Annotated in this window: 49 protein-coding genes (1 of these 49 running past the window's edge); 29 read left to right on the top strand and 20 right to left on the bottom strand. The window is 37.5% G+C overall.

All coding sequences use genetic code 11. The features are described from left to right. The 9 genes from BXY64_RS20480 to BXY64_RS20440 all read left to right on the top strand — a co-directional run. Positions 1 to 247: the end of a hypothetical protein gene (locus BXY64_RS20480; protein WP_147376063.1), read on the top strand. It extends 524 nt beyond the left edge of the window; 247 of the gene's 771 nt are visible here — the last part of the coding sequence; the start codon falls outside the window, past its left edge; it ends in the stop codon at positions 245 to 247. Positions 248 to 579: 332 nt separating this feature from the next. After that, the gene (locus BXY64_RS20475; protein WP_120241828.1) at positions 580 to 2934 is read left to right on the top strand and encodes a TonB family protein; all 2355 of its coding nucleotides are present in this window, start codon (positions 580 to 582) and stop codon (positions 2932 to 2934) included. A gap of 326 nt (positions 2935 to 3260) precedes the next feature. Then, a complete protein-coding gene (locus tag BXY64_RS20470; protein ID WP_120241827.1) occupies positions 3261 to 4307 on the top strand; it encodes a hypothetical protein in 1047 nt (348 codons plus the stop codon). Between the two features lie 10 nt (positions 4308 to 4317). Then, positions 4318 to 4851, top strand: coding sequence for an STM3941 family protein (locus BXY64_RS20465; protein WP_120241874.1), 534 nt, complete (start codon positions 4318 to 4320; stop codon positions 4849 to 4851). Between the two features lie 242 nt (positions 4852 to 5093). Then, a complete protein-coding gene (locus BXY64_RS20460) occupies positions 5094 to 6047 on the top strand; it encodes a hypothetical protein (RefSeq protein ID WP_120241826.1) in 954 nt (317 codons plus the stop codon). A 60-nt stretch (positions 6048 to 6107) separates the two neighbouring features. Beyond that, a complete protein-coding gene (locus BXY64_RS20455) occupies positions 6108 to 6752 on the top strand; it encodes a hypothetical protein (RefSeq protein WP_147376062.1) in 645 nt (214 codons plus the stop codon). Between the two features lie 31 nt (positions 6753 to 6783). After that, positions 6784 to 7878 carry a serine hydrolase domain-containing protein gene (locus BXY64_RS20450; RefSeq protein WP_120241824.1) on the top strand — a complete coding sequence of 365 codons (1095 nt, stop codon included), beginning with the start codon at positions 6784 to 6786 and terminating at the stop codon, positions 7876 to 7878. Between the two features lie 14 nt (positions 7879 to 7892). After that, positions 7893 to 8627, top strand: a complete 735-nt coding sequence (locus BXY64_RS20445) for a TlpA family protein disulfide reductase (RefSeq protein WP_120241823.1) — start codon at positions 7893 to 7895, stop codon at positions 8625 to 8627. 157 nt (positions 8628 to 8784) lie between these two features. Beyond that, a complete protein-coding gene (locus BXY64_RS20440) occupies positions 8785 to 9246 on the top strand; it encodes a hypothetical protein (RefSeq protein WP_120241822.1) in 462 nt (153 codons plus the stop codon). A gap of 407 nt (positions 9247 to 9653) precedes the next feature. Here the strand turns inward: BXY64_RS20440 and BXY64_RS20430 are convergent, their stop codons facing one another. The 4 genes from BXY64_RS20430 to BXY64_RS20410 form a co-directional block, all read right to left on the bottom strand. Next, positions 9654 to 10175 (bottom strand): GNAT family N-acetyltransferase, encoded by a 522-nt coding sequence (locus tag BXY64_RS20430; protein WP_211334567.1) that lies wholly within the window; start codon positions 10173 to 10175, stop codon positions 9654 to 9656. Then, positions 10168 to 10983: a hypothetical protein gene (locus BXY64_RS20425; RefSeq protein WP_120241820.1), complete on the bottom strand. Its 816-nt coding sequence runs from the start codon at positions 10981 to 10983 to the stop codon at positions 10168 to 10170. The genes BXY64_RS20430 and BXY64_RS20425 overlap by 8 nt, the downstream gene beginning before the upstream one ends. A gap of 12 nt (positions 10984 to 10995) precedes the next feature. Beyond that, positions 10996 to 13191, bottom strand: a complete 2196-nt coding sequence (locus BXY64_RS20420) for a carbohydrate-binding protein (RefSeq protein WP_147376061.1) — start codon at positions 13189 to 13191, stop codon at positions 10996 to 10998. Between the two features lie 215 nt (positions 13192 to 13406). Then, the gene (locus BXY64_RS20410; RefSeq protein WP_147376060.1) at positions 13407 to 14120 is read right to left on the bottom strand and encodes a hypothetical protein; all 714 of its coding nucleotides are present in this window, start codon (positions 14118 to 14120) and stop codon (positions 13407 to 13409) included. 430 nt (positions 14121 to 14550) lie between these two features. Here BXY64_RS20410 and BXY64_RS20405 point away from each other — a divergent pair, with 430 nt between their 5' ends. The 19 genes from BXY64_RS20405 (at position 14551) to BXY64_RS20310 (ending at position 38526) form a co-directional block, all read left to right on the top strand. After that, a complete protein-coding gene (locus BXY64_RS20405) occupies positions 14551 to 15762 on the top strand; it encodes an outer membrane protein assembly factor BamB family protein (protein ID WP_120241816.1) in 1212 nt (403 codons plus the stop codon). A gap of 32 nt (positions 15763 to 15794) precedes the next feature. After that, complete coding sequence (locus BXY64_RS20400; protein ID WP_120241815.1) at positions 15795 to 17042, top strand: outer membrane protein assembly factor BamB family protein; 1248 nt, start codon at positions 15795 to 15797, stop codon at positions 17040 to 17042. Positions 17043 to 17100: 58 nt separating this feature from the next. Beyond that, on the top strand, positions 17101 to 18528 hold the full coding sequence (locus BXY64_RS20395) for an outer membrane protein assembly factor BamB family protein (RefSeq protein ID WP_120241814.1): 1428 nt from the start codon (positions 17101 to 17103) through the stop codon (positions 18526 to 18528). A gap of 11 nt (positions 18529 to 18539) precedes the next feature. Then, positions 18540 to 19502, top strand: a complete 963-nt coding sequence (locus BXY64_RS20390; RefSeq protein ID WP_120241813.1) for an NHL repeat-containing protein — start codon at positions 18540 to 18542, stop codon at positions 19500 to 19502. Between the two features lies 1 nt (position 19503). After that, entirely contained in the window at positions 19504 to 19713 is a 210-nt protein-coding gene (locus tag BXY64_RS20385; protein WP_120241812.1) for a hypothetical protein, read from the top strand. A gap of 19 nt (positions 19714 to 19732) precedes the next feature. Beyond that, positions 19733 to 20293: a 4Fe-4S dicluster domain-containing protein gene (locus BXY64_RS20380; RefSeq protein ID WP_120241811.1), complete on the top strand. Its 561-nt coding sequence runs from the start codon at positions 19733 to 19735 to the stop codon at positions 20291 to 20293. 3 nt (positions 20294 to 20296) lie between these two features. After that, positions 20297 to 21559 (top strand): 4Fe-4S binding protein, encoded by a 1263-nt coding sequence (locus tag BXY64_RS20375; protein WP_120241810.1) that lies wholly within the window; start codon positions 20297 to 20299, stop codon positions 21557 to 21559. Positions 21560 to 21741: 182 nt separating this feature from the next. After that, positions 21742 to 23640 carry a PQQ-binding-like beta-propeller repeat protein gene (locus BXY64_RS20370; protein WP_120241809.1) on the top strand — a complete coding sequence of 633 codons (1899 nt, stop codon included), beginning with the start codon at positions 21742 to 21744 and terminating at the stop codon, positions 23638 to 23640. A 2-nt stretch (positions 23641 to 23642) separates the two neighbouring features. Further along, positions 23643 to 25982 carry an NAD(P)H-dependent oxidoreductase subunit E gene (locus BXY64_RS20365; RefSeq protein WP_120241808.1) on the top strand — a complete coding sequence of 780 codons (2340 nt, stop codon included), beginning with the start codon at positions 23643 to 23645 and terminating at the stop codon, positions 25980 to 25982. 52 nt (positions 25983 to 26034) lie between these two features. Then, positions 26035 to 27606, top strand: coding sequence for an FAD-dependent oxidoreductase (locus tag BXY64_RS20360; protein ID WP_120241807.1), 1572 nt, complete (start codon positions 26035 to 26037; stop codon positions 27604 to 27606). Between the two features lie 122 nt (positions 27607 to 27728). Beyond that, positions 27729 to 28838 (top strand): beta-alanine-activating enzyme beta-propeller domain-containing protein, encoded by a 1110-nt coding sequence (locus BXY64_RS20355; protein ID WP_120241806.1) that lies wholly within the window; start codon positions 27729 to 27731, stop codon positions 28836 to 28838. Between the two features lie 301 nt (positions 28839 to 29139). Beyond that, the gene (locus BXY64_RS20345) at positions 29140 to 29820 is read left to right on the top strand and encodes an ABC transporter ATP-binding protein (RefSeq protein ID WP_120241804.1); all 681 of its coding nucleotides are present in this window, start codon (positions 29140 to 29142) and stop codon (positions 29818 to 29820) included. A gap of 10 nt (positions 29821 to 29830) precedes the next feature. Further along, positions 29831 to 31054, top strand: coding sequence for a PQQ-binding-like beta-propeller repeat protein (locus BXY64_RS20340; protein WP_120241803.1), 1224 nt, complete (start codon positions 29831 to 29833; stop codon positions 31052 to 31054). A gap of 92 nt (positions 31055 to 31146) precedes the next feature. Further along, entirely contained in the window at positions 31147 to 32013 is an 867-nt protein-coding gene (locus BXY64_RS20335) for an ATP-binding protein (protein WP_120241802.1), read from the top strand. A gap of 103 nt (positions 32014 to 32116) precedes the next feature. Next, positions 32117 to 33310, top strand: coding sequence for a radical SAM protein (locus BXY64_RS20330; protein WP_120241801.1), 1194 nt, complete (start codon positions 32117 to 32119; stop codon positions 33308 to 33310). Positions 33311 to 33401: 91 nt separating this feature from the next. After that, positions 33402 to 34982 (top strand): polyprenyl synthetase family protein, encoded by a 1581-nt coding sequence (locus BXY64_RS20325; RefSeq protein WP_120241800.1) that lies wholly within the window; start codon positions 33402 to 33404, stop codon positions 34980 to 34982. Positions 34983 to 34984: 2 nt separating this feature from the next. Beyond that, a complete protein-coding gene (locus tag BXY64_RS20320; RefSeq protein WP_120241799.1) occupies positions 34985 to 35959 on the top strand; it encodes a prenyltransferase/squalene oxidase repeat-containing protein in 975 nt (324 codons plus the stop codon). Between the two features lie 54 nt (positions 35960 to 36013). Further along, a complete protein-coding gene (locus BXY64_RS20315; protein WP_120241798.1) occupies positions 36014 to 37819 on the top strand; it encodes a prenyltransferase/squalene oxidase repeat-containing protein in 1806 nt (601 codons plus the stop codon). Between the two features lie 86 nt (positions 37820 to 37905). After that, entirely contained in the window at positions 37906 to 38526 is a 621-nt protein-coding gene (locus tag BXY64_RS20310; RefSeq protein WP_120241797.1) for a nitroreductase family protein, read from the top strand. 57 nt (positions 38527 to 38583) lie between these two features. On the opposite strand, the gene BXY64_RS20305 is transcribed toward BXY64_RS20310, so the two are convergent. Continuing rightward, positions 38584 to 39882 carry an exonuclease domain-containing protein gene (locus BXY64_RS20305; RefSeq protein ID WP_120241796.1) on the bottom strand — a complete coding sequence of 433 codons (1299 nt, stop codon included), beginning with the start codon at positions 39880 to 39882 and terminating at the stop codon, positions 38584 to 38586. A gap of 277 nt (positions 39883 to 40159) precedes the next feature. On the opposite strand from BXY64_RS20305, the gene BXY64_RS20300 reads away from it, so the two are divergent. Then, complete coding sequence (locus BXY64_RS20300; RefSeq protein WP_120241795.1) at positions 40160 to 41461, top strand: M18 family aminopeptidase; 1302 nt, start codon at positions 40160 to 40162, stop codon at positions 41459 to 41461. 789 nt (positions 41462 to 42250) lie between these two features. Here BXY64_RS20300 and BXY64_RS20295 read toward each other — a convergent pair. The 15 genes from BXY64_RS20295 to BXY64_RS20225 all read right to left on the bottom strand — a co-directional run bounded on the left by BXY64_RS20295 (position 42251) and on the right by BXY64_RS20225 (position 57418). After that, positions 42251 to 42709 (bottom strand): V-type ATP synthase subunit K, encoded by a 459-nt coding sequence (locus BXY64_RS20295; protein ID WP_120241794.1) that lies wholly within the window; start codon positions 42707 to 42709, stop codon positions 42251 to 42253. A 26-nt stretch (positions 42710 to 42735) separates the two neighbouring features. Next, a complete protein-coding gene (locus BXY64_RS20290; RefSeq protein ID WP_147376059.1) occupies positions 42736 to 44541 on the bottom strand; it encodes a V-type ATP synthase subunit I in 1806 nt (601 codons plus the stop codon). 8 nt (positions 44542 to 44549) lie between these two features. Further along, on the bottom strand, positions 44550 to 45158 hold the full coding sequence (locus tag BXY64_RS20285; protein ID WP_120241792.1) for a V-type ATP synthase subunit D: 609 nt from the start codon (positions 45156 to 45158) through the stop codon (positions 44550 to 44552). Then, positions 45158 to 45658: a DUF2764 family protein gene (locus tag BXY64_RS20280; protein WP_120241791.1), complete on the bottom strand. Its 501-nt coding sequence runs from the start codon at positions 45656 to 45658 to the stop codon at positions 45158 to 45160. The genes BXY64_RS20285 and BXY64_RS20280 overlap by 1 nt, the downstream gene beginning before the upstream one ends. A gap of 2 nt (positions 45659 to 45660) precedes the next feature. Next, on the bottom strand, positions 45661 to 46263 hold the full coding sequence (locus tag BXY64_RS20275) for a hypothetical protein (protein ID WP_120241790.1): 603 nt from the start codon (positions 46261 to 46263) through the stop codon (positions 45661 to 45663). A gap of 21 nt (positions 46264 to 46284) precedes the next feature. Continuing rightward, positions 46285 to 47592, bottom strand: coding sequence for a V-type ATP synthase subunit B (locus BXY64_RS20270; RefSeq protein ID WP_120241789.1), 1308 nt, complete (start codon positions 47590 to 47592; stop codon positions 46285 to 46287). Next, positions 47589 to 49355, bottom strand: a complete 1767-nt coding sequence (locus tag BXY64_RS20265) for a V-type ATP synthase subunit A (RefSeq protein WP_170150720.1) — start codon at positions 49353 to 49355, stop codon at positions 47589 to 47591. Before BXY64_RS20265 ends, BXY64_RS20270 begins: the two co-directional genes overlap by 4 nt. Positions 49356 to 49836: 481 nt before the next feature. Beyond that, complete coding sequence (locus tag BXY64_RS20260) at positions 49837 to 51633, bottom strand: ABC transporter ATP-binding protein (protein WP_120241787.1); 1797 nt, start codon at positions 51631 to 51633, stop codon at positions 49837 to 49839. 210 nt (positions 51634 to 51843) lie between these two features. Next, positions 51844 to 52464: a hypothetical protein gene (locus BXY64_RS20255; RefSeq protein ID WP_120241786.1), complete on the bottom strand. Its 621-nt coding sequence runs from the start codon at positions 52462 to 52464 to the stop codon at positions 51844 to 51846. A gap of 323 nt (positions 52465 to 52787) precedes the next feature. Continuing rightward, positions 52788 to 53234, bottom strand: a complete 447-nt coding sequence (locus tag BXY64_RS20250; RefSeq protein WP_170150719.1) for a CPBP family intramembrane glutamic endopeptidase — start codon at positions 53232 to 53234, stop codon at positions 52788 to 52790. Between the two features lie 121 nt (positions 53235 to 53355). Then, the gene (locus BXY64_RS20245; RefSeq protein WP_120241784.1) at positions 53356 to 54075 is read right to left on the bottom strand and encodes a suppressor of fused domain protein; all 720 of its coding nucleotides are present in this window, start codon (positions 54073 to 54075) and stop codon (positions 53356 to 53358) included. 113 nt (positions 54076 to 54188) lie between these two features. Continuing rightward, positions 54189 to 54704, bottom strand: coding sequence for a hypothetical protein (locus tag BXY64_RS20240; RefSeq protein WP_120241783.1), 516 nt, complete (start codon positions 54702 to 54704; stop codon positions 54189 to 54191). A gap of 228 nt (positions 54705 to 54932) precedes the next feature. Further along, positions 54933 to 55418 (bottom strand): GDYXXLXY domain-containing protein, encoded by a 486-nt coding sequence (locus tag BXY64_RS20235; RefSeq protein ID WP_120241782.1) that lies wholly within the window; start codon positions 55416 to 55418, stop codon positions 54933 to 54935. Then, positions 55405 to 56481 (bottom strand): DUF4401 domain-containing protein, encoded by a 1077-nt coding sequence (locus BXY64_RS20230; RefSeq protein WP_120241872.1) that lies wholly within the window; start codon positions 56479 to 56481, stop codon positions 55405 to 55407. The genes BXY64_RS20235 and BXY64_RS20230 overlap by 14 nt, the downstream gene beginning before the upstream one ends. After that, complete coding sequence (locus tag BXY64_RS20225) at positions 56471 to 57418, bottom strand: DUF2157 domain-containing protein (protein ID WP_120241871.1); 948 nt, start codon at positions 57416 to 57418, stop codon at positions 56471 to 56473. The genes BXY64_RS20230 and BXY64_RS20225 overlap by 11 nt, the downstream gene beginning before the upstream one ends. Positions 57419 to 57671 lie beyond the last annotated feature (253 nt).

Raw genomic sequence — 57671 nt, 5'->3', positions numbered from 1 at the left:
TAAGTTACCAAGTTTTCAGATTGGAAATTCTAAATCATTTTACCGATTACAGTATTCTTATGAAGTTTCGGGTTCTGTCTACACGAAAGAGCTTTATGCGATTCAGGATGAATATAGTATGAGTAGGATTCGTATGAGTACTATGCTTGTTGATTCGCATAATCATACCCAGGCAGTTGTTCTTGAGGATTTGCCGATTAGAATGAGAGATTATATTGTTGAGAAAAGTGCAATGGGTACCAGTTAACATGAAGTTGATGGATGAGGGATGTTTTGAGCTTAAGTTTCAGCTCCTTGGTTCTGATATTTCACGGTTTTAAATGGCTGCAAATAAAATTGATACGATAGGAATTATAATTTGAATAAATACGAAAAGAGCTTCAGTAATGAAGCTCTTTTTTTGTAATGTATTAAAAGGATTGTGATTTATCAAAAGATGTGTTGGTGTTTATTTAAAATGATTCTTACAAGAGTTTAAACTAAAAGTTTAGTTTATAATATTTATATTAGTGGTAGGATACCGTTGAGTGAAGGGAAAAGGGGTGAGGGTATCGAGAGTTGAACTAAAAACAGATTGGTATGAAGATGAACTGGAAAAGGAAGATTGTATTGCTGGCTTTGATAATGATTAATTGTATTTGTATTGTTTTTGCAAAAGATACAGGCAAAGGAGAATCGCCTTACTTTGTTGTGCTTACCGGAGAGGGAGAGCTTGCTAGATTGCCCTTGAAATCTACGAAAGTAGATGTGAATGTATCGGGGGTAATTGCCGACGTAAATGTAAAGCAAATCTATACAAATACAGGGAAGTCGACCATTGAAGCCATTTATGTTTTTCCGGCATCAACGCGAGCTGCGGTTTATGATATGGAGATGAGCATTGGTGATAGAAAGATCAGGGCAAAGATAGAGGAGAAGAAGAAGGCCAGAAAGATGTACGATAAAGCAAAGAAGAAGGGGAAAACAGCATCCTTGCTAGAAGAAGAGCGTGCCAATGTTTTTAAAATGAGTGTGGCCAATATTGTGCCTGGAGCTACTGTTGAGGTAGACATGTCGTATACAGAGTTGCTTGTTCCTACCGATAAGGTTTATGAGTTTGTATATCCTACAGTTGTTGGTCCCAGATATGTTAGTAAGGAAGAGTATCGATCCGGAAACAAGAGCAATTGGAATGGTAATCCTTATTTAAAGGAGGGTGTTGAACCAAGATCGAGACTTGATTTGAAAGTGAATTTGAATGCTGGTATTGCAATTCAAAGTGTACTTTGTGAAACGCACGAAAATAAAGTTGGATATACAGGAAAGAGCAGCGCAAGTATTACAATGGCTGATCCATATGGTGGTGATCGGGATTTTATATTGCAGTACAAATTGGCTGGTGAGCAGATTGAAACGGGCGTGTTGGTATATGACAATGCCGAAGGAGAAAAGTTCTTTCTGGCCATGTTGCAACCACCAGCAAGGGTAAAGTCTGAAAATATACCTGCGCGTGAGTATATTTTTATTGTAGATGTATCGGGTTCGATGAATGGTTTTCCATTGGATATTTCTAAGGAGTTGATGCGAAACCTGCTAGGGGGATTGAGACCAAGCGATCTGTTCAATATCGTATTTTTTGCGGGTGGCTCGCAGACCTATGCTAAAGAATCCTTGCCTGTTACACAAGAAAACATTGAGAAGGCTATCCATTTTATGGACAATAGTAATGGATATGGAGGGACCGAGTTGTTAAATGCATTGCAGACCGCAATGGGTATGAATCGGAAAGATGATTTTGCCCGTTCGTTTGTGATTTTGACTGATGGCTATGTTAGTGTGGAAAAGCAAACCTACGATTACATTCGTCAGAATTTGGGGAATGCTAACTTTTTCTCTTTTGGAATTGGAAGCGGTGTGAATCGATACATTATTGAAGGCATGGCGCATGTGGGCTATGGGGAACCATTTGTTGCCATAAACGAAAAGGAGGCAAAGTCTGTAGCAGAAAAGTTTCAAAAATATATTTCGCAGCCGGTTCTGACCAATGTCACTTATCGATTTGATGGTTTTAATGCTTATGATGTTATGCCTGAGGTGGTGCCGGATCTGTTTGCAGAGCGTCCTATTGTGATCTCGGGAAAGTACAGAGGAAGTGCCAAAGGAAAGTTGATTGTTAATGGAGTAAGTGGAGGAAAAGCCATTTCCCAATCCATAGAGATTAAGAATGATAAGAGTGAAAACAGAGCTTTAAAATATCTTTGGGCAAGGGAGAAAATTCGCCTTCTGGGGGATTATAATAATTTGGGTAAAGATGGTTGGAGTAATAATGTTAACAGGGATAGCTTAAAAAGAGTAATTACAGATCTGGGCTTGAAATATAATCTTTTAACCGAATACACTTCGTTTATTGCAGTCGATACCATTGTCTCGAATAAAGGAGGGAAACAAAACAGTGTGAAACAACCTATTCCACTTCCTCAAGGTGTTTCTAATTCAGCTATTGGAGGAATGACCAAACCTGGTGTAAAAGGTGCCGCTTTAGAGGATTGTTTAGAGATTGAGGATTCAGATGCAGATGAAGAGTATGTGGTTGAGATGAAAGAGGTGTATGAAGAAGAGGAGGAGGAAGATGAGGATTTGCCATTTGTGCTGGTTGAAGATATGCCGTCCTTTCCTGGAGGAATTGCTGCTCTGACCAAGTATTTAAATGAAAATGTAAAATATCCTGAAGCAGCTCGTAAAAATGGGATTCAAGGAAGAGTGTTCGTGAATTTCGTGATTGATACAGATGGAAGTGTTGTAGATGTGAAAATTGTAAGAGGAGTTCATGCCTTGCTTGATGCAGAAGCCTTACGTGTTATAAAGGCAATGCCCAAATGGAAAGCAGGTAAACAAAGAGGAAAGCCTGTAAGAGTAAGCTACACATTGCCGATTGAATTTAAGCTTGGAAGTTGATCGGTCTTCAGGCTCTAGTTAGAGGTGATTGATTAAAGGCATAGGATGTTTATCAAGTTTAGAAGATAAAGAATAGGAAGAGTCTCCGAATAAGGAGGCTCTTTTTTATTGTTCTGGGGATTGGATGTGGAGAATTTAATTAGCAATAGATGTGTTACTGTTTACTAATTTAAAATGAATCTATAGGGAAATGGATTAGAAGTATAATTAATGTTATTTAAATTAGTGGGGATTTATGTAATGCTAAAATGTTATAGCTGTTGTTTTGTGTGCTGTGTTATTGTATATCAGGATGCTTAATTGTTGAAAATCAAAAGAAATTAGATATGTTTTTAAGAGGAAAAGTAACAGTAGATCCGGAGCAATTGACTCACATCAAGGTTGAGAAGCCTGAGGGAAGTTTCAGGAAGCTGTTTTACCATATTACAGGCGGAAAAGTTGGAGATAAGAAAGAGATTGAAACTTTAAAAGCCATTTCGATCATACAGCAGATGCATTCCACATTTGCATGCATGGGAATTGATAATGTGATTCGAATTAATCATGATGATATCGAGATCTATTTCGATACCAAAGGAGAGAAAGCTGATTTGGATTTTGCCATGGACAAGTACTCCATTGAGATTGATGAGACCATGTCGAAATACTTTGATTCTTTGTGGATGGTGTTGGAGCACGAAGATGAGGAGTTTAAGTATTTGATTGAGATTAGTGTGAATCGAAACCACAAGGTAAATGAATATCCTATTGAGATTATTGTAAGTGGATTGTTGAAGGAGTTTGGTGATTTGAAGGGTGAACAGCTGAAAAATAAGCTGAATGGCGTGTTTAAGAATCAAAAGCGTTACGACCGCTATATCAATGATAGCAAGCAGAAGTTTGATTCATTCTTAAACAACATGAGTTTTGAGTTGCAAAAGCGAATTCGAGTGGATGATGTGAAGATTCAATCGACCAACCGATTGATTGTTCAGAAAGTGCAGGCGAAAAAGAGCAGAGAAGAGGCTAAGCCATCAAGTTATGCGGGAACTCCTTATGCATACTATGGATTTAGTGATTTCTTGTTGTACTCTGTGCTGTGGTCGGAGCTTTGTTTTGACCGAAATATTCATGTTTCTGATGCGGAAATCATTAATGAAGATGGGCATTTGTTTGGTGAGATTGGAGAATCGGGAATGGATGCTGTCGAAGGAAGCATTTTTGATAAGGATGTAAGCATTGAAGACTTATCGGCTTCTGATGGAAGTACTTTGCTTGAAGGTGATTCGTTTTTGGATACCAGTGATAGTGGTGTGTTTGAATCGGCATTTGAATCGGACAGCGGTGGCTGGTTTGATTCTGTTTCGGATGGTGGATTTGATTTTGATTTTTAAAATGAAGCATATGGAAAATACGATTGAGATAGAATTGAGCAAGAAAAAATTGCTTTTTCTCTTATTGGGTTCGGCGGTATTTGTAGCCTTGGGGATTTTATTTGTTCTAAATCCAGCAAGCATTCAGAGTGACCTGTTTGGTAATCTAGAGTTCATTCGAATTGTGGGTGTAGTTTCGCTTGTATTCTTCGGATTGTGCTTTGTGTATATCGCAACAAAATTATTCGACAGCAAAGTTGGTCTACGTATCTATGAAAATGGAATAATAGATAATTCAAATGCAACAAGTGTTGGGTTGATAGATTGGGAAGACATTACAGATATTAAAACGATACAAATTGCATCGAATAAAATTTTATTAGTTGAAACCAGTAAACCTGAAAAGTATATTGAACGTGCCAAGAATGGATTAATAAGTAGAGCCATGAAGGCAAACTATAAAATGTATGGTACGCCGATTTTGATTACTTCCAATTCGTTAAAAATTAAGTACGATGATTTGGAAAAATTACTGATGGAAGAGTTTGGGAAAAGAGTAAAGTAAATTAGATCTATATGGAATATAATGAGTCATTAGATTAATTTAAATAAAATGGAATACTATTTTCTATATACCTATTTTGATTTGCTCAAGCCGCATGGCTCATCCTTTTCTCACCGATGGGAAAGGATGCAAAAGATCTAGGGTATTGGAATAACTCAATAAAAGTAGAGGTAAATCAAAGGGTATCTATTATAATTCTTACGGAGCCCATTTTCTTAGAGTGTTGTGTAAATTATTAATGAATGAAAAGACTTGTATTTATAATTGTTGCTATTGTTTTACTATTAAATAATGCTAATGGACAGAAATTTGCTGAGTTTAAATGGGTAAACGATAGTGTTTCGGGAAGGTATATTGAGAAATTGGCTATTCTGTTGCCTGTGCAGATTGAAAATTTGCCAAATCGATTTTTAATGCAGTTGGATCTTGGTTCCACTCAGTCGGTAATTAGGGGCAATACCATTGGTAGCTTTTATCAGAAGTATCCTGATTTAAAGAGGAAGTTGGATACCATTAATTTGTGCAAGTTTCATATGCGTGAATACCCTCAAATCAACAATTTGGATATAAAGATAGGTGACGTATTTGATTGCAATGTGAATGCAGCAAGCTTGCAAGGCTATGGAGTGAAGGTTCCAGTAGATTCGCTCAGTCCTGAAGTTGAAATATTGATTGGCAGTATTGGAACAGATGTTCTGAAGGATAAGGTGTTGGTTATCGATTATCCGAACAGTAGAATGAGTATAACTGATGCTTCGGAAATGAATGCCTCAGATTATTCATTTATCCCTTTTCAGTTTTTAAAGGAAAATGAAGACAACAGGTTATTGTTACCATTTACTGCGAATGGACAGGAGTTGAGAGTGATGTTTGATACTGGAGCAAGTATGTTTCAATTGTCAGCACCCGAGAAGAATGCCAAAATGATTTGCGATAGCCAGGCTGTTGATTCATTATTAATCAATTCTTGGGGTGAGAAGAAAAAAATCATTGGTTTGGAATCCAATGTTGAGTTGAGATTTGGGGAGAAAGTATTGCCTCAGCTTAAGGTGTACTATGATCCGTCGAACAAGTATGATTTTTTCTATGAATCGAACAATGTGTTTGGTTTGACTGGCAATGCTCTCTTTCTAAGTGATGTAGTCGTGATTGATTATCAGAACAAGAGGTTTGGAATTAAGAAGAACACACATTAAAGATCCTTTCTTGTGTAAAGTGTATTAAAATAGAATGATTGGCTAATGAAACTGTATAGAATGAAAAATAAATTGAATTTACTGTTGTTGATGCTCGTTTGCTGTAGCATGGTAGCATGTGCACAAAGGGATGTTAGTTTGAAAGCGAAAGCCTTAAGTGATACTATTATAGTGGGCAAGAGTGTAAAGGTGCGTTTGACACTGGAAGGAATCGATAGTGATATTTTCAAAGGTAGAAATACAAAAAGTAGTGATGGTTTCTTTGGTGACTATCATCAGAATCATGACTTTAGAACTTTTGTAAGCGAAGTGCCCAATGAGTTAGGAAAGAATGTATTGGGGCCTTATACCATAAAGATGATGGGCAGGGAGTTTGTTTCGAATACAGTAAGTGTTGAGGTGATAGAACAGCCTGAGGAGTCATTCGAAATTAAAATGCCCAAGGAAGGAAGAGTGGGAGAAGAGATAAAGATTAAAATTAGTGGGGTTTCAAATGCCTCTTTTAACGCAGTATTAAAGGAGACTGATATTTTTAAAGTGAATGGAAGTACAATAAATACCACCGTTGTAGATGGAGTGGCTTCAACAACTTCGGAATATAGCGTGGTCCTGAAGAAAAGAGGTGTGTTTGAAATGAACAGGAGTATGTTCGTGAATCTGCCGGATCAAATCAAAATTACGCCTGTGACATTTGAAGTAAAATAAAGCTTGGATCGCTTCATTTAAAAATAAATTCATGAGAATCCTAATTGTTGTTTTGATCATTTTTGGTTTTACAGGATGCAAAGAGAAGATGGATTACTCTTATCGCATTCCGGAAGATAAGGGTGATGGTCTGATGGTGTCGACACTGGAAAAGCATGCTTTTGATACTATTAGATTCGAGCAGGTGAATGCAGACATTTGTAAAGGGAAATATGGAAATGTTCATTCGGTTTTGCTTCTTCACAAAAATGAATTGTTGGTAGAGCAGTATTACAATGACTGGGATGAAAATGAGATGCATTTTTTAGCCTCAACCACAAAGAGTTTTTCTGCCATATTAACGGGTATTGCCATTGAGCAAGGAAGGATTAATAGTGAGCATGAAAAGATGTTGAATTTCTTTCCCGAATATTCCGTTTTAGCTGCTGATTCATTAAAGCAGAGAGTTAGTATAAAGCATTTGTTAACCAATACATCTGGATTTAAATGGGACGAGCACGCTTTGGCTGTTGATGATCCGCAAAATATGGGTGTGCAGATGGACAAGAAGGAGGATTGGTTGAAGGAATCGTTGGAATTGCCAATGGATACCATGCCAGGAACTCGGTATGTATATAGTGGGCCCAATAATATTATTGTGGGCGAAATCATCAGAAGAGCAACGGGGCAGAATGTGGATGAGTTTGCCAATGAAAACCTGTTTGAAGCATTGGGTATTAAAGAGTATGACTGGTTTTTCAAGAATGGTGTATGTGATATTAGTGGAGGCTTGAAACTGAAAGTGAGAGATATTGCAAAATATGGTTTGTTGCATCTGAATCAGGGAAAGTGGCAAGGCAAACAAGTGGTTTCGTCGGAGTGGATGGGCAAAATATTTGAGCCATATATTGAAATCAAGCATCCTTTGTACAGTTGTTACCAATGGCGGATGATAGAAACGGAATATGGATTTAATTCGTGGTTTATTCCAGGAAATGGGGGGCAGATCATAAATGTTGTTCCTGAATTGGATTTGGTAATTGTAATCAATGCTGATAATAGAAGGATTCCAAAAGATGAATGTATTCCCTTGGAATATCTGGTAAAGGCGTTGACGGAGCTGCATCCTGAATGTAAAATGAATTGATAAAGTAAAGCAATATGAAAAGAATTACATTATTTCTGTTATCCTTTATGGCAATTTCGTTTGGTGCTTTATCGCAAACCAAATATTACAAGGAGTTCGGCAAAAGCAGAATTGTCGATCAAACCGAGTATGATCAGATAAAAGATGTGTTGCTTCATAAGAACAAATCAAAACCTAATATCAATGTGAATTTGATTGTTGTGGAGGAAACAAGACGAAATGATTCTCTTGTGATTGTCTACAAAAGGCAAATGGTTATGAATGGAGGCGTTAAGATTAATTTGTCGGGTACCGAGAAGGTGTATGAAATGGTGGGGAAAAAGTTTCCAAACTTTGTGTTCCGTGATTTGGAAGGTAATGCTTGCAGTTCTGATAGCTTATTGAATGCTCCTTTGGTACTGAACTTTTGGTTTAATGGCTGTAGACCCTGTAAAAGAGAGATGCCAGTTTTGAATCAGATTAAGAAGGAGTATGAGGGAAAAGTACGCTTTGTATCCATTACTTTTAATAGTGCAGATCAGGTAAAGAAGGTATTACAAGATTATCCATTTGATTTTTATCATTTGGTGGAGGGAAAAGAACTTATCGATCAAATAGGAATAACTGCTTACCCTAAAACCATTGTAATAGATAGAAATGGCATTGTTCGACAAGTGATGGATTGTGTTGAAAGTATGGTGAGTGAAAATGGAGAAGTCGTTTTGGGTAAGGGTGATGAAATCAGGAAAGAGATAGAGAAGATCTTATAGCTCTTTTGCAGATACGGAAACAAAAATGATAAGCGCTTGAAAAAAAGAATGGGAAAAAGGTATTGATATGATGTTGGATTGTGCACTGGAGTATCTCTCGAAGTAATAATTGTTTGTAAAATATCGAATTGTATCGTTTCACAAAATAATTAAAGACATGATTAGATTGTTTTATTATTCGCAGTATTTGTTTTGGCCATTTTTTGCCTTAACAGTTTTCTATATTATTAAAGGTTCTGTTTTTGAGCCTAATCTTAACGATGTTAGTCTGGGTGTTTTGTTCATGGGAATTGCATTTGGATTTAGTAGCATGGGTGATGTCTCAGATATTTCGAAGAGAGAAGAGAAATTGTTTTTGGATGAAAAGAAATTTAAAAGTCAGGTAATATACATTGCAGCATGTGGGATAATGACTGTTTTTATGACATTGTTCTTTATGAGTTTAAAGTGGTTTGGTACTAATGAAAGTGCCGATGCCTATTATAATTTAGGATTGAATTGTTCTCCATTGATACTTGCTATGTTTTTTACCTTAAAGCAGTTCCTTGATAAAAAGGCATATTTTGATATAAAGAGAAAAGAGGATTTGCAATTGGAAAATCAATGTGTTGACAGTTAATGTGATGATATCTAAAATTTAATAGTTATGGGATTATTTAAAAAATCAGAACCACAGAGAGTAGAAATAAAGGGACATCTGCTGAAGTGTCCGATATGTGGAGCGGAATTATTTTATGAACGAGAAGCGCAATTGAATACGGCAGTGGCTTCTTTCTTTAATTTTGATTGGGCAAATCGTTCGGCTACTTGTCTTGTGTGTGCGAATTGTACGCATATATCTTGGTTTTTGGGAGAGTGATAAGTATGAATATTTAACCTGGATTAAATTTAATTGGGGTAATATTAACTTACTTTAGATTGAAAAACATGTTGTTTTGTAAAGAGACAAATTAAGTGTGAGTTCAGCTAAGCACTACACTAGCTAATCGAACTTATCCCTGCGAGTTTTGATTTGCAGGGATGTTTTTATGCTTTAATAATTCGGTAGTACCTGGCATTTTCAAATCCGTGGCATGTACCACTTTTCCAATATTGCATTCCTAACTTTTCAAGAACTTTAATGGAGGCTGTGTTTTCAGAAAGAACTCTTCCTGTGATTTGATCGAATCCTAATGTTTCAAAGCCATAGTGTATGCAAGCTTTTGCTGCTTCGCTGGCGTATCCTTTGTTCCAATGTTTCCTGAAGACTCTAAAGCCAAGATCGATGAGTTTTTCTTCGTTTAGTTTTAATCCACACCAGCCAATGAATTCGTTTTCAGCTTTGCTTATCATGGCCCATCTTCCAAAGCCATTCTTTTTGTAGTCGTCGTAGTTCTGAAGAAATACTTTGGTCTGCTCGACAGATTCGAATGGTGGGTCTCCGGTATACTTAATCACCTCAGGATCGGAATTTAGATCAAACATGCTTTGTGCATCCTCAGGTGTCAATTCTCTTAATTGTAATCGCTTGGTTTCTAATATTGCTTTCAGGTTTTGTTTTTTATTCATCTTCATATGAATTACTGTCTGAATCTTCATCTAGAAATTCTTCGCTGTAAGGAGGGATATCAAAGTAGAAATCCATTTCCTTAGCAGGAATGTATTTTTTTAAGAATGAACATAGCTTGTAGAGTTCTTTTGTTGCCAGATAGTTTATAAAATTGTCTTTAATCTCGATAAGGATTTCAAAATCGAACAATTTTCTTAACTCATCAGGAGTATTTGTATGCATCCATACTAAAGCTTCTATGTAAAGATCAATTTTAGTGCCTGCAAATTTTTCGGTGTTGAGTAGATAGCTTAAAGGTTCTTGTAGATCTTTTTTGTGTAATTTTTCTTTGGCAGTTGTTTTTATATTATAAAGCATTTGCGACATGCCTTCCAGTTGGTTTACGATGTCTTTGCTTACAATTTTGTGGTACTTTTCTTTTTTACGATTTAAGTTTCTTTTTTTAGGTTCAGGCTTTGATCTAAGATTGATGTCTACAATTAGACAGGCTGAATAGTATTCTTTTATCTCCAGGTTTTCCAAAAGTTTTTTCTTTACGATTGTATTTACAGGATCTACCAACTTGCTCATGATGTGTGCTAAAGCTTCAGGATCATTTTTAGCAACCCAGTCGACACATTCATACCATGGATCAAGATCATCGAAAGATACATCTTCGATATCAAATTTTTCATCCACGGAAGAAATCATGTAAACGGAGTTGAGGGCATATTTGTACCAACGATATCGTGGTTTACCAATAACAATTTCCCAATCGTATTCCGTTGCCTTATCATCATCCATATTATTAACTATGTCGTAATACATAAGCGGTATATATTATTCTATTCTCAGCAATCTAATTTTATCAATGCGAACATCATTGCGTTCACCATTCATGTTGTTGTTGAATTCTTCAAAACTAATTTTGAAGAAGTTATAACCTTTTTTTAGATCTACATAAAAAGAATTGGAGTATCCGTAATCATTCCACTTGCCTTTTCCTCTTTGAGGGAAAACAATCGAACCAATGTATCCACTGTTTTGCCAGAGACTTCTGCTGGCGCATTTGTCTCCGGTTTTAATATCTCCATTCCCGTTTGTATAAAGGAAGCTTAGTTTGTAGCTTCCTTTTCTAGGTGCTTTAACCTGGAAGTAGTATGGTTCCTTATCGGTCTTCTTTAGTACGACATAAGCTGCTTTTGGCTTGCTTTGAAATACTTCTGCTTCCAGGAATTTTTCATACTTGCTTTCATAAAGAAGAACTGGTTCGGAAAGAAAGGAGTGTTGATTTAAGCTATCCACTGCTTGTACGCAAAATTCAACAGGTTGAGAGAAGTTTACTTCAACCATGTGGTTGTCTTTTGTTTCAAGTAAAAGTTCTCCGTTTTGATAAACCTTATAATGAGTTGCGTTCTTGATTTTATTCCATTGTAATTGATTGTTTGTGTAGGATAAGCTTGGAGTTTCGGGTGAATACAAATGTTCAACTACATTTATTTTTTCATCAACTGGGATTTCATTGTTCATTTTAATCACAATTTTGTGATGCCCTTCGATGTTTTTAGGGACAACGGCTCTTTTGTAGGGCGTTCCGTCAAAAGTGAATGAACTAATCTTATTTCCAAATCCGAGTATTTCGATATGAAGAATTGCCTTGTTGTATTTAAGGTTGCTTAGCACTTGTTTTCCTTTGAATTCTCGCGGAATAACTGGTTTAAATTCCAATTCTTCTGTTGTGAGATTGATTCCCATTAGAACATGAAGAAAATTGGAGATGTTGGCGGATGCACTTAAAAGGTTTGAATAAGAATCGTTTTCGGTGTGCTGGAAGTCTCCATTCTCAATAGAAAAGCTTCTTTTGTTTGTTAGGAATAGTGCTGTAGATCGGATTGAAGAGGCAAGCCCCCAAAGTACAGCTTTTGTATTTTGGTTTTCCGCTGCTGCCCAATTCCATGTTGCTTGAATAAATGGCCAAATGCTGTTGTTGTGATAATTGGCAATGTTGGGAATTTGAGGATGAAAACAAGCTACTCCAAATTGATGTATTGGAATGTTCTCAACAGTATTCTCACTTATATTCCAGATGTTGGCAAGAGATTCTCCAAGCGCGTCGGAATGTTGTGATACCAAATTGTAGTTGCTGTAATGAAATTGACTAAGGTATTTTTTACCTTCTATTTTAAATTTGCTTTTGATGCTCTTTTTTAAAGCTTCGGAGATGTGATTGTACTTTTGTGTATCCTTGCTAAGAAGGTTTCCCATTTCAATAAGTATCAGCAAAGCCTTGTAGTGAACCACTTGGTTAGATAAAGAGTAGGTTTCGTATATGTCAGTAGGCGACATCCATTTGGGGTAGGATTGTTCCTGGCGATTTAGGAATGATGCTTCTCCTTTAAATAGATGAGAATGATAATTCCAAATTAAATTGATGTCATCATCAATGCTGTTTTTTATAATGAAGTAGGTTCTTCGAAGCCAATCAGTATCGCCAGTTACTTTGTAGATATCCCATGCGGCTGTAGCCCATATCAAACGGTCCGAACTAATAGGCCAGGAGCCTCCGGTTCCTGAATCTTGAATGATTCTATCATTCTTGACCCTTTGCATAAGACTATTTTGGCATGCTTTAGGATGAAGCATTGCCAATGATAGCATGCCCGAATACCCCAAGGTAGTGCTTGAAATATTTTCTTTAGAAAAGATACTGTCATTCAAAATTTTGCGGTCTATCTCTTCTAAAGATAAATTGTATATCGCATTTAAAATATCGTGATTCGATTGGTATGCGGGATAATGAAACAAACTGCGTTTTAGTTTCCACTTGTTGTTTTGCAGGTAAGGGTATGAGGAGTTAATTTCCTTTTTGTTTTTGGCAATTGCAAGGAATTCGCCCTGTTCAACACGATTTGGGTAGATGTAAAATTGATCAGACTTAAAGATTAAATTGTTGTCCGATTTACAGCCAAGCATATTCACTGTCGCAAGGAGAATAAGTATAAAATGTATGTATTGATTTAGCTGATATTTTTGCATAGCTTCGTTTTGAATCAGCATTAAAATTAACAAATCGATCTTTAATTGAAATTGTTATCGTATGTTTTAGAGCGATTGTATGTGATAATGTGATAAAAAAAAACGACCGAAGCCGTTTTTTCATAGTGGGTAAAAAGTAATGTTGTATGTAGTAATTGAGATTGATATTAAAATTATATAAAATAAATCAAATAATCAAAAGTTTATTATAAAATTTATTGATGTTTTGTATTGTTTAATTTTACTGCTTTTTCTAAAAGAACATCATATTTGTATCCAGCTCCAAAATCTTTATTGGTAATTAGAACGCCTTTGAATTCAACTACTTCACCAGTGCTAACCGTTTGGGTCGAAGTAATGGTTAAATCAAAATTGCCATTGTACTCTGTTCCATCTTGGATATGGATCCAATTTTTGTTTAATATATTCTTGTTGAACTTGGTTACTTTTCCTTTTACTTTAATAATTGAATTGACTAGTTGATCTTTCTTTTTGTAGATGTTTTCAATATTCGTAAAGTCTTCGCTGGCCTTAATGTCTACTTCAACTTTAACAGCAGTTGGTTTTTTCATTTGTGATCCATGATTAAAATCTGCTTTTTTAGAAGTCTCAGATGAGATGGAGTTTAAGAAATAGATTAAAGGGAAAGTTCTGTTTAATTCCTTGCTGTGAAAATCTTTCATTGGCAAAGCATCTTTGTAAAAATAGGTTTTGCCAATTTCAATTGGCTGTTTTCTTATTGCAACCCAAATTTCACTATTCTCATTGTTCCCTTTGATGTATGAGTATGTATTGCCATTAATCAATTCTGTTACTGTGATTTTTTCTTTTCCATCAGGGACGTCAATAGATTTACTTTGTCTTTCGTTTTTGCAAGCCGATAATAATATGGCAATCATAAAGAGGGAGGATAATAATAGATTTTTCATAGGTGTATGTCTTAGTTTGATATACAAGATAGTGGTTTTATTTTGATCAGCTCTAATGTGAGGGAGGATGAAAGTTAAAAACTTGTTAAAACAGTTTTAATTATATAGTCCGAATTAATAATGCTTTTTATTTGCTTTAGGTGAGTTTAACTTGTTATTGTAAATTTAAGAAAGACTATTTAGTCTGAAAAGTACAATAACGGACGGTGATGTAACGAAATCGGACAATGTTAGAGTGATTCTAAATAGTGTTTGATTGCTTACAGTGGTGGGTAGTAGTTGTTTTTCATGTTTGGTATAAAAAATGCTTGTGGAACTGCATTTTTATTTAGACCTAAAACATATTTGAAGGTGCAGGGGTGAATTTGTCTTTAATAAAACTCATAGCAATTATCTTTATAGTGTTTTAACTTATATAAATGATTCAAGCATGCTACGTATTTTTTTATCCCTGGTAATTCTTATCTCAAGTTTTACTGGTTTTGCACAGAATAACGCTCAATGGCGCGGAGAAAACAGAGACGGTAAATATCCAGACTCTAATCTTTTAAAGACATGGCCTGCCGAAGGTCCTAATATGCTATGGCATTTCGATCAACTGGGAGATGGTCATGCATCTGCTGCTGTTACTGAAAAGTATGTTTATACCGGAGGAACAGAAGGAGATGAAGGTTTTGTGATTGCATTTGATCATTCAGGAAAACAAGTTTGGAAACAAATTTATGGCAAAGAATGGATGGATTCTTATGATGGTGTAAGAACTACTCCTATGGTTAACGATGGAATGTTATATGTATTAAGCGGACTTGGAGAGCTTGTTGCCATGAATGCAGAAAATGGAGATGTTGTTTGGAAGAAGAATATTATAGATGAATATGAAGGAAGTAATATTCGTTGGGGTGTAACTGAAAACTTGTTGGTTGAAGGAGAAAAGCTTTTTTGTACACCTGGTGGAAGTCAGGCTAGTGTAATTGCATTGAATAAAAATGATGGTAAGTTAATCTGGAAATCTGCTGCAAAGGGAGAGAAATCAGCTTATTGCTCGCCTGCTTTAATACAATTGAATAACAGAAGTTTATTGGTTACACATACTCAAAATTCAATTGTAGGTATTGATACAAAAAATGGTAAAATGTTATGGAGCGTTGATCATCCCAACAGATATTCGATTCATCCGAATACGCCAGTATACCAGGATGGAATGCTGTACTGCTTTAGCGGATATGGCAAAGGTGGTGTAATGTTGCAATTGGCAGATGATGGTTCAAGTGTGAAAGAACTTTGGAGAAATGAGAAACTGGACAACCAAATGGGAGGTGTGATCTTATTGGATGGTAAGATTTACGGATCAGGTCATGTAAACCGCGAATGGTTTTGTTTGGATTGGAAAACCGGAGAGACTCTTTATTCAGCGAAAATGTTGAGTCGTGGAAATGTGATTTATGCTGACGGGATGTTATACTGTTACGGAGATAGCGGAGAAGTTGCTTTGGTTGATGTAAGCAATGGATCATTTAATAAGGTGAGTTCCTTCCGTGTTCCTTATGGTGAAAAGCAACATTGGGCGCATTTGGTAATTCACAACAAGAAACTGTATGTGCGCCATGGAAGTTCATTAATGGTGTATTCAATTGCAAAGTAAAAACGATAACACTACATATAACCAATTAAACTATGAAACGATTACTAGGACTTGGTCTTATTGCTTGTTTTGCCTTAACTCAATGTAAACAAGAAAGAGTGTTTACAGAGTGGAGAGGCCCAAACAGAACAGGAGTATACAATGAAACAGGACTGTTGAAAAAATGGCCTGAGGAAGGGCCAAAAATGTTATGGCACAAGGATAGTATTCCTGTAGGATATTCTTCGGTTGCCATTGCACACAATACAATTTACCTGACAGGCTTAATTGATTCTACAGATTATCTTTTGGCTTTTGATATGGATGGCAATAAAAAGTGGCAAACACCTTATGGTAAAGGATGGGATGCTTCATTTATAGATAGTCGTGCTACTCCAACCATTGAAGATGATAGAATATACCTTTCAAGTGGAAAGGGAGATGTTGCTTGTGTAAATGCTTTAAGTGGAGATATCAACTGGAAAGTAAATGCCAGCGAAAAATTTGGTGGAACTTTTGGTACTTGGGGAATTTCCGAATCGATTCTACTCTATAAAAATATGGTTTATTATACTCCTTGTGGAGATGAAACCACCATGGTTGCTTTGGATAAGATGACGGGAGAAACCATTTGGAAATCGGAAAGTTTGAATGACAAGCCCGGATATGTATCGCCATTAATGATTAATCGAAATGGCAAGAATCAGATTGTTACGGTAATTGAAAAGAATGTGTTTGGTGTAAATCCGGATAATGGAAAAATAGAATGGAAATTTGACTACGGAGCTTACGCTGGCGGAAAATGGAAAGCAAATATCAATACCAATACACCTTTGTACAAAGATGGTAAGATTTATGTGACCAATGGATATGATCACAAATCGGTAATGCTGAACTTAAACGAAGATGCATCAGGGGTTGAATTGGCCTATGTGGATTCTTTGCTTGATGTGCATCATGGCGGAGCCGTATTGTTAGATGGATACATTTATGGTGCAAACTGGGTGAATAATAGAATGGGAAACTGGTGCTGTTTGGATTGGAATACGGGAGAAAAAATGTATGAAACCAAATGGCAAACCAAGGGCTCTATTATCTCGGCAGAAGGCATGTTGTATTGCTATGATGAAAAAGGTGGGAATATTGCTTTGGTGAAAGCTGATCCTAATGAATTCAAAATCATCAGTGAATTTAAAGTGCCATATGGAAAAGGTCCTCACTGGTCTCATTTGGTAATAAAAGATGGGGTGATGTATGTGCGTCATGAAAATGCATTAATGGCCTATTCAATAAAAGAGTAATGTAAATGTTAAACCTGTTGGGTTTTAAAAACCTGACAGGTTTCTTACGAATAAGTATATGCTGTCGAAAAGAAGCGAAAAAGGATTAATTCTCTTGGCTGTTGTTGTGGCAACAGTATTGTTTGTGTATTGGTTATTATACAATCCGGTTAAAGATATTCATGCAAGTATTCCGGGAATGGACAATCGTCCGAAGGAAAGTGAATCCAGTGGAGGAAAGGTTAAGATTGGTGAAGGGTTTGATTTCTTTAAAGAGTTATCTACTGACTTGAAAGGTAAATGGGTTCAGTTTCGCGGAGCCAATTCAGATAATATTTCAGCAGACCAAACAAAATTGATTAATTCATGGGGAAACAGACCTAAAATTGATTGGCAGGTAGAACTGGGAGAAGGTCATGCTGCTCCTGTGGTCTACAATGGAAAGGTATATGTGCTGGATTACGATGAGGTGAAAAAAGCAGATGCTTTAAGATGCTTTTCATTGGAAACAGGAGAAGAGTTGTGGAGAAGGTGGTATCGAGTGCGTATCAAACGAAATCATGGTATATCCAGAACTGTTCCAGCTATCAATGATAAGTATTTAATTACGATTGGACCTCGATGTCACGTGATGTGTACCGATCCAAATACGGGAGATTTCTTATGGGGAATTGATTTGGTTAAGGATTACATGTCTGAAATACCTTTTTGGTATACCGGTCAGTGTCCGATTATCGTCGACAATATTGCCATTATTGCTCCAGGAGGATCATCTTTACTAATGGGTGTGGATTGTGCTACGGGAAAAGTAGTTTGGGAAACCCCAAATCCTGATGGATGGAAGATGTCTCATTCATCTGTTATGCCAATGAATTTTAATGGTAAAAAAATGTGGGTATATGCCGCAGTAGGTGGTATTGTTGGTGTTTCTGCAGAAGGTGATGACTTGGGAGAGATCTTATGGAAAACAAAAGATTTTGCTCCTTCGGTTGTGGCTCCTTCGCCAATTGTTTTTGGCAATGGCAAAGTATACATGACAGCAGGATATGGTGCAGGAGGAATTTTGTTGCAGGTAAAAAAATCAGGTAATAAATATTCGGTTGAAACCTTACAAAAATTCAAGCCTAAAGATGGAATAGCATCAGAACAGCAAACGCCTATTTTATATGATGGACACATGTTTAGTATTCTTCCTAAGGATGCCGGTGGTTTAAGAAATCGTTTTGTTTGTGTTGATCCAAATGATAGTCAAAAGATACTTTGGGATAGTGGTTCAGCACATCGATTTGGTTTGGGACCATATGTAGTTGCAGATGGTAAATTCTTTATCCTTAAAGATGATGGAACCATAAGCATTGCTAAGGCTACATCAAAGAGTTTCCAGTTTTTGGATAAAGCCAAAATTATGGATGGACACGATGCTTGGGGACCTTTGGTTGTTGTTGATGGACGTTTGTTAATGAGAGATGACAAACATATGGTATGTATTGATGTGAGAGCCTATTAAAGAATTCAGATATGAAGAATAAATTGATTTTATGGTTGTCTGTTGTTTTGCTAATCGTATTGATAGCATTCATGGCAAAAGATCTGTTTAAAACAGGTAATGTGAGCCAGGAGAATGTTTATGAGTATGATTTGAATTCTTTACGCCATGTAGATGCATCAAAAATCAGTCATAAAGAGAGCAAGCAAATCAAAATTGATGCAGATGAAATTCATACCATTGCCGTAGATCAGGATGATAATATTTATGTAGGAACAGACAAAAATGTACTTGTACTCAACTCGGAGGGCAAGCAAATTAACAGTTTGAAATTAAGACAGGCAGCATCTTGTATCACAGTAATGGAGAATGGTAATATTCTGGTAGGAATGAGTAATCGTATCGATATCAGGAAACCCAATGGGAGTTTAAGAAACAGCTTTGTTGTAAAAGGAGATCGAACTTACATTACTTCAATTGCCGTTCAGGATACCAATGTTTTTATCGCCGATGCTGGTCAGAAAATCATTCATCATTACAGTATTGATGGAATTAAAATAAAGGAAATTGGTGAAGAAAATCGGGCAGAAGGAATAAAAGGTTTTGTAATTCCTAGTCCATATTTTGATTTGCTGATTGGTAGACAAGGTGAATTATGGGCGGTAAATCCGGGCCGACATGCTTTTGAGGCATACAACTTTAAAGGAGAACAAATATCAAGTTGGAACAGAACCTCGATGAGTGTGGAAGGCTTTAGTGGATGTTGCAATCCGTCGAATATTGCCATCTTATCTGATGGTTCTTTTGTGACCGCTGAAAAAGGATTGGAAAGAGTAAAAATACATCTCCCTTCAGGAGATTTTAAATCGGTAGTGGCTGCTCCGGATTTGTTTGAACCAGGAACGGTTGGTATTGATTTGGCTGTAGATTCAGAAGATAGGATCTTGGTTTTGGATCCAGTAAAAAGATTAATCAGAATTTTTGAAGCAAAATAGAATGGAAAGAAGAGATTTTTTAAGAAGTGGGTTGAGAGGATTAATAATCGCGGGATTGGCTGCAATTAGCGGGGTATTTGTTTATAGAAACTATACAACGAAAGAGACTTGTGAGTTTACCACTCCATGTCAGGATTGTAAGCAGTTAAAAAGTTGTAAAAAACCAGAAGGCTTAAAATTCAAAAGAGATCAACAAGCTTCTAAAAACTAGTTGCTAATTACTAGTAAGCATGAAAAAAGACAGAAGAGAATTTATAAATACATGCTTTCGTTTTGCGGCGGGAGCAAGCATTATTGGAGTTGCAGGAGTTCTGGCGAACAAAAGTGTAAAAGGAGATTACCTTTGGCAACTTGATCCAACCAAATGTACACAATGTGGACGTTGTGCAACAAGTTGTGTTGTAACACCATCGGCAGTAAAATGCATTCATGTTTACGACATGTGTGGCTATTGTGATTTGTGTGGTGGATATTTTCGACCGAATGTAAAGAATCTATCTACGGGTGCAGAAAATATGCTTTGTCCAACAGGAGCCATCAAACGTACTTATGTAGAAGATCCTTATTTTAAGTATGAGATCATTGATGAGTTGTGCATTGGTTGTGGTAAATGTGTAAAAGGTTGTGGTGCCTTCGGAAATGGTTCACTACAATTACAAGTCAGTCACGATTTATGTGTGAATTGCAACGAATGCGCCATTGCACGCGATTGTCCATCAGATGCATTTAAACGAGTTCCTCTTGAAGAAGCCTACCAGTTTGCCGGCTTCAAAACCAATAAAAAGATTTAAGAAATGAAGAAAATCTTTTCGATATTCTCTCTGTTTGTGCTATTGATCATCGATTTTGCAGCTTTTGCGCAAACTCAACGATTTCCAAGACCAGAATTTGAATCGGGCTATACGCAACCAGTAGCTTCCATGCCAGAACCTCGTGCGGGAATATTCGCATTGGTGGACGTATTGCTTTTAATTGCAGCTTTAAGCTTGATTACCTGGTTTATTCATAGGAAACGTTCACGTACAGGTGTTGTAATTACTTCACTATTTTCCATTGTATATTTTGGATTTCTTAGAGAGGGGTGTGTATGTTCAGTTGGATCGGTTCAAAATGTTGTATTGGCTTTATTCAATCCAGGATACCATATTCCACTTTCAGCATTAGCATTTTTCGTTATTCCGTTGGTTTATACATTGTTTTTCGGAAGAACCTTTTGTGCTGGAGTATGTCCTTTGGGGGCGGTACAGGATGTTTTTCTGTTGAGACCGGTGAATTTGAAGAAATGGCTACAGAAAGTTTTGGGATTGATTCCATGGATATATCTTGGTTTAGCGATTCTTTATGCAGCAACGGGGACCGATTTTATTATCTGTAGATATGATCCTTTTGTTGGAATATTCAGGTTCAATGCAACCTTTTTTATGTTTGCCATTGGTGCTGCATTTCTGCTGATTAGTGTTTTTATTGCACGCCCTTACTGTCGATTTTTATGTCCTTACGGTGTGATTCTGAACTTGGTGAGCAGAGTTTCCAAAAATCATTTAAGCATTACTCCGGCAAGTTGTATTCAGTGTAAACTATGCGAGAATTCATGTCCATTGGATGCCATCAATAAGCCTGTTGAAGTCAAACAAATGGAGGGTAAAAGATCTGCAACGAGACGTTTCATCCTTTTGGGAATGATAATTCCTGCCTTAATGATTATTGGAGGCTGGGTGGTTTCAAATTTCCATGAAAATTTGGCAATGGTGAATTCGAAAGTACGTTTGGCCAATGAATTGCTTCATTTCGATTCGAATACGATGAAGGAAAGCTTGGAGATTGAAGGATTCAGAACCTCTGGTAAAACCAAGGAGGAACTATATCTGGAATCAGCAGCTATATTAAAGCAGTTTTATTATGGATCGTGGATGCTAGGAGCCTTTATTGGTTTGGTATTTGGATTGTCTTTGGCAGGATTAACAAGATACAAATATCGAGAAGATTATGAGCCAGATAAAGGGGAATGTGTAAGCTGTGCCAGATGTTTAAAATATTGTCCGGTGGAAAGCAATTAAGAATTAACAATTAATAATGAGTAATTAGGATTCCGAATTAAATTTTCGAGATGGATCGATTGTATCGAGCAATGCTACAATTTTGGGTTTCTCCCTTTTAGGGGAGATGCCAACTGGCAGAGGGGTTTTACAAGAAGAGAATCATTTATATTAAAACTTATTCAGTAGTAAATTACTAACCCATGAATAACAAATTCAAATTAAGAAAAACCAACCAATTTCTATGGAGAAATATCGCGATTGTAGCGGGAACTTTCTCCTTTATCATCTGCATGTTGGTTTTGGTGAATTACATACAAATCAATCGAATTGATCCTGTAAATACAGAATTAATCAACTCATTGGTGCAGCGATTGGAAGAAAATCCAAATGACAATCAATTGCGAGAGCAGATTCGTGAAATGGATCTTTTGGTGCGTAAAGCCTACTTCACCAATCAATGGCAGGTGAAAGCTGGTGGTTATCTTTTGTTATTAGGTGTTATTGTTACAGCAATTGCTTTACAGATGTTTTATGCAGGCAAGCAAAAACTACCGGAAGTAACAGAAAGTGAACAAGAGAATATTGTTTTATTCAAAGAGAAAGCTCGTGAGTGGATTGGCCTTGGCGGTTTTGGCTTGGTGGCAATTACATTATTAGTAGCTTTTTTGACTCACAAGGAATTGGGAAATCAATTTACACAAGCAGCACTGGTAGCACAATCAACTCCTGAAGAAAAAAGCGATGTTGAGGTGGTGGAGCCAATTAAAGAAGAAGTTAAGGAAGAGGTTAAGGTAGAGAAAGCTGCAGAAGAGGTGAAAAAGGAGAATGAAAAGCCTGCTGAACCTGTTGTTGAAGATAAGAAAGAAGAGGCAGTTGAGAAGAAAGAACCAGAGATCAAAAAGGAAACTCCCGCCCCAAAAGTTACTGGCGGTGTATCATACCCTACAAAAGAAATGATGGCAAACTTTCCGGCATTCCGTGGAGCTGCTGGACAGGGAGTATCTTATCAAAAAAACATCCCAACCGATTGGGATGGCGCAAGTGGTAAAAATGTACTGTGGAAAGTTCAGGTTCCGATTCATGCCTACAACTCCCCTGTAATTTGGGGAGATAAGCTGTTTTTGTCAGGAGCCAATGCTACTCAAAGAGAAGTATACTGCTATGATAGAAATAATGGGAAGCTACTCTGGACTGCTAAGGTGGAAGGCATTGCAGGTTCTCCGGCAAAATCGCCTGAAGTAACTCCTGATACAGGACATGCTGCTTCTACGCTTACTACGGATGGAAAATCAGTATTTGCAATATTTGCCAATGGCGATATCACTGCTTTGGATTTTAATGGAAAACAGAAATGGGCAAAGAACCTTGGAGTTCCTCATAATCATTATGGGCACTCTTCATCCTTGTTGGTATATCAGGATAAACTAATTGTGCAGTACGACCATAAAAAATCGGCCAGCCTTATGGCACTTTCAACTGCTAATGGTGATGAATTGTGGAGTACCAAGAGAAAGGTTCGTGTATCATGGGCGTCGCCTGTGATTGCAGAGATAGGTGGAAATACGGAAGTTATTCTGGCAGCAGATCCTTGTGTAGCTTCATACGATGTAAATACAGGAAAAGAGCTTTGGAAGTTGGATTGTATTACCGGAGAAGTTGGACCATCGGTGGCTGTGGGTGATGGAATTGTGTTTGCTTTGAATGAATATGCTAGTCTTGTAGCCATTAAACCGGGAGCAAATCCAGAAATTCTATGGGAAGCATATGATTACTTGTCGGATGTTCCTAGCCCTGTTATTTCAGGAGATAATTTGATAATTGTTACCAGTTATGGAGCCGTGGTATGTTATGATGCCAAATCCGGAGAAATACGTTGGGAGCAGGAATTCGGTAGTGGATTTTATGCATCTCCAATTCTTGCCAATGGGGATGTATATCTGCTTGACAGAGAAGGGGTGATGCACATTTTTAAAGCTGATAAGGAATATCAGGAGATAGCAGCTCCTGCACTAGGAGAGAAATCAGATATGACACCGGCATTTGCTGATGGAAGAGTATATATCCGCGGAGAGAAACACCTTTATTGTATAGGGAAATAACTATGAGTGAGATTCAAAATATTGTTGACAAGATAATTGCTGAAAAAGGGAAAGATTCTGATAAAGTGATTCCAATTCTTCAGGCCATTCAAGGGAAATTCAACTATTTGCCTGAAGAGGCTTTGAAAAGAGTTTGCGATACGACGGAAATTACGGAATCCCAGATTACGGGAATCTCTACTTTTTATTCTCAATTTCGACACCATCCAGTAGGAAAGCACATTGTAAAAGTATGTGTTGGAACGGCTTGTCACGTAAAAGGAGCCAAGCAGGTTTACGATAGTTTTAAACGTGAATTGAAAATTACTGAAGGTGATACCGATGCGGATAAGCTATTTACTATTGAAGAAGTGGCTTGTTTGGGATGTTGTACCATTGCTCCTGTTGTACAGATTGATGATGTGACCTACGGACATGTAGAAACCGGCAAGGTTGCTGAGATCATCGAAGATTTCAAAAATCTTGCTCCAAGCGAAGAAAAGCAGGTACGTGAACTTACCGAAGATGGAATCTCACAGGGAGAAATTCGAATCGGATTAGGTTCCTGTTGTATTGCAAGTGGTAGTTCGGGAGTAAAGGAAGAGTTGGAAAGAACACTTGCCGATAACCAGATAAAAGTAGATGTAAAACAGGTTGGCTGTGTTGGTGTTTGCAACCAGGTGCCAATGTTGGAGATTCACAAGGATGGTGAAGAGCCCGCTTTTTACACAAAAATTAAAGCGAATGAGGTAAGTGAGATCATTAAAAACCACTTTCGCTCCGAAAATTGGATGAGTCGTTTCAAAAATAGATTCTACAATTATGCTGAGAATTTAACATTTTCGGATGTTCCGATCAGCTCAAGTAGGTACAATGCAAATGAAAAAGATACACCTATTGCAGAGTTTTTAAAGGGACAAGTAAACATTGCCACTGAATATAGAGGAGAAATTAAGCCATCAGATTTTGAAGAATACAAATCGAAAAATGGTTTTGAGGCATTTGTAAAATGTTTGAAAGAGCTTTCGCCGGATGAGATTATCGCTCAGATAGAAGAAAGTGGATTAAAAGGCCGTGGGGGAGCAGGTTTTCCATCCTTTATCAAATGGAATTTGGTGAAAAATGCCCAAGCCGATAAAAAATACATCATCTGTAATGGAGATGAGGGAGATCCGGGAGCATTTATGGATAGAATGTTATTGGAATCCTACCCATTCAGAGTTATTGAAGGGATTTTGATTGCAGCTTATGCTGTAGGTGCCAGTGAAGGGCGTTTGTACATTCGTGCAGAGTATCCTTTGGCAGTAACCCGCATAAAAGAAGGACTGGAAATCTGCAAGAAAGAAGGCTTAATTGGGGAGAATATCCTTGGTAGTGATTTTTCTTTCGATTTAAAGGTGTTCGAAGGAGCGGGAGCTTTTGTATGTGGAGAAGAAACTGCATTAATTGCTTCTATTGAAGGGAAACGTGGTATTCCTGAATTGCGTCCGCCATACCCGGCGGAAAAAGGTTTGTGGGATAAACCAACCTTAATCAACAATACTGAAACCCTTTCGTTGGTGCCATTTATCATTCGCAATGGCGCAGAAAGTTTCAAGGAGATTGGAACAGAAAACAGCAAGGGAACCAAGGTATTTGCTTTGGCAGGCAAGATCAATCGAGGAGGTTTGATTGAGGTGCCAATGGGAATCACCATTCGTCAGATTGTGGAAGAGATTGGTGGAGGAATTGCCAATGGAAAGAAATTTAAGGCAGTGCAAATTGGTGGACCATCAGGAGGGTGTATTCCTGCTGAAATGGCGGATACAACCATTGATTTTGATTCTTTAAAAGAAGTAGGAGCCATGATGGGATCTGGAGGATTGATCGTCTTGGACGAATCCGATTGTATGGTGGATATCGCTCATTATTTCTTGTCTTTTACCCAGGAAGAATCATGTGGTAGATGTACTTTCTGTAGAATTGGTACAAGACGAATGCTTGAGATTTTGGAAAAGATCAAGTCAGGCAAGGGAAAACTGAGTGATTTGGATTTGTTGGAGCAATTGGCCATTAATACTCAAAAGGGAAGTATTTGTGGTTTGGGAAAAACAGCGCCAAATCCTGTACTGTCAACATTAAAGTACTTCCGTAATGAATATGAGGCTCACATTAAAGGCGAATGCCCTGCCGGAAAGTGTGAAAACTTGATTCGCTACGAAATTAACGATGATTGTACAGGATGCACCAAATGTGCTCAACGCTGTCCGGTAGATGCCATACAGGCCAAGCCATATGAATTACATACTGTAGACAATGAGTTGTGTATCAAATGCGATATCTGTAAACAGATTTGCCCGGTGGATGCAGTGGAAATAAAATAGATGAACAGCCATGCAACTTTAGTTCGTGGTATCAGAAATAAAATGAATTGCCATGAGTTTTAACTCATGGATTTCAAAAAGAAATATAATGCCAACAATTAAAATAGACAATCAGACCATTACAGTTGCGGAGGGAACTAGCATTTTAAATGCAGCCCGTTCTGCAGGGATTCATATTCCAAGCATGTGCTATATGGAAGGATGTAGCAATCATCCTACCTGTATGGTTTGTATGGTGAAAAACAATGCCAATCAGCAAATGATTCCTTCTTGTGCTACCAAGGTAGTGGATGGAATGGATTTGGCAAGTGAGGATTCAGAGGTAAAAGAAGCCAGAAAGGAAGCCATTGAGCTTTTAATGAGTGATCATGTTGGTGATTGCGAGGCTCCATGTCGTGTGGCTTGTCCAGCATATATGGATATTCCTAAAATGAATCGATTTATTGCCAATAATCAGTTCGATAAGGCATTGAGAATTGTAAAAGAGGAAATTGCCCTTCCAGGGATTTTGGGATATGTATGCTCGGCTCCTTGCGAAAAAGTCTGTCGCAGGAAAGATGTGGACCAATCTGTATCCATTTGTTTGTTGAAGCGATTCTCGGAAGAGGAAACTCAAGATTATTTGCTTGAAAAAAAGAAGGCAAGCGGCAAGAAAGTTGCAATTGTTGGAGGAGGCGCATCCGGACTTTCAGCCGCTTATCATTTATTGTTGAAAGGACACGATTGTGAGCTGTTTGAAAAATATGAAGGTGTTGGCGGAATGTTATTGGCATCAGTCTTAAATGGTGACTTGCCAACAGAAGTGATAGCAAGAGAAGTTGCTGTTTTAGATCAACTAGGATTGGTAAAGAATTGCAATACTGAAGTTTCAAAAGAGAAGTTTGAATCCCTAAAGCAAGAGTACGATGCGGTGATTCTTGCTAATGGAACGGATGGAGAAAAATTTGGTCTGGAAGCTGGAAAGACTGGACTGAACGTGGATGCCGGAACTTATGCTACATCCCATCCAAAGGTATTTGCATGTGGTAGTGTAATTCGAACTCAGAAAATGGCAGTGAAAGCCATTGCTATGGGTAAGGAAGCTGCCTGGTCGGTTGATGCTTATTTAAATGAAGGCAAGGCCAAGGCAACTGAGAGATTATTCAACTCACGATTTGGAACCCTTCGTAAAGAGGAATTGGCTGAATATTTGAAGGAATCGGTTGAGGGAGATCGGGTGGAAGCAAAATCTCCAAAAGGATTTACAAAAGAAGAAGCCATTGCAGAAGCAAAGCGTTGCATGCATTGCGATTGTCGTAAGTTGGACAATTGCCGTTTGAGAGATTGTGCAGAAGAATACAAGATAGATCGCAGAAGATTTGCTCTAGGCGAAAGAAATTCTGTAGTGAAATACTTCAACCATGATTCGGTGATTTATGAACCGGAAAAATGTATCAAATGTGGATTGTGTATTGAAATCGCCGAAAGGCATGGAGAGAAAACCGGATTGACCAATGTTGGCAGAGGTTTTACGGTGAAAGTGGCTGTTCCTTTTAATCAGCAATTGAAACAAGCATTAAGCATTGCAGGAAAGGAATGTGCGGAGGCATGTCCAACGGGAGCATTATCGCTTCGCTCTAATTAAGAATTGGTAATTAACAATTAATAATATCACCTCAAGTAGAGGGATTGAGATAAGAAATTAAATAATAGCAGCTCCATTCCCCTTCTTCTCAAGGAGAAGGGTTTAGGGGATGAGGAAAACATATGAAACAACTATTCTTAACCATATTAACAATCGCTTTGAGTCTATCATCAATAGCTCAAAACAAACACAACTGGCTTTCTTTTCGCGGGAATGCGCAGTTGAGGGGTATCACTCAAGCAGAATTGCCTAAGAATCCATCTCTTTTGTGGTCGTACAAAACTGGTGATGCCATTAAATCATCGCCCATTGTTCGCAATGGGATCATTTATGTTGGATCGAATGATGGTAACCTGTATGCCTTAAGTAATGAGGGAGAGTTGAAGTGGAAGTTCAATGCGGAGACTTCGGTAGAAGCATCGCCTTTATACTTGGATGGAAATGTATATTTTGGAGCTTTGGATGGGACTTTCTATTGCCTGAATGCCGGTACTGGCGAGGTGAAATGGAAGTTTGTAACTGAAGGTCAAGTTTCAGGATCGGCAAATTGGTTTTACGATAAAACTAGCAAGCAGAAAAGAATCCTATTCGGTTCCTACGATTTTAAATTGTATTGCATGGATGCGAAGTCTGGAAAGAAGTTGTGGGAGTATGAATCGGATAACTACATTAATGGAGCAGCATCATGCAATGGCGAAATTGCCATGTTTGGTGGTTGTGACGGATTTTTGCATCAAGTGGATGTGAAGACAGGAAAATCGAAGAATAAGTTGGATATCCAGACCTATATCGCTTCATCAGTTGCCTTGGATGGGAATCATGCATTCTTCGGAAATCACGATGGTGAGTTTTACTGTGTGGATTTTAAGAAAAATCAGGTGAACTGGAAGAAAGAAGGAGCAATTTCATATTTGGGATCGCCTGCCATTGCCAATGATATCGTGATTATTGGAGCAGAGAACAGACAGGTGTACTGTTTTGATAAGAAATCGGGAAAAATAAAATGGCAATTTAAAACCAGAAACAAGATAGAGGCATCACCTGTAATTGCTACCAATGCAGTGGTAATGGCTTCAGGTGATGGAAGAGTGTATTTGCTAAATAAAGAGAATGGTCAGAAAATCTGGTCATATGAAATTGGAAGGGCATTAATTGGAACACCGGCCGTGGTGGAAGGAATGATTGTGGTGACATCAATGGATGGATCTGTTTATGTTTTTGGAGAAAGGTAAATCTTATGAAAGCCCCGTGGAGAACGGATTTTTTGCTGGAGAACGGGTTGTTTTGCCGGAGAATTGGGTAAATGACTTGGAGAACGTGAAAAAATGCTGGAGAAATGAGTCATTTACCTGGAGAATGGATTATTGTGATGGAGAAAGACCCCATGGAGGCGGTGAGAGCTTTTAAATAATGATGAACCAATAACAATTTGCGGAGAAAGTAGATTTTATCAGGAAAATTGGGGCATAGAGCGAAAAAAAGTGATTTAAAAAGCGAATAGTAATATTTTAAGGATTCGAAAAGATAACAAGCATGGAAATAGAGTTAAAGCAAATTTCAAAATACTATCAGGTTTCGGGCAAGGAAAAGAGAATGGTTCTTGACGATTTATCCTTAAAAATAGAATCGGGTGATTCGATTGCAATTGTTGGACCATCGGGTTCTGGTAAGAGTACTTTGTTGAATTTGATTAGTTCGTTGGATCATGCCAATTCGGGAGTAATTTTTCATGGCGAAAGAGAAATTGGGAAGCTGGCAGAAGATAAAATAGCTCAATTCAGAAACAGAAATCTAGGATTCATTTTTCAATCGCATCACCTATTGCCTCAATTGAGTTTAATTGAGAATGTATTGGTGCCCTTGATCCCTGAAAAAGATAAGAAGTTAAAAGTTGAGGCAGAACAAAGAGCTCAGGAATTGATTGATTTTGTTGGTTTGTCAGGTCAAATAAGTCAATTGCCTGGACAAATGTCGGGTGGAGAGTGTCAAAGAACTGCTGTAGTGCGTGCTTTAATTCATCAACCAGGATTGTTATTGGCCGATGAGCCAACAGGTTCCTTGGACAAGCAATCGGCTGATCAACTTGGAGATTTATTGGTATCGATCAACGAAAAACAAAAAGTAACACTTGTAGTGGTTACCCATTCAATGGATCTGGCAAAAAAAATGAAGAATATATACAAACTTGATAACGGAAAATTATCTAAAATCTAAACCCACACAAATGAAGAACTACGTCTTAATCTTAATGGCATTGTCGCTGTTTTCATGTACATCGAAACAGAAAAAAGTAAGCGAATGGAGAGGTGAAAACCGCTCGGGAATTTATGCGGAAACGAATCTTTTAAAAGAGTGGCCGAAGGATGGTCCAAAGCTTCTTTGGGATGCAGAAGGTGTTGGAAATGGTTATGGATCGCCTGTTGTTACTGATAATAACATTTATTTGAATGGAGAGGTGGATAGCATTGCTTATTTAATTGCAATGGATTTGGAAGGGAAGATGCTTTGGAAAACAGAATTTGGTAAAGATTGGATGAAGAATTTTATCGGATCTCGTTCTGCTCCAACTGTTGTTGATAGTTTGGTTTACGTAGCTTCTGGTTTGGGAGATGTTGCTTGTATCCATGCTGAAACAGGTAAATTGAAGTGGAAAATCAATATGTTGGAAAAATTTGAAGGTAAAAATACACGTTTTGGATATTCTCAGTCTCTTTTGGTAGATGGCGATTTGGTTTTTGCTGCTCCAGGAGGGAAAGAAAAAAACATTATTGCACTGGATCGATTTACAGGAGAAACCAAATGGATCAATTCGGGTGTTGGTGAAATGCCTGCATATTGTTCTCCTTTATTGATTGAATATCCAACAAGAAATGTATTGGTAACCTTCTCGGAACATGCTTTGTTAGCCGTGGAATCGCAAACAGGTAAAACCTTATGGACTCACCAGCAGGATACTACCAAAGGTGATGTAAATGGAAATACACCGATTTATGAAGATGGATATTTGTATTACGTTACCGGATGTGGAAATGGTACTGTGAAATTGAAACTGGAAGACGAGGGTACTAAGATTACTGAGGTGTGGAGAAATGAAGAATTGGATAACATCATGGGTGGTGTTGTGAAGCTTAATGGTAAAATCATTGCTTCGGCACATCGCAAGAAATCTTGGAAGAGTGTTGATGCAGAAACTGGTAAAACCAGAGATACTTTGAAATTTGGTAGAGGCTCGAGTATTGCTGCCGATGGTATGCTGTATTGTTATAACGAGAGAGGACAAGTTGGATTGGTAGAAGTAAGTCCGGAAAAAATGGAATTGGTAAGTCAATTTAAAATTACCAAAGGAACTAAAGAGCACTTTGCTCAACCTGTTATCAATAATGGGATATTGTATATCCGTCATGGCGATGCATTAATGGCATATGATATTAAGGCAATTAATAATTAACAATGAGTAATTATTAATTGTTAAGAATCGAACCAAAAGTTGAGGCACTTGTTTTTTTAAATGAATGTTTTCTGTTACTTAAAACTTAGACTATGAGTAAGCAAATATTTATATGTGGTTGTGAGAAAGATGGAAAAATCGAAAAAGGGTCTGTTCAAAAATTGATAGAGACTCTGGAAGAGAAGAATATTGGCTTCACTTATATTGAAGATATGTGTGGTACAATTCTTAAGAACCCGGATGATTTGGAAAGTCTGTACACAGCCAAGGATGCTCTTGTTTTTGGCTGTCAGGCTCGTGCCATGCAACACTTGGTAGATAATACGGGTCGCAGGAATGAAGAACTGGCAACCGAATATCTTCATATTGATGATGAAAAGGAGGAATTGATTTCAAGTTTGGAATCGGGAACAGGTGAACCACTAAAGATTAAATATTCTGATGAGTGGAAACCTTGGTATCCGGTAATCGATTATGAACGTTGCAACGGCTGTAGAAAGTGTTTGAACTTCTGTTTGTTTAGCGTTTACTCGGTTGAAGATGATGGAACAGTTGTAGTATCAGCTTCGGCAAATTGCAAAGACATGTGTCCTGCCTGTGCCAGGGTTTGTTCACAAAATGCAATCATTTTTCCTAAATATGCCGAAAGTCCGATTGATGGAGGAGATGGAGATGGTTCTGAAAATAAAAAAACGGATATACTCGAACAAATTCAGAATGATGATGTTTATTCGGTACTGAGTGCAAGAAGAAAGAATTTCCAGGTGTCATTATTGAAGAAAGATCAATTACAAATGGCAGAGGAAGAGCGTCGAGCTTGTTGCAGTGGAGCGGATAAAGTAGAAGAGAAAAAAGAAGAGAAATGTGCTTGCGACTGCAATTGCAAAGAGGAACCGGAAGCAAGTTGCGATTGTGATTGTAAAGATGGTGATGCCAATTCCAATTCATGTTGTTGTTAATGCATTAAGTATTTCAAGTCCCCCTTTCAAGGGGGATTTAGGGGGATGTAATTAGAACACTCCCCTTCATCCCCTCTCGAGAGGGGAATAAAAAAACAAAAGAATGATATTTTCATTAGGATCAAGAATATTACGTACTGTTGATTTAAAGTTGCTTTGGAAATTAGGCTATAACCTTGGCTTTAAAGGCATGAAAGCAGTTGCAAAGCACAAAAAGCGTTTAAAGAATGGAGAATTGTATCCGGCTTTCATGATGATTTCCGTCACGGATAACTGTAACTTGAATTGCCAGGGCTGTTGGGTAACCATTAATAATACTTCCAAGGGAATGGATGTGGAAACACTGGAAAATATCATCAATTCCAGTAAGAAAAAAGGATCATACTTTTTTGGTCTTTTAGGTGGAGAACCATTGATGTACCCTCAATTGTTTGATGTAATAGAACGCCATTCCGATTGTTACTTTCAAATGTTTACCAATGGAACTTTGCTGACTGACGAAGTGGCTCAACGCTTGAGAAAGTTGGGGAATGTATCTCCTTTAATTAGTGTGGAAGGCTTACAGGATGTAAGTGACATCAGAAGGGGAGCGAACAATGTTTATGGTCGAACCATGACGGGAATAGACTCTGCCATTAATAACAAACTATTTACAGGTGTTGCTACAAGTGTTTGTAAATCGAATTTTAAAGATTTGGTGAGCGAAGAATTTGTGAACTCTTGCATTAAAAAGGGCGTTCATTATTTATGGTATTATATTTATCGTCCAGTGGGAGAGCGTCCAACCACTGAATTAGCTTTGTCGGAAAAAGAAATTCTGGAGCTGAGACAATTTATGGTTGACATTCGTGTAAAAGCACCATTAATGATTATCGATACCTATTGGGATGAGAAAGGAAATGCGCTTTGTCCGGGTGCAATAGGTTTATCGCATCATATTAATCCTTACGGAGATATTGAATTTTGTCCGCCAATACAATTTGCAGGTGAAAAAATTGAGGTGGATTCCAATATTCCTGAATTAATTGAAAATTCAAAATACATTTCAGGTTTAAGAAATGGGATAACTGATTGTACACAAGGATGCATTTTGTTGGATGCTCCAGAGCAATTACATACCATGCTGAAAGAGGCTGATGCATACGATTCATCGAAAAGAAGTAAGGCATTCGAAGAATTACAAAAAATGAGACCATGTGCTGGTCATCATATCCCTGGAAAAGAAATTCCCGAAAAATCGTGGGTGTACCGATTTGCAAAGAAATATTCATTCTTTGGATTTGGTGCATATGGGTAAAGTAGAGACGCACGGCTGATTTTGATATAGTGTAGAGACGCACAGCCGTGCGTCTGTACGAGGAAAAAAAAGAAGATTAAGATAATGTGCAATGATATTAAGGAAAGATCAAATAAATACAAACTTGGGTAATGCACTACCACAAACTCCTGAGAAGCTAAAGCAAATCAGGGATTTGATTCGTGATTATGCTGCTGAAACGGAAATCATACCGCCTTTGCAGGAATCGGAGGTGATTTTTCATTCAGGAGAACTAATCAAAATGCATCCTGAATTGTTTCTTTATCAGAAACTACTGGCTGTAATGATTAATAATTTTGCATGGCAAAATATCGTGGCTGGCATTCCTTTCAATCGCCGAATATTACTACTCCCCAAGTGCTTTAGTCATGCCGATTGTCCTGCAAAGTTCGATGAATTGGGTTTATTATGCGAACAATGTGGTCGATGCGATTTGGCCGATATTATTTCTAAAGCCGATGATTTGGGCTATCACACCATTGTAAGCGAGGGAACAACATCGGCAAGTGTGTTACTTTCATCTGGTCAGGTGGAATGTGTAATTGGCGTTGGTTGTTTGCACTCTTTCGAAAGATCTTTTCCTTTGGCTGTAAGAGAAGCTGTTCCATCCATTGCGATTCCATTGTACAATAACGATTGTAAAGATTCCAAAGTTGATGATGTTTGGTTGAATGAGGTTCTTGCCAATCGAAAGGAAAGCAATTGGCATGGCTGGATCGATTTGGATCAGCTAAAAAAATCTGTAAAATCATGGTTTAACAGGGAGAATTTGCAGGAGTTTTTCGATTACCAGGATGACACGGTTGATATTGCCATCAATTGGATTGAAAAGGATGGAAAACGCTGGCGTCCTTTAATGATGACTGCAGTTTATGATGCTTTGATGGGAAAATCAGGAGAGTATAATGAAACAATCCAAAAATTAGCAGTTTCGATAGAGTGCTTTCATAAAGCATCACTGGTGCACGATGACATTGCCGATGATGATGATAAAAGATATGGTAAACCGAGCTTACACAAGGAATTTGATGTTCCGGTAGCCTTAAATGTTGGAGATTTAATCGTAGGATATGGTTACCAAATGATTGCTGAATCAGGGGCAAAGCATATTAAAAGTTTACTAAAGGTAGCTTCTTGTGCTCATCGCGATTTGTCATTGGGGCAAGGTGAAGAGTTGCTTTGGAGATCGAATGGGAAATTGCTTAGCAGAGAAGAAATCATTCGAATCTTTAGTAATAAAACTTCACCAGCTTTTGAAGTTGCATTGCAATTTGGTGCCATCCAGGCAAATGCGGGTGCCGATGTTACCGAGGTGATTTCGGAATATAGCATAGCACTCGGCATTGCTTATCAGATTAATGATGATTTGGATGATTTCAGACAGAATGAAATTGCCAGTGGATTTAATACAGTTCAACCGTCGATGATTTCATGTATTCTGAATGAAAAATATCCTGAAAAGATCAAGGAGTGGAGGCGAAATCAGGACTCAGACATTTTGAAATGGGATGAAACCAAAGAGGCAATGCAAGAAGCAGAAGAAATGCTAAGTGAATACAAGCAAAAAGCTATGAAAAGTCTTTGTAGGCTGTCCAATTCAAACTTAAAGATATTATTAACACGCCTATTGAATAGGATCGTACCTGAATAAATATGACATTGTCTAAAAAATCAATCAATTGTAACCAATTCATACTGGAAAGCTTGCTAAGTGCAAAAGAGGCTTTAAGTGAAGATGCTAAAAATCATATTATTTCGTTTTTGCGTTCCCAAAAATGTGATTCAGGAGGATTTATCGATAAGGCTGGCAAATCAGATTTGTACTACTCGGTTTTTGGATATACACTTGCCTTAATTTTGGATTTGAAATTGAATATAGCTGATGAGAAAAAATACCTGCAACAATTTGAACAGAAAAATCTTGATTTTGTACATTCAGTATGTTTGGTAAGGGCTTTCTATTTGCTGCATCTTATAGATTTAAAGCAAAAAACAGGTTTTAAGTCCACCAAATATTTAAGAATAGGATTTGCTAAAGATCTTATTATAGGAAAACTGGCAAAAAAAACAATGAATGATTGCTCGGAAGTTCTATGGGAAATAGAAAGTTATATCTCTAAGGATGAAGGTTACAATCACAATGCAAAAGACTCAGAACACTCTACCGTTTATGCCAATTATTTAATGTGGACTTTATATCAAGATTTGCAAATAGAAGCGGATTCAATTGAAGAAATTCAAGATGCAAATCAGTCATTAATATTGGATAATGGTTCTTATGCGAATGAAAGTAACAGTTCAGATGGGGTAACTTCAGCTACTGCAGCTGGTATGATTATGAATTTGGATCGTGGAAAAAGTAAAGATTGGTTACTTCAAATGAGATCGAAGAGAGGGGGATTCATCGCAGCTAAAGATGTACCTGTTTCAGATCTTTTATCAACAGCAACTGCATTATTGGCCTTGAAATTGTCTGGAGAAAATATGGACTCGTTTGCCGAAAATTCCTTAAATTTCATCAACCTTCATTGGGATGAGTCGGGTGGCTTTTTCGGTAGCATTGCTGATATGTCCTGTGATGTGGAATATACCTATTATGCTCTTCTAGGTTTGGGTGTTCTGTCTTAATTAGGACTGCACCCTTAATGCAAGAGATAACCAATTGCTAAATTGAACCATATCATGATTTCCAATTACAACCACGTACAAAGCCTAAAAGAAAGACTGGACAATCATATCCTTTCACTTCGAAATGAAAATGGATACTGGGATGGAAAATTATCCAGTAGTGCCCTGTCAACTGCTGTAGCAGTTTTTGCATTATGGAAATACGATAAAAAGAAATACGCCTTTCAGATCAACAAAGGTCTGTTCTGGCTGGTTCAAAATGTCAATTTGGATGGTGGATGGGGAGATACCATAAGAAGCAAAAGTAATTTGAGTACCACTTTACTTACATGGGCTTGTTTTTCGATTGCCAAAGATCGTCCTGAGTTTGCTGAGTGCATTCAAAATGCTGAGAATTGGTTGACAGATCGATTGAAGAAATTGGATCCTGAATCTATAAGTACTGCCATATTGAATCATTATCAAAGCGATCAAACCTTTTCGGTACCTATCCTTTCCATGTGTGCACTATCAGGAAGGTTAGGAGAAAATGGATGGAAATTGGTTCCACAACTTCCATTTCAAATGGCAGTATTTCCCGATCAGCTCTTTAAGTTTCTGAACTTATCAGTGGTAAGCTATGCCATTCCGGCATTGATTGCGATTGGCTTGGTAAAAGCACAACATAGCAAACCAAATAAGTTAACAAAGAAGCTAAACCAATCCGTAAAACCCAAAGTTCTACAAATTCTATCGGAAAAACAGCCTGGCAATGGTGGCTTTTTAGAAGCTGCACCTTTAACGGGATTTGTACTAATGAGCTTGATTGGAGCAGGAGAGAGAGAGCTTGAAGTTTGTAAAAAGGCAGCAAACTTTTTGGAGCATTCGATTCGTGAGGATGGATCCTGGCCTATTGACACACATTTGGCCACTTGGGTAACATCATTATCAGTAAATGCATTGGATCATAGTTTTTTGTCTGAAATTACTGATAGAGAGAAGTTTGTTTCTTATTACCTGGATCACCAGTTAAAGAATATTCACCCATTTACAAAGGCAAAACCAGGAGGTTGGGCATGGACTCATTTACAAGGAGGAGTGCCGGATGCCGATGATACTTCGGGAGCATTGATTGCATTACATAAATTGAACGAATACCAGGATATTCCCATTGAGGCAATAAAGAATGGTGTGAACTGGTTAATTGAACTTCAGAATAATGATGGAGGCTTGCCTACCTTTTGTAAAGGTTGGGGGAAATTGCCTTTCGACTGCTCCTGTCCTGATATTGCAGCACATGCCATAAAAGCATTATCTCTTTGGCGAGATAAATTGGATGCTCAGACCAGAAGCAAAGTGGATAAATGTATTCAGAAGGCATGGAGGTATTTGCAGAATTCACAATTCGATAATGGCTCATGGTTACCACTATGGTTTGGAAATGAGGACGATTTGCAGCATGAAAATCCTGTATATGGAACTTCAATAGTGCTGTATTCTATAAGTGGTTTAAATCCAGATGTTTTAAAAGGATTACGTGAAGTTAAAAACAAAGCTATTGCCTTTCTGCAATCTGTTCAAAATGAAGATGGAGGATGGGGAGGAAATGCGAGTCTAATCTCTACCATTGAAGAAACTTCCTTGGCAATACGAGCGTTGGCCTCAATTCAAAATCAGGAAGAAATAAATAATGGATTGAAGTGGTTACATCTTCACCTTCCTAATGATTTGAATGACATCAAAGCTACTCCTATAGGATTGTATTTTGCCTCACTTTGGTACTTCGAGGATATGTATCCATTGGTATTTGCAAGCTCTGCATTATATGAAGTGCATAAATCAATCACGAATTACGAATTAATAATTGCGAGTGAGGCATAATGCTTTGAGATTCTCATTAAAAGTTTAAATACTTTAATCTGTTATTGTTAGTTTTGCCACCCTTAAAAAATAATGCAAACACACAGATGAAATATAGAGAATTAAGTACAAAAGAAGCCATTCAAGAAAGAAGGAGTATTCGCAAATTTAAGCCTGGCGATTTTTCAGATGAGATTTTAATGGAATTGCTGGATGCTGCTAGGCTTGCTCCTTCAGGATGTAACTCCCAGCCATGGAGATTTAAAATCGTTCGCGATATCGAAAACAAGAAAAAGCTTCAAGAATATTCATACAATCAAAAATTTGTGAGTCAAGCACCAGTTGTTTTGGTTATTTGTGCAGATGTTCAGGGCTACATTGATGGTCGTGTTTCAGGAGTTCAGGATCTGGGAGAAATAGGAGCTTTCGATAATGAGATTTGCGAAATTTTGAATAAAACGACAAAAGCAAAATCATTATTAAAAAAGGAAGATTTAGCCAAGTCAGTAGCATTTAATATCGCGATTGCAGTAGAGCATATTGCTTTGAGAGCATTGGATTTTGGTTTAGGAACCTGTTGGATGAGGTTAATAGATGAGAAAGCAATTAGCGAACTGTTTGGATGGGATGAGAACCTGTATCCGGTAGCGGTGTTGCCAATTGGTTATCCTGATGAACATCCAAAAGCCAGAAAGAGAATGAAGATGGAAGATCTGATCATCGACTAAGAATAATAACAAAGGCGCGAATCATTCGCGCCTTTATTATTCATTACTAATTGATAGTTATTCATTGTCTACAACTACGCCTATCATCTCCCAAAAGATCTTCTCATCCATTACATTTACATGATATTCCATGGCTTTTCGGTTCTTGCGACCTTTTCCAGAGAATTGCTCTGCATGAGCCGTGATTAGGTAATCTACATTTTTAGAGACTACTCTTTTAACGATCAGGCCACGCTCTTTAACCAACTGTTGAGCCAATTCACGATCGATTCTTTGGCCGTTGATCTTGCAGTTAAGATGACCAGAGAAACAAACGCTTTTTCCTGTCAATGATTTCAATTGTTTTTGAACTCCAGGTGTGGTAATTGGAATTTTGGTGCGCTCGTATTTAATTAACAAATCCAATTCTTTGGGAAGAATACAAAGCAAATCGGAGACCAAATGAAGATCATCCATTTCGGCATTTGTTAAAATTTCATCCAATAGGTAAATGCGAATCAGCTTGCGCAAGTATTCCTCATGAATTTCCATCACCTGTTTTTTCGAAAGTTTGTAGTCTGTTGCCAAATCTACCAGTGAGAAAATCTCTTTTTCTTCTAAAATGCGATCCGCCAAAGCACGATCCAAAACATTCAAATACTGACGTACAGGAACAGAATCTCCAGCACTTGAAGTTAACCTGTTTAGTAAATCGTAAAGTTTGTTTTTCTGGATGTTGGCGATGTTTTTAGCTTCCTTTCGCTTCATGAAAATATTGCGCTCTTTCGGGCAATCTTCAATTTTAATCAGGTGAAGGAAGTTTTCAACGAAGTCTTCAATCTCGTTTTGCTGAGCATATAAATTCTTCAGTATGGAGAAAAGCTTGGCCGTTGCCAAAGAATCAGACTTGGCAGAATGGCGTACCGAAAATTCAATATCGTAATAAGTACACAATTGTTCCAATCTACGCAGACCCGAATCCGGAGCCACCAAGTCGAACAGTTTTAAAGTACAGATACCTTCCAATTTAGGCATGTTACCATTTAGAATTGGTTCTAAAAAGCGAACAGCAAAATCAAAATCGTGAGCTACCAGGGTTTTGCCATTTAAGCGAGAAAGAATATCAGGAACAATTTCCGAAGCCGAAGGAGCATTCTTCACCATATCATCGGTTATGCCGTGAATTTGAAAGCCTTCAATGTCTTTTCCTGGATGTACTAATGTTTCGTAACTGTCCAGTAGTTCACCATTCCAATTCACCGTTTGTATAGCCAGTTCAACCAAATGATCGCCATGTTGTGGCGAAATACCGGTTGTTTCGAGTGAGATAATGGCAAATTGATGATTATAAAGTTCCAGTATTGGATCGTTTGTCATAGTTAGTTTTTATTAGGGTAATCAGATAATACCATTTAAATTTCAGAGTGAGCTTAGGCGAAACTGTGAAATATTAAAATGAAATGCCGATATATAATTAGTTAGGCATTTGGAGTGAATGAACAAATGGCGCATAATAATTAATAATCGGTATTAGAGCAAATATAAAACTATTGAGCGAAAAATGAATTCATATAGTGCCTAAAGTACTTGCCAAACCTAAAAAATAATGTAGATTTGAAACTCAAATTTCGAAGACAATATTAAAACATACACTATGAGTAATTCAAAACAACAAGCACAAGAATTAATCGATTTTATTCATGGAAGTCCGAGTACTTACCATGCCGTTAATAACATCAGAAAGGAGTTAAACGAGGCTGGTTTTCAGGAATTAGATCTTCGCGAAGAATGGGAAGTTGCAAAGGGAGGAAAGTACTTTACAACAAAGAATGGATCAGCTATTTTCGCTTTTCAAATTGGAACGGGAGAGATTGAAGAGGAAGGGTTCCAAATGATTTGTGCTCACTCTGATGCACCAGGTTTTAAAATCAAACCAAATCCTGAAATTGAAGTTGAAGGAAACTATATCAAATTAAATACAGAAGTTTATGGTGGTCCAATCTTGAATACTTGGATGGATCGTCCTCTTTCTATCGCAGGTCGTGTATCGGTAAAATCAAACGATCCTTTGCATCCAGAGCATTTGTATGTAAAGATTGATCGTCCGTTGATGGTGATTCCTAACCTGGCAATTCACTTGAACCGTGCAGTGAACGATGGTGTTGCATTGAACAAGCAGAAAGATATGCTTCCATTGCTTTCTATGATTACAGAAGAGATGGAAAAGGACAATTGTTTGGTGAAATTGATTGCCAACGAATTGAAGATTGATGCTGAAGCAATTATCGATTTTGACGTAAACTTATTTGAGCTTGAAAAAGGATGCATCTTTGGATTGAATGATGAGTTCATCTCTTCACCTCGTTTGGATGATTTGGCAATGGCTCATGCTGGTTTAAAGGCTCTGTTATCGGTTGGCAACTCTAAGAAAACCCAAATGCTTGCCATTTTCGATAACGAAGAGGTGGGAAGTGTTACCAAGCAGGGAGCAGGTTCTCCGGTATTGCGTCACATTTTGCAGCGTATTGTTTTCAAATTGGGTAAAGATATGGAAGCATTGCACCGTGCCATCTACAGCTCGTTCATGATTTCGGCAGATATGGCTCACGCTGTACACCCTAATATTGGTGAGAAGCATGATCCTACCAACCGTCCGTTCATCAACAAAGGACCGGTAATCAAGATCCACGCTAACCAAAAATATACTACCGATGGTGATTCGGGTACAGTATTCGAAACCTTGTGTAAGAATGCTGATGTTCCTTATCAAAAGTTTGTGAATCGTTCCGATTTAGTTGGAGGTAGCACACTGGGTAATGTATCTACGGGTCAGGTTGATATTCGTACTGTTGACATAGGAAACCCAATGTTCGGAATGCACTCGGTTCGCGAAACAGGTGGAGTAGAAGACAATGCTTACGTTCGTAAAGTATTTACTTACTTCTTCGGATTGTAAGATCTACTAAATATGATATTTGAAAGGCAGCACATGGGTGTTGCCTTTTTTGTTTGGAGATATGAATTGTGTTACGTTATGAATACCCTTCAGGATTACAAGTTTTCTATAAGGGAGATCTACATTTCTTCATAAAACCTCTTAATTTCTATTTACCAGAACGATGTAGCTGATTTTACCCTCGATTTTTCCCTTAAAAGGCTCAAAAAAGGGGTGCGGGATAGCAAATTTGCTATCGCCGATAGGAAAAGAGGTCTGCAATAGGTCAATATTGGGGTTCGTACCCTCGACATTTCTATTCTGGAGGGAAAAATTGGGGTCACGGATAGCAAATTGCTATCATTTTTTTAAGAGGCTCGATTATTTTTAGGTCAATTTAGACCTTTCTGGGGGAAAACTCGAGCTTTAATATAGCAATTTGGTGTGCAAGTAGGGAAAATTTGCTCTAGCAGATAGAAAGTTTGACGTATGTCAATAGCAAATTTGCTGTTGTTTTGCCCAAGGCCGAGGTTCTGGATAGGAATATTGCTATTTGGGATAGGAAATTTGCTATCCGTGACCCCAAATTTGCTATCCACGGTAGCAATTTCTTATGGTAAGAATACAACAAAGGCCAAATCAGCAATAAGCTTGACCTGGCCTTTTTATACCATTTTAGATGTTAATTTACTCATGGGTATAGTGCCGATAGATTGCTAACACTCAGTTATGAGTGTAGCGAAATAAGTGAGTAAACTTAGCAACTAATCGGTATTAATTATTGAGTTTTTATTAATACCTGTTGAGGTATTAAACACTTGGAATGCCACCCATTCCAAATACCATTGCAAGTAGCGCTACTGTTTCGATAACCCCCATAGCGGCGATGTACATTCCCGATCCTTGTTTGTCGTCTACAGCCAGGTTAGCACAAGCAGCAGCTCCAACTTTTCCCTGCATAATAGCAGATGCAGCAATAGCAAGACCTACAAAAAATGCCCAAATCATTTGATTGCCATAACTATCAGGATTAAGGTTTGCTCCAATCATCGAATTCATGAAAATCATACCATAAATTACCTGGCTTAATGGCATACCAACCATTGCAAGAGCCAATGAAGGAAGTTTCTTCTTGTCTTTGATCGATTGTTTCCAAAGACCCATTGCACCCATTGCTGCAATTCCTGTTCCAATTGCCGATCCAACTCCTGCGATTCCTAAAGCGATTGCATGTCCACCAAATCCTGATACTACTGTTAATAAAGTCATGTTTTTAAAGTTTTATTTGTTGATTTTTACTTTTTTAATTTGAAAGGTTTAAATTCTCTTCCCGAGAATTCAACATTAGCATGTCCGGCATATTCCAGCATGTTTAATCGTACACCATGAACCAATACTGCCATGCCCGCAAGAACCATATTTAGTCCGTGTCCCAATATTAGAACCATTATTGCACTGATGCCTGAAGCTATGGTTGTAACACCATCGCCAATGGCCATATTGTTAAAGCTTGTAGCCATTAATACGGTTGATAATCCAACGGCATAAAGTCTGATGTAAGAAATGATATCCGAAAATCCATTGATAATGCTAAGGGGCAGATTTCCTATGGAAGAAAGCATTCCTTTAAAGAAATTTGAACCTGTATGGGAAAACAAAGCCACCATACTGATACCTATTGCGAACAGATAGGGGGTAATTGGCTGAGCTTCCAATCCCAGCACCAAATTGTTTACTACGCCAAACAATCCCCATATAATGGCTACCCAACCCAATTGTCCTATCGCTCTAATGCTATTGTTGTATTTCCATGCAGTTTGCAGATGTCCAATGCTTAAATGAATGGCGCCAATTACAAACATCAATTTTTGAATGAAGATGCTATCGCCACCAAAGCTTGCGATTTTCTCAATTCTAAGCTGATTTAAAATTGATATTTCAGCAATGGCCGCTGAACCAAAATAGGTACCCGTTAAAATTCCCCAGATCATGATGGATGCTGAAAGCGTATACATCAATTGAAATTCGATAATGGAAGCAAACTTCTTTTTGCGGTGCACCAGAAAGGTGATTAGTAAGAATACCAATCCATATCCGGCATCACCAACCAATATTCCTGTAAAAAAGGTAAAGAAGATCATGAATATCTTCGATACATCCAGCTCTTTGTAACCCGGAACCAAACCCATAAAATTCATTACAGGCTTAATTTTTTCGGCCCATTTGGCTGTTTTAAATAAAGTTGGAACTTCATCTGCTTCCTCATCATTGGGATCCTGAATTACATATCCCCAGGAATATTCTTCAGCAACCCGAATCAAGTTCTCAACCGATTCTTCGGGAATAAAACCCTTCCAGTATACAATTTGATCATCCAACTTATGACCACTAAACGCTACCTTTTTTAGATCCAAACATTTGCTTTCATCTGCCAAAGCTTTTACAAGAATAGCTTGATGTTGAGAAAGGGTAGTAAGCAAATCTTCACATTGCTTAATGATGGCATCATTTTGATTGATCAGATCCACCACCTCATTTATTCCGTATTCAGGAAGCTTAACTTCAGTAAGATTTAATTTCTGATCTTCATTTTCTGCTACAAAAACAATTTGATGCAGGTCGTTTAATTTCCCAACAATGGAAATCTGCTCCTGTTCCGAAATAACTCGTACATCTTTATCCTTAGCCAAATACAATCGAACGAAAACTTCCTTTTGCTGCAATAGTTTAAAATCATCTAATGCAATATTTCCCCAATCCTTAAACCAATTCAGGTTTTCATTCAATTGCTCTTTTTCTCGTAGCAGATTCTGATATTCTTTCTCCGTGTTCAATACCTTTTCCAGCAAAGCATTTTCATCCTTCGCAAGCTTATCGATTCGATTCGTGTTGGCAATTGGATGGTTTTCCCTGCTTTTGTATTGGTTCAGAATGTTGATTGCCTTTTTTAATTGCTTTACCCGGTAACCAACTTTATCAATAGACCCATCTTTAGGCAACTGAAAAGGAGCAATGTGTACCATGCCCAGTTCACCTAAAATGGTAAGGTTCGTGTTGATATCTCTTTCCGAATTAGGCAGGAACAAGAGTAACTTTTTCATTTTTATAATCATGATACTGCCTCCTCTAATTTTTTGGTTTTAACCACTTTTGCAGTTGCAATTGTTAAGCGCTCATCGTCTTGCAATTTCTGTCCGATTTTTCGGATGGCCATTTTGGCATTGGGAATCCTACGATTCTCGAACAGTTTAACACGAGCTCTCACTTCCATCAACTCCTCTTCCAGAATCTCAATTTGCTTTTGCAAACAATCAATTTCGGCAAGCAACTGAAGCTGTTCTTTCATCAGCTCAATGGCATGGTCCAACCAAAGCGGAGCATCATCATGAATCGGATTTACATTAAAATCCACACGCTCAAATTGTCTTACCCTAACTCCGGCAACATCTACCTGTTTGGTTATAATCTCGTTTACCGAAATAAAATGGTCAAGATCTACCCAGGAGTCATTTAAAACGGCTATCCAGCTTTCGGCTTGCTTTTCGTTTTGCTCAATGCTTTCCCTGATGTGAAGGATTTTTTCTCCAATGGTGTTAATGGTTGCCATTAAGGATTTTTCCATTGCCTCGAAAAGGGGCAGCATTCTTAAGGATACTTTTAATACCTTTTTTTGACGAGCCTGCTCTGTTTTTGTATACTTAATTTTAATCCCTGCCATTACGAATTGTCCTCCTTCATTTTTGGATTAACAATTGCTTGAAGCACCTGTCTGCCTTTTTCTGCCTGGAAGGATTCCAGCCTGCTCAACATTTGCAGTTTGAGCTTGTAAACCAGAAGCTCGGTAAATGTGAAATGCTCTCCTACTTCGAGAGACGAAAGTTCGTCCCATTGCCATTTCATAATTGCTTTTTCACATACCAAAGGATCTTTCGATACCACTTCATTTGGCAAAACCATTAAGTTTGGGCTTCGTTTCTCAGCCTTTGCTTTGCGGATCTCTTTCACATCTTCCCGGTATTGAAACATGATATCTTTAAATCCCTTTAAATCTTTATTGAATGTATCAACTTCCCTAAAATTTAAACTCTCCAGTTTTTGAAATCTTCCCGTAGCCAATTGTGCTTTGGCATCCGATAAAAAATCATCCATTGTAATGGGAGGGTGTTGAGCAAAACTTAAGGATGGCAGGCTGCATAATAAATAGGTTATGTTAGCCATGATTATTCCTCCCCATTGTGACTTAATAATTCTACCAAATCCTTATTTAATAGTGAGAACAAACCATTCTCTATATCTTGCGAACTCACCACATATTGCATACCCTTTTCCATTTTTGGATGAATTTCAATTTTAGATTCACTCGTTTGTAAGGGCTTAAGCTTTATCTCTTCCTGAAGCGATTGATCAATCAGGTAGTTCTCCATGCTTTGAGCAACTTGATCCGGCACAGCTACCTCTTTGTCGCCAGGAATACTTTTAACAGCAGCATTTAATATTTCCTGCATGTATTGTTCCTGGGTGAATAAATTGTTACACTGCTTTCCAAATATCTGTTTTAGGTGTTCCAGCACCGATACCTTTGTAGCTTCAATCATATCGCGCGAAGCCTGTTTTAAGGCAGCTTGCGTGTTTTGTTGCAGAAGAGCAGCATCGTTCTTGGCTTTTCTAAGAATATTATCACTTTCCAATTTGGCAATTGAGATTAAATCATCGGCCTGTTGCTTCGCATTTTCAATAATCTGCTTTTTTTCTGATTCGCCAGCTTCAATTCCTTGCTCTTTTAGCTTTAAAACAATGCCTTCAAGATTTTCTATATTGTTCATATTTGAGTTTTTTTATTGGTTTTACTTATTCCAGTACTGATCGATTAACTTTGTACTTAAACCGGTTTCCGCAGCATCAAAGTGTTTGCGTAAGATATCCCAACACAGATCCAAAGCCTCTTCCAACTGAACTGGCTTGCCAAATGGCTCTTCTACTTTCTCGATAAAATCTTTCCTGTAGCCAAGTAATTTCTGTGAGAAAGGGTCGTTGGCAGCACCAACTTCTGCCGCTTCATAAGCTTTTTCTGCTTCAGCCAGTAGGGAAGCCATGGCAGTCATGATAGCCCTGTGATCATTCCTGGTGTCTCCATTAACCTGTTGTTTTAATCGCGATAGGGAACGGGCAAGTTTCAGCTTTCCATTTTCAAGAAAGAATTGCCCTTCCGTAATGTATCCTGTGTTATCAGGTACCGGATCTTCAAGCGATTCCAAGGTAGTGGCCCCAATAATGGTAATGGATCCAGCACCTTCGATATCGGCAGCTACCTCGTATCTTTTGGCCAGCTCAGAATATAAGGATCCCGGATATCCCTGAAGGGAAGGAATCATATCCTGATAGTTGGCAACGTTTCTTAAGATATTCGACCAGTTGGTCATATCGGTAAGCAATACCAAAACATCTTTTCCTTGATCGGCAAACTCGCGGGATACACTCAAGGCAACATCAGGCAACATCAAACCCTTAATTTGCGATTCACCTGCCAGGTGCGAAAACATGATGGTTTTGTCCATATTACCCGATTTCGACAGCTCATCTTTAAAGTATTGGTACTCGTCGAACTTCAGACCGATTCCTGCAAATATGATCACATCGGCCTTGGCTCCTTGTGCAATTTGGGATAGTAGCTTGTTGTAGGGTTCGGTAGGACCGGCAAAAATTGGAATCTTCTGCGATTTCACCAGTGTGTTGAATACATCAATCATTGGAATACCTGTCCACAAAGCTTGCTTGGGTACCAAACGAACCGTTGGATTTAAGGTATCCAAACGAGTTGACAATTGCTTCTCGTAGATGATTTCAGGACCACCATCGTTCACTTCTCCAATTCCATCGAAAGATCTGCCAAGCATATTTTTCGAAAAGCCTGCAGTTAACGGACGTTCATGAATTCTGATTTTTGTTCTGGTACTTAAACCCTGTGTGCCATTAAATACCTGGAATCTTGTTGAATCTTCGCTAATGTTGATTGCTTTGGCAAAAGACAGACTTTGATTCGAATCCGCATGTAAAAGTTCAACCACATGATTCAATGCTACACCTGGATTTCCTTCTACAGAGATCAAAGCTTTTCCAACCTCACTAATTTTATTTATCTCTTTTCTTATCATGATGCGTATTCTTCTTGTAAAATAAATTGATCGATTTTGATGGCTAGCGTTTCGATTTGCTCTTCATCCTGAGCATAAGTGTTCCATTCTCTCCACCACTGACGTAGATTGTCAAATTTCGATTTAATCATCTCTTTCACCTCTTCATCATCCATTCCGTCGGTTGAATATTGCATTGGTTGATCAATCAATTTTTGTATTGCTTGATTGATAATTTGCAAACGCTCAGGTCGGGTACAGGCATCCAATTCATGAAATGCATCTTGCTGAAGCACACAAAAATCAATGGTTTGTCCTTTTTGATACAATTCATATTTCTCTACAGGAACTTTCTTAAGACCAATGGTACTAATGGTTTGATCAATCCCATTTGCTTCATTTAAAATTTGTAAGATCTTTTCTCGGTCTTCCCACGAGATAAAACTATCGTATACCGAAGTAGTATAAACCAAAGGATCAATTGCGGGATATTTCTTGGCATCAGCACGGTCTTGCGATAATCCCCAGAATCCACCTGTTGCATCCATGGTTGCCTGGGTTACCGGTTCCTGAAAGTTACCTCCGGCTGGCGATACGGTTCCAATAAAGGTTAATGATCCTCCTGTTGCCGAATCGGCTCCAGCTCTTTGGTACATTCCTTTGATCTGATCAGGAATATCCATTGGGAATGCTTCTGGTCCTGGAATATCTCCCTGGCGACCACTTCTTTCACGAAGTGCTTGAGCCCATCTTGAAGTAGAATCCGCTAATAAAATCACATTGTATCCTTGATAGCGATAGTATTCGCCAACGGTTAAGGCAATAAAAACACTGGCTTCACGAGCAGCAACCGGCATCGAACTGGTATTTCCGAAAATACACATTCGGTTCATCAAGGATTCTCCGGTTGATGGATCAGATAGCTCTGCAAAATCTTTAAACACCTCTACCGCTTCACCAGCACGCTCCCCACAAGCTGCCATAATAATGATATCAGCTAAAGCATATTTACACAAAGAGTGTTGCATTACGGTTTTACCTGCACCAAATGGTCCTGGATTTCCTACCGTTCCTCCATAACTTACCGGAGCCAATAGATCAATTACTCTTACACCAGTAGAGATGGTTTTATTGGGAATGCTTCGGTCTTTAAATGGGATCGGGCTTTTTACAGCCTGTCTGAATACCAATTTCAATTCGTGTCGAATACCTTGTTCATCTTTAACAACAGCTACCACTTCTTTAATGGTAAGAGATTGTTTATCGATGATACTTTCCAGTATACACTTGCCAATGGTGAATGGTACGAGTATTTTGTGTTCAAAGCGACCTTCCATAACCCATCCAATGGCACTTCCTCCTTTTAAAGTATCTCCAATTTTTGCAGTGGGTGTAAATTCCCACAATTTTTCTTCATCCAATGCTGGTGCTTTTAATCCTGGCTTCAGGTAAGAATCCTGTTCGCTTAAAGGATACAAAGAGTTTTGCAATCCATCCCAGATACTGGTTAGCAAACCTGGTCCAAGTAGTACTGATAATGCATCATTTTTAAATTCAACGGTATCACCAATTCTAGCACCAGTTAAATCTTCAAACACCTGCATCTCTGCAATTCCTGCATCTTCATTTTTGGGATCAGCAGTAATCTGTAATACCTCGGCCTGTAGTTTTTTTCCATCCACCGTAATTTCAGCGGTTTCTCCCATTATAACATCCCCATAGAATCGTGCTTTTACCAGCGAATCTTGTATAGAGATAAGAGTTCCTGTTCGTTTATTTTTCATCATATTGGATTTGAAATAAATTATCAATTACATCCTGTATCAAAATAGACTCAAATAGTTCGTTTGGTTCAAGAAATGAACAAAAAATGAACTTCCTTCTTTGAAGCATTTCGATTTTCAATAATGTTATACCTAGTTATTCTTGCTTACTGTATGGAGAAAGTGTGGGAGGAAATCTCTATAAGTAATTGTAAGCATTCTTTTGTCGCCAATTGTCTTTTGACATAGACAAATATAATTGGATAGATGAAATGGAGATAAAAAATACAATAAGTTTAGTACTTTTTCAGGCTTTTTAACATTTGTTATGGAATCATTCGAATCAGGAAAAAATGTTAAGTGCAGATTATCAGATGCTAAATCGTTTGCGAGAATTTAAGAGGAATGAGTATTTATATAAAACACTTTTTAACACAACTAACTAGGGTATCACTTTAAATGACCGTGTTATAAAAAGAATGACTGCTAGAAAGTTCTTTGCCTATGAGGAGTACTGCAATTCAATTAACTTTTTGTACTGTCCGTTTGATAGCCTCATTAACTCTTCATGATTTCCTTTCTCTACAATTTCACCATGCTCGAGCACAACTATTTCATCAGCTTTTCTGATGGTAGACAAGCGATGAGCAATTACTATTGAAGTTCTACCTTGCATCAGCTTTTCTAATGCTTCTTGCACCAACTGTTCCGATTCTGAATCCAAGGATGAGGTAGCTTCATCCAGAATTAGAATTTTTGGGTCGTTCAAGATGGCACGAGCGATGGCAATTCTTTGGCGCTGACCACCCGAAAGCTGAGTGCCTCGTTCACCAACAATGGTATCGAATTTTTCAGGAAAACGATCGATAAACTCCATGGCATTGGCTTTTTGTGCGGCTTCGAATATTTCCTGATCGCTGGCATCGGGTTTCCCGTAGCCAATATTCTCCTTGATACTTCCTCCGAAAAGAAAAATGTCCTGTGGTACCAGCGAAATCTGATTTCTTAAAGCCGATAAGGGATAAGCGTGGCAATCGAGCTCATCGTAAAACAAACTATTGCCAGGTGGTTGATGCAGCATTAAGAGGAGGGAAGCCAAGGTACTTTTACCAGCACCACTATGTCCAACCAAGGCCACCATTTGATTGCTTCTAATCTCAAGGTCGATATTATTCAGAACCTTTTGTTCCAATCGGGAAGGATAGGCGAAACTTAGCTTTTTAAGCTGTATGGAACCATTCATTTTGTATTTGGATGCGATCTTCTTGATTTCCTCAATTTCCTCGGGAACTTCATCGTATATTTTAAAAAGGTCTTCGGTAGCTCCAATAAATTTCTGGATATTGGTATACACGTTGGCCAATCCGCTGATGGTTCCACCCACAAAAACCGAATAGATAACAAAGGAGAAGAGGTCTCCTGCAGCCATTTCTCCTGCCTGCAGCAATCTCGATCCTTGCCAAACCATGGCGGCAATGGCGCCAAACAATCCCAATATGATAAAAGAAGAAAATGCACCACGATACTTCCCCCGAGTCATGCCCAAATCGGCAATTTCCAGAGTTTTCTTCTTGTAACGGGCAATCTCAAGAAACTCATTGGTAAAGGCCTTCACACTCTGTATGCCTTGCAGGGTTTCCTCGATAATTGTATTCGAATCGGCAACCTTGGTTTGCACCTCTTTGGAGAATTTACGGATAAATCGACCAAAGAACCTCGCGGCTATCATGGTAGGAGGGAGTGTAATCAGCATAAAAGCTGTTAGCTTGATGGAAATCACCGCCAATAGTATGATTCCACCTGTAATTACAATAATTTGTCGAATAAAATCGGCCAGAGTACTGGTCATGGTTTCTTGCAACTGGATTACATCTGCCGATATTCTGCTGTTTAGTTCACCAACTCTTCTTTTTTCGAAAAACTGCAAGGGCAGCTTAATCAAATGGCGATAACTGGCCTGACGCAAGGCAGCTAAGGATTTTTCAGTAACATTTACAAAGAGCACAATGCGAAAGTAGGCAAAGGTTGCTTGCACTACCAGAATAATGGCAATCAAGATAACGGTTTGGTTCAGGCTTTGCCCCAAGGTGGTACTGTTTCCTGTATTCACCAAATCGCCCAACAGTTTTGGGAAAGCCAGACTTGCCAAACTCGATCCCAAAAGGAAAAACATCCCTAAGAAATATTGACCTCTATAGGGTTTAATGTATTTGTACAAACGCAAAGCGCTGCTTAATCCACTGCGGTTAATCTTTCCTTTCGGAACATTAGAGGTATCGGAGCCGTGTGATCTTGCCATTCTGTAGTACTATTTGGTTTTAGTATTATACCATATTAAATATAAAAATGAGCTGGTATAATGCCGATACATATTCAACGTGCTTTTAGAAGTGAAACGTTCTAAAGGCGCTCCCGATTGTTGTCGGGATTGAATAGTAATCGGTATTAATAATACACAAAATAGATGAGATATTGTTTGGTTACAAGCTTTCTTTATTTGGGATTTGAGCTAATCACAAGTCGATTTTAGTTGTGTTTTCCCATTTTCCGTAACCATTTCGAATCCATTGTCAAGCATTGGTTTGAAGCTTTTGCGTCCCGTAAAATGCCATAGCAAATAGCCATACTGACATTGGTTAATGCGCTCTTGCTTGTATTCATTAAGCATCAATCCTTTTAGCTCTTCCCAATATTCTTTTGGCGAATGCACAAATATGATCAGAGGATTAAACTCTGGGGCAATAAATTCTTTTTTATAATAATCTCTAATTCGTTTCACTCTTGGGAAACCATATTTCTTGGTAATTTCAATCATTCTCTCGGTATGCTCAGCATCCTTGGGGTTGATGTATTTTTCCCAAATAAGCTTCTTCACATCATCCGATTCAAATTGTCTGTTAGAGAGCTCTTCCATTTTTAAACTATCCCTTAGATTTTCAATTCTGTTGGTTTCACACTTATCGAAAGTCTTGTAAATAGTATACTCGCGTAAAGTTTGGTCGTAACCATACATAAACTCCATTTCCTCAACCAAGTTTACAATGTCTTTCTTCAATAGAGAATCTTTTACAGATTGTGAGTAGGTGAGATGGCTTAAGAATAAAGCCAGAACCAAAAGTTTAAATTTCATTATCAATGTTTTCTTAATGATTTGTATCGTATTGCAAGCTCGCGCTCAATCTCGTTGAGCTAGCAGACTACATCCTATGCTCATCCTTTTATTAGGGAATAGTGCATTGGATAAGCCCCTTTAGGGGTTTGGGGTAATTTGCCCCCAGCTACCACACGAAACGAAGTTCGATGAAATCAATCCTCTCGTGTGGTTTTCTAAAAAGGAACGCGATGGAATCGCACACCAGCGGAGGTAATTTGGCAATGTTTATCAATTGGATTCATCATTTAATTTAATGATATTGAATTCACACTACCTTACCAACTTAAAATATTCCAACATTATAAGATTACCATTAAAGCAATCAGGTTTCTTGACGCATGAACAGCTGTTGTCATCCAAAAACTGGATTCTTTTCTTCTTTGAAACACCAAGTAGGTTTTAGCAAGAAAGAATCCCATTGGTAAAACCATAAGACTATACCAAACGCTATAGGAGTAATGAGCCAAGGAAAAAACCAGAGAAGAAACCAATAAGGCAATCAAATTGGAATGATTTCTTTTAAATACTTGAATCAATTTAATGGGTAACAACTGACACAACAATGTTTCAATCAAAGGAGCTAAAATGATAACAGTAATGATCATTTCCCATTGTGAAGACCTCTCAAAATCGAAACCACCTATATCACTATCGCCAACACCTGTAAAATCAAGAATCAGTTTAATCGGAATTGTGAATAGAATACCCAGCAAAGTGGTAGCCACGATGAATTTTATGGGTTTCAATCGTAGCCATTTAAAGTATAATAATTTGATTGGTCTATTGTAATTCTTCATAGTTTATTGCCAGTATATTTCTGCCAAATCTTATTGTGTGTAAATGTCAATTTCTTAAACCTTATTTTCTTTAAAAAAGTCCAAACCATTTCTTTTTCTCAGCTGTATTGGGTCTATGAATATCTAATATGTCTGATACTGCATGCTTGTCAAATCCATCGAATAAGGCTTCAACGCCTTTTCTCATTTTCAACTCAACTTCCTCGTTGTAAAGGGGAATTAAGGTGTAAAAATTAATCGATTTTTCTTTGAGCTTTAATTCATGAAAACCTTCACCCAATACAATAGTAGGGAGTAGGAGCATTGTGTTTAACTCAGTATTTTCAGCAAAAGGTTCAGCCGGATCTCCATTGGGTAGTGTATGTCCCCATCCCAACCAAGTGTCATATTCATGAGGAAACCTTGCCATATATTTTAACCACCTAATGGGCCAATAATTCTTTTCATCTTTAAAATCTTTTTCCGAAATTTTCCATTCTTCAGGCAAGCAGATGCTTAATTCGGCAAAGTTCGCATCTTCCACATCTTCGGGAGTTGTCATGGGCTTATCACTCATGCCAGATGTAATCAATGTATGGAAAGGTCTTTCTTTTGTAGGCTTTACCCAATGTATGTCAATATGAACCAGGTCTGAAATAATTTCGTGGAATACCGTTTCGATCTTCCCAACGTATTTTTCTATATGATTCGAGATTTCTTCAATAGAAGAATCTCCTGTTGCAGGTTCAAATTCTTTGGGTTGAACATCTTCGTATCTGTAAATGGGTGATCCCGATTCTGATTTTTCCATAGGTTAATTCTTAAATTGCCTTTGATATTTTTAATCTTGGATTAGTGTAGGCTATGGGCTAAGCTTTATAGTTCAGCCCTTAGGTTTTGTTTTTTAGCTACGAATCAAAAACTTTAATCTTTAACAATGCAACTAGCATAGTTTTTGGTCTTTTCAATCTTTTTCTTCTTTAAAGCCATGTCGTAGTATGATTCATCTTTCAAATAAGTTCTAATGAATTTGATGCCCGCTTCTTCAATTTTCTTCAGTTGTTCTTTGCTAATGGGATAGGTCATTGCAAAGCCTGAATAGATTTGACTATTTGATACAAAGGACTGAGGACTTGCATTTTTAACAGAAGTGAGTTCCATGATAGACTTATCACCCAATTTCAAATTCAGTTTGCTCCCTTCAGGAATTAAAAAGGCCTGATCGCCAGGAATGTTTACATAGGATTCCAGTCTATACTCATCGCCTAATCTGTAAAAAGCAAAGGTGAAATAGAAGTTATGCTTCTGCACGATTCTTCTTTCCACTTTCCCCGAAAATTCATCTACTTTTTCGTGAGTATACTTGCACTTTTGTGCATTTGTAATTGTTGGAATTGAAAATAAAAGAAATGCGAAGACCAATAAGAATTTTGTTTTCATAGTGTGTGTAGTTATGGGTTAGTAAATGTAATGTCATTATTGTTGGGGCAAGTTTGTCTGAATTGTATGATTTAAAATTTCATCTTAGTATGATTCAACCTTGAGTATATACAAAGTAGGCGATTGCGAGTATCGAACTCATCAAGCCGTTACGATATTGAAGCAGGCTACAATCCTTGAATTTACTACTATTTCGGCGATTGTTTTATACATTGCTAGGCAAGATTTTTATTCAATTTTTCTAAGATTTTCATCATATAACCCAATCAATATGCTGCTCCCTTGATTGTAAATTTTCAGCCCTCCATATTTTGCTGAGTCATATTTTTCGGCTTGTCCTTCTTCAAAAAAATAGGATTCTGCTCCAATATTTATTCTCCGATTACTGGTAGTATATTCTATTGCATATTCACCGTCACTTATCGGTTTTACATCATTTTGAAGCCTTACTTTAGTTCCAATTCCATTTTCATCCAATCTTACAATACAAAATCCACGCTTAGGAATATTTGCAATTGATATATTCCTTGAAATCTCATAGTTCAGACGCATATAGTCACCTTGCATCAATGAACGAGGGTCAACGGGTGCAAGTCGCAATAAAACCAATTTACCGTCACTTAATATTTTCTCCTTTTCAATAATTGATTTATTAAAAAGAAAAAGTACCAGTATCAAATTAAAGCCAATAACAACCCATTTATACTTTTTCATTTTGTCCAAGTTTTTTGTGTGTAAATAAATAGAATAACAAGAATATAATACCAGATACAAACAGTATTATTGACTTCGTTAACAAAGTATAGTTTAGGTCATAATAATATTGAGAAATGAAATAGATAAATGATATGATTCCAATTACTAATCCAGTTTTGTAATTAACCAAAAAACTAAGAAGAATAATTAACAATGCTCCTGATATAGCTGGTGATAGAGCAGTTGGTATTAAAAATAAAATAGAAAGCGTATAGATTAAATACAATAATTTCGTATTAGTTATCCCAATTATTTTTACAATTATTGAAATCAGATAGATAGTTAAAGGAATTGTAATAATTGACGATGCCCAAATGTGTTTTATCCCAAAATCAAAAATCCCTCTCTGCCCAACAAAGACTAAACCTGTTATCAAAGATATCATTAAACCTATGCGAATTGGGTTATATAGCTTGGAAGGAAATCTTTTATCAGCTAATAACTTTGCTTCATTAAGAAACACATAAGTTAGTAGAACTAATAAAATAGCATCATAAACATGAATCAAACCATATACATCGTTATCAAATATTAAATAAATGAAACAACCATTAATTGTTAAAACCGAAATAAATGAAAGAATATAACTTTTTGTGATGCCGATTGTAAGTAGTGCAATTAGAATTAATAGAATACAAATAGTAATGCCTCCAATATCCAATGCTGTTAAACCAAAAACAATCAAGAATAATCCAATGGCATAAGCAGAGACACTTAAAGTGTCAATAATCAATTTTTTATATTCTACATTCAACCAAATTGCAATACCAGTAAAAAGTGAACCTGTAATAACTAGCCCAGCTTCTGAATCATACAAACCAGCAATTAATAAAAAACCTAAAAAAGCCAGAGTTGCTAAAAAGCCACCTATTATAGAAAGTATTTTAATCGCAATACTCGATTTTTCTTTTTGTGAGTCTGCATACTCTTTTTCAATTTTGTTTTCATTGAATTTAAAGCGATTACCCTCTAGTTTGCTTATATATTCAATATTCTTCCTAATATTTATATCATTTTCCATTGTTCCATTTTTTTTGAATATCAAGAAGTCCTTTAATAAGCAAAGTAACACTTGCAATAATAAACAGGCTTACAATAAAAAACATTGCGGCATCTTCTGATATTTTTATTAATAACGATGAGATGATTATAATAATGCTAAATGGAATTAGTGAAAGATAGAATCCGTTTTTAGTCCTAAAACTATATATTATCCCTGCTCCATATGCTACAATTGACAAAAGTATTAATAGTAAGAAAGAGGATTGATGGTTGTCAAATATACCCATTATTATTCCTATTGTAGAAAATACGATAGCTGCAAAACCTAATATAGAAGTAAACCAAGAAGGTACTTTAATGTCATTGCGAAATTTTAAAAGCAAATGGAGTATCACCAATACTAACGAATTGAAAAGGAAGAGAGAACTAAAAACAAAAACCTCTGACCAATCTGATGCCACTTGCTGCGAATAGAGAACAAAAGTTGTGTTTACCAGAGTCAAAAATACCAACCATAAAGGTGGAAAGTTAGAAATAATTACCCATAAACTAATGAATAATGTCCATCCCAGAAAAAAATCATAAGCATTTGCACCTGTTTGATAAATCTGGCCAAATACAGCAATCAAAACACCAACTAATACTGAGGTTCCAGTCAAAATGATATTTTTAACGTTTAGATTTAGTTTTGAGAACAAAACCACACTTGTCGTTAAGATTATCAGACCTTCAATTAGTCCCATTTTTGTAAATTTATGCAAGTCTGCCCAATTAAAGGCAAAAAAGAAAACAATCCCCGATACTGTAAAACCAACTCCAAGACTTATAAATAACAAATTCAAAAATCCTTTCCACGATTTTGAGTCAGAGTATACTTCTTCCTTAAGTACCTTATCAATCCCCTTTTCAGTCCAATTGCTATGTCTACTTATTATTTCAATATCCTTTCTTTCCATATTTTGTTTTTGACTGTTCAACATTTGCAGGTTGCTGTCTTAAATTTCGCCTAACGGTTTTGCTAAAATTTGAGGGCGATTTAAAGCTACCGTCTTATCAAAACCGCCTGGGGTTTATTGTTTTTGTTACATTATCTAGTTAGGCGTCACCGCACATGAAATTTAGCTTTTGTGCCTGTTGCACAACTCTTGATAACTTGTTCATAAATCTAACAATAAAAACTTTACTTAGCAATAATAATGGCTTAACTTG

The organism is Marinifilum flexuosum, from assembly GCF_003610555.1.
In the GTDB taxonomy this organism is placed as follows: domain Bacteria; phylum Bacteroidota; class Bacteroidia; order Bacteroidales; family Marinifilaceae; genus Marinifilum; species Marinifilum flexuosum.
This window is presented reverse-complemented; position numbering and strand designations above follow the sequence as displayed.

What these genes read in the sequence shown, in the direction of transcription:
- BXY64_RS20315 (WP_120241798.1), top strand. Translation starts at nt 36,014, where the DNA reads ATGATTTCCAATTACAACCACGTACAAAGCCTAAAAGAAAGACTGGAC.
- BXY64_RS20405 (WP_120241816.1), top strand. Translation starts at nt 14,551, where the DNA reads ATGCTACGTATTTTTTTATCCCTGGTAATTCTTATCTCAAGTTTTACT.
- BXY64_RS20355 (WP_120241806.1), top strand. Translation starts at nt 27,729, where the DNA reads ATGAAACAACTATTCTTAACCATATTAACAATCGCTTTGAGTCTATCA.
- BXY64_RS20430 (WP_211334567.1), bottom strand. Translation starts at nt 10,175, where the DNA reads ATGAATAAAAAACAAAACCTGAAAGCAATATTAGAAACCAAGCGATTA.
- BXY64_RS20390 (WP_120241813.1), top strand. Translation starts at nt 18,540, where the DNA reads ATGAAGAATAAATTGATTTTATGGTTGTCTGTTGTTTTGCTAATCGTA.
- BXY64_RS20225 (WP_120241871.1), bottom strand. Translation starts at nt 57,418, where the DNA reads ATGGAAAGAAAGGATATTGAAATAATAAGTAGACATAGCAATTGGACT.
- BXY64_RS20330 (WP_120241801.1), top strand. Translation starts at nt 32,117, where the DNA reads ATGATATTTTCATTAGGATCAAGAATATTACGTACTGTTGATTTAAAG.
- BXY64_RS20295 (WP_120241794.1), bottom strand. Translation starts at nt 42,709, where the DNA reads ATGACTTTATTAACAGTAGTATCAGGATTTGGTGGACATGCAATCGCT.
- BXY64_RS20340 (WP_120241803.1), top strand. Translation starts at nt 29,831, where the DNA reads ATGAAGAACTACGTCTTAATCTTAATGGCATTGTCGCTGTTTTCATGT.
- BXY64_RS20230 (WP_120241872.1), bottom strand. Translation starts at nt 56,481, where the DNA reads ATGGAAAATGATATAAATATTAGGAAGAATATTGAATATATAAGCAAA.
- BXY64_RS20425 (WP_120241820.1), bottom strand. Translation starts at nt 10,983, where the DNA reads ATGTATTACGACATAGTTAATAATATGGATGATGATAAGGCAACGGAA.
- BXY64_RS20235 (WP_120241782.1), bottom strand. Translation starts at nt 55,418, where the DNA reads ATGAAAAAGTATAAATGGGTTGTTATTGGCTTTAATTTGATACTGGTA.
- BXY64_RS20420 (WP_147376061.1), bottom strand. Translation starts at nt 13,191, where the DNA reads ATGCAAAAATATCAGCTAAATCAATACATACATTTTATACTTATTCTC.
- BXY64_RS20310 (WP_120241797.1), top strand. Translation starts at nt 37,906, where the DNA reads ATGAAATATAGAGAATTAAGTACAAAAGAAGCCATTCAAGAAAGAAGG.
- BXY64_RS20465 (WP_120241874.1), top strand. Translation starts at nt 4,318, where the DNA reads ATGGAAAATACGATTGAGATAGAATTGAGCAAGAAAAAATTGCTTTTT.
- BXY64_RS20255 (WP_120241786.1), bottom strand. Translation starts at nt 52,464, where the DNA reads ATGAAATTTAAACTTTTGGTTCTGGCTTTATTCTTAAGCCATCTCACC.
- BXY64_RS20380 (WP_120241811.1), top strand. Translation starts at nt 19,733, where the DNA reads ATGAAAAAAGACAGAAGAGAATTTATAAATACATGCTTTCGTTTTGCG.
- BXY64_RS20245 (WP_120241784.1), bottom strand. Translation starts at nt 54,075, where the DNA reads ATGGAAAAATCAGAATCGGGATCACCCATTTACAGATACGAAGATGTT.
- BXY64_RS20410 (WP_147376060.1), bottom strand. Translation starts at nt 14,120, where the DNA reads ATGAAAAATCTATTATTATCCTCCCTCTTTATGATTGCCATATTATTA.
- BXY64_RS20290 (WP_147376059.1), bottom strand. Translation starts at nt 44,541, where the DNA reads ATGAAAAAGTTACTCTTGTTCCTGCCTAATTCGGAAAGAGATATCAAC.
- BXY64_RS20460 (WP_120241826.1), top strand. Translation starts at nt 5,094, where the DNA reads ATGAAAAGACTTGTATTTATAATTGTTGCTATTGTTTTACTATTAAAT.
- BXY64_RS20470 (WP_120241827.1), top strand. Translation starts at nt 3,261, where the DNA reads ATGTTTTTAAGAGGAAAAGTAACAGTAGATCCGGAGCAATTGACTCAC.
- BXY64_RS20450 (WP_120241824.1), top strand. Translation starts at nt 6,784, where the DNA reads ATGAGAATCCTAATTGTTGTTTTGATCATTTTTGGTTTTACAGGATGC.
- BXY64_RS20260 (WP_120241787.1), bottom strand. Translation starts at nt 51,633, where the DNA reads ATGGCAAGATCACACGGCTCCGATACCTCTAATGTTCCGAAAGGAAAG.
- BXY64_RS20285 (WP_120241792.1), bottom strand. Translation starts at nt 45,158, where the DNA reads ATGGCAGGGATTAAAATTAAGTATACAAAAACAGAGCAGGCTCGTCAA.
- BXY64_RS20445 (WP_120241823.1), top strand. Translation starts at nt 7,893, where the DNA reads ATGAAAAGAATTACATTATTTCTGTTATCCTTTATGGCAATTTCGTTT.
- BXY64_RS20440 (WP_120241822.1), top strand. Translation starts at nt 8,785, where the DNA reads ATGATTAGATTGTTTTATTATTCGCAGTATTTGTTTTGGCCATTTTTT.
- BXY64_RS20265 (WP_170150720.1), bottom strand. Translation starts at nt 49,355, where the DNA reads ATGAAAAATAAACGAACAGGAACTCTTATCTCTATACAAGATTCGCTG.
- BXY64_RS20365 (WP_120241808.1), top strand. Translation starts at nt 23,643, where the DNA reads ATGAGTGAGATTCAAAATATTGTTGACAAGATAATTGCTGAAAAAGGG.
- BXY64_RS20280 (WP_120241791.1), bottom strand. Translation starts at nt 45,658, where the DNA reads ATGGCTAACATAACCTATTTATTATGCAGCCTGCCATCCTTAAGTTTT.
- BXY64_RS20300 (WP_120241795.1), top strand. Translation starts at nt 40,160, where the DNA reads ATGAGTAATTCAAAACAACAAGCACAAGAATTAATCGATTTTATTCAT.
- BXY64_RS20385 (WP_120241812.1), top strand. Translation starts at nt 19,504, where the DNA reads ATGGAAAGAAGAGATTTTTTAAGAAGTGGGTTGAGAGGATTAATAATC.
- BXY64_RS20325 (WP_120241800.1), top strand. Translation starts at nt 33,402, where the DNA reads ATGATATTAAGGAAAGATCAAATAAATACAAACTTGGGTAATGCACTA.
- BXY64_RS20455 (WP_147376062.1), top strand. Translation starts at nt 6,108, where the DNA reads ATGAAAAATAAATTGAATTTACTGTTGTTGATGCTCGTTTGCTGTAGC.
- BXY64_RS20335 (WP_120241802.1), top strand. Translation starts at nt 31,147, where the DNA reads ATGAGTAAGCAAATATTTATATGTGGTTGTGAGAAAGATGGAAAAATC.
- BXY64_RS20400 (WP_120241815.1), top strand. Translation starts at nt 15,795, where the DNA reads ATGAAACGATTACTAGGACTTGGTCTTATTGCTTGTTTTGCCTTAACT.
- BXY64_RS20305 (WP_120241796.1), bottom strand. Translation starts at nt 39,882, where the DNA reads ATGACAAACGATCCAATACTGGAACTTTATAATCATCAATTTGCCATT.
- BXY64_RS20370 (WP_120241809.1), top strand. Translation starts at nt 21,742, where the DNA reads ATGAATAACAAATTCAAATTAAGAAAAACCAACCAATTTCTATGGAGA.
- BXY64_RS20275 (WP_120241790.1), bottom strand. Translation starts at nt 46,263, where the DNA reads ATGAACAATATAGAAAATCTTGAAGGCATTGTTTTAAAGCTAAAAGAG.
- BXY64_RS20475 (WP_120241828.1), top strand. Translation starts at nt 580, where the DNA reads ATGAAGATGAACTGGAAAAGGAAGATTGTATTGCTGGCTTTGATAATG.
- BXY64_RS20375 (WP_120241810.1), top strand. Translation starts at nt 20,297, where the DNA reads ATGAAGAAAATCTTTTCGATATTCTCTCTGTTTGTGCTATTGATCATC.
- BXY64_RS20320 (WP_120241799.1), top strand. Translation starts at nt 34,985, where the DNA reads ATGACATTGTCTAAAAAATCAATCAATTGTAACCAATTCATACTGGAA.
- BXY64_RS20395 (WP_120241814.1), top strand. Translation starts at nt 17,101, where the DNA reads ATGCTGTCGAAAAGAAGCGAAAAAGGATTAATTCTCTTGGCTGTTGTT.
- BXY64_RS20240 (WP_120241783.1), bottom strand. Translation starts at nt 54,704, where the DNA reads ATGAAAACAAAATTCTTATTGGTCTTCGCATTTCTTTTATTTTCAATT.
- BXY64_RS20360 (WP_120241807.1), top strand. Translation starts at nt 26,035, where the DNA reads ATGAGTTTTAACTCATGGATTTCAAAAAGAAATATAATGCCAACAATT.
- BXY64_RS20345 (WP_120241804.1), top strand. Translation starts at nt 29,140, where the DNA reads ATGGAAATAGAGTTAAAGCAAATTTCAAAATACTATCAGGTTTCGGGC.
- BXY64_RS20270 (WP_120241789.1), bottom strand. Translation starts at nt 47,592, where the DNA reads ATGATAAGAAAAGAGATAAATAAAATTAGTGAGGTTGGAAAAGCTTTG.